Raw genomic sequence first — 54356 nt, forward strand, 5'->3', positions numbered from 1 at the left:
GCGAGGATGTTCACGATCAGCGCGCCCACCGCGAAGGCCCCCATCAACCCGGCTTCGGGTGTCGTCTGATTGAGAACGCGCCAGATCGTGCTGCCGACAACGCCTAACCCCAGAAGTCCCAGAAACACGCCCTGAACGATCGCCGACCGCGCCCGCCATGTCAGGCTCCAGCCGATGGCGAGCAGACCCAGAAAGGTGATCGCGCCGTCGCCCAGAAAATCGAGCGCGTCTGCCTTAAGTGCCTGCGAGCCTGACAGGAACCCGCCGAACATCTCGACCACGCCGTATCCGAGATTGAGCGCGACCACGATCCAGAGCGCGCGGCGATAGCTCGGGTCCTTGTAGGCCGGATCGGACGAAGTATCGCCATCTTCGATCTTTTCGAAGCCGTAGCCGGTCGCGTCCAGGGCGGGGCGCACTTTCGGCAGGTCGGCCTCGGCGATCCGTAATGTCATGACATGGGTGGCGGCCGATACCTTCACATCGCCATCGGCTACGCCCGCCGACAGAGCCGCGCGTTCGCTTTCGGCGGCGTCCTTGGCGCAGTCCATCCCCTGCACCCGCATCCGGATCGGCGAGGCCGCTGTGGGCAACGTGCTGTTCTTGGCTTGGCTCATGTGCGATCCTCTTCAAGGTGGCAAGCGAAAGGGTTCGCCGCTGACGTATCAGTGGATAATGATATGACGACGCAAGGCGTTCGAGACGATCTTTTGGCACACGACGCTTTGGAGCTGCGGGCAAAGCTCTTCCGGGGCCTCGGCGATCCCAGCCGTCTGGCAATCCTCGATGCGCTGGTGTCGGACGAATGCAGCGTGCAAGAAGTCGTCGGACATACTGGGCTCGGTCAGCCCAATGTCTCGAACAATCTGCGCTGCCTGCTCGACTGCGGGCTGGTCAGCCGCCGCAGCGAAGGTCGATTTGTCCGGTATCGCCTGGCGGACAGGCGGGTTGCCGAGCTGATCCGTGCCGCGGATCGGCTCCTTGCCTCAACCGCGACCGGGCTCGGCGACTGCGAACGCTACACAGAGTAGTCGCTTATCCATCCTGCGCCTCTCCGTGCCCGCGCCCACCGAACGCGGACGGGTCGTCGCAGGCATGGCGCGCGCATTCCAGCTCCAGCGTCGTGTGCTCGACGTCGAACTGATCAGCCAGTGCGGCCTTGATCCGGTCCTTCACCGCATCCGCGTCGTTCCAGCGGCCCTTGGCGATGACGACATGTGCATCGAGCGCCGCGCGGTATTCGTCCATCTGCCAGAAATGCGCGTGGTGGATGCCCGTCACGCCGTCGATCCCACGCACGGTGTCGAGGACGGCTTCAGTCTCGATCTCCGGCGGCGAGCCGAGCATCAGGATACGGATCACCGTGCCGATCTCACGGAACGACTGCCACAGGATGTACCCCGCGATCAGCACCGTCACCAGCGGGTCGATCAAGCGCCAGTCGTAGAGCAGTATCAGTGCCCCCGCGACGATCACGGCGACCGAGCCGAGCGCGTCGGCGACGTTGTGCAGGAAGGCCGCGCGGATGTTCACGCTGGATTTCGACATGGCATAAGTCAGTGCGGCCGTCACGGCATCAACGACGAGCGCGATCCCGGCGATGATGACGATCAGCCAGCCTTCGACGGGCTGCGGATTGGCGAAGCGCATTGCCGCCTCGTAGAGCAGGTAAAGCCCGATCACGATCAGCGTGGTATAGTTGATGAGCGCGGCGACGACCTCGACCCGGCCATAGCCGAAGGTCATGTCTGCGTCCTGTGGCCGCCGAGCGATTTTCCGGGCCGCGAAGGCGATGATCAACGAAATCGCATCCGAAAAGTTGTGCAGCGCGTCGGCGATCAGAGCGAGCGAGCCGGAAACGATGCCACCGACGATCTGCGCGACCGTCAGCCCGAGATTGACCGCGATGGCGGCGAAGACTCGACGGTCGCCTGCCTCGGTATCGACGTGATGGTGGTGGCCTTGTCCCATGACAGCTCCTTTCGATCCGTATCGTTTTAGGATAGATACGATCTACAGCGACTGTAGGTTCAAGGGTGATGATGAAGGAATACTCCATCGGGCAGATGTCGCGCCGCACGGGCGTGAAGGTGACGACGATCCGCTACTACGAAGGCCGGGGCCTGATCCCGTCGCCTGCGCGCACGACAGGCGGGCAAAGGCGCTACGATGAAGCCGCCCTCGAACGGCTCGCCTTCCTGCGCCACGCGCGGGAGCTGTGCTTCGGTCTGGGTGACATCGCCGATCTGATGGCGCTGGCCGAAGCGCCGTCGGAGGATTGCGCGCCAGCGCATAAGATCGCGCGCAAGCAGCTCGCCGCGGTCGATCGACGCCTGACCATTCTCGCGCAGCTTCGCGAAGAACTGGCGCGGATGGCGAACGCGGACGATCCGGGTCAAGCCCGGGAATGTCGCGTCATCGAGGTTCTGGGGGATCATCGGCTCTGTATCGGGGCGCATGACCTGCCGGACGGCAGCTTAGATTTATCCGGCGGCTAAGCGAAGTTCAGCGATAGCGCTTTCCAACAAACCCGCCGTTTCCCTGCCGTTCCACGCCAGAGCCCTACCCCTTCCAACCTCCTGTTGATCCGGCGCAGATCCTGCCTCTTCTACTCGACCCCGAACGCCGGACGCAGGTCGCGACCCGGCCGAACACCGGGGACGCGCATGGCCATCCATCCTTTTCGAACCGAGGCGACGAGCCGGGGCGCGCGCATGCTGCGCACGGCCCTCGGGCCCGCCATCGCCGCCTCCCTCGACGATCCCGAGACCGTCGAGGTGATGCTCAACCCGGATGGGATGCTTTGGGTCGACCGGCTCGGATCGGGCCTGTCGCCGACCAACGACACCCTGTCGGCCGCGGATGGCGAGCGCATCGTCCGCCTCGTCGCGCATCATGTCGGCGTCGAGGTCCATGCGGGCGCTCCCCGGGTCTCGGCGGAGCTGCCGGAGACCGGCGAGCGCTTCGAGGGTTTGCTGCCGCCCGTTGTCTCCGCGCCGAGCTTCGCGATCCGCAAGCCCGCCGTCGCGGTGTTCCGGCTGGAGGACTACGTCGGGTCCGGCATCATGGACGCCAAGCAGGCCGATGCGCTCCGCCTGGCGGTTACGTCTCGCAAGAACATCCTCGTCGCCGGCGGCACCTCGACCGGCAAGACGACCCTGACCAACGCCCTGCTCGCCGAAGTCGCCAAGACCGCCGACCGCGTCGTGCTGATCGAGGACACGCGCGAGCTGCAATGCGCAGCACCAAACCTCGTCAGCCTGCGCACCAAGGACGGCGTCTGCTCGCTGTCGGACCTCGTGCGCTCCTCGCTGCGGCTGCGCCCCGACCGCATTCCGATCGGTGAGGTCCGCGGTCCCGAAGCACTCGACCTGCTGAAGGCCTGGGGCACCGGACATCCCGGCGGCATCGGCACGATCCATGCGGGCTCCGCACTCGGGGCGCTGCGCCGCCTCGAACAGCTCATCCAGGAAGCGGTCGTCACGGTCTCCCGGGCGCTGATCGCCGAGACGATCGACACCATCGCGGTGCTCGAAGGCCGCGGCGGCAGGCGGCGTCTCGTCGAGCTCGCCTCCGTCACCGGTCTCACCGCCGCCGGCGACTACGCCCTCGCGCCCCTCGTCCCAGCCCCCTCCGGAGATCCGTCATGATCCGCACCCTGAACCACCCTCTCGCCGCGGCTTCCGCCGCCCTAACCGTTGCCGCGATGTCTTCGCGCGCGCACGCCGCGGGCTCGAGCATGCCTTGGGAAGCTCCGCTGCAGGCGATCCTGGAATCGATCGAAGGCCCGGTCGCCAAGATCGTCGCGGTCATGATCATCATCATCACCGGCCTGACGCTCGCCTTCGGCGACAGCTCCGGCGGCGCGCGGCGTCTGGTGCAGATCGTCTTCGGCCTTTCCATCGCCTTCGCGGCATCGAGCTTCTTTCTGTCCTTCTTTTCCTTCGGCGGCGGAGTCCTGATCTGATGGTGGCGATCGGTTCAGTTTTGCTGAACGGAAGGCTCCAGTGGAGCCTTCCGAGGGAGGAACGCCATGAGCGGTAGCGATTGGCAGGGTTCCGACGATCTCCCAGGGTTCTTCGCGCCGGTGCATCGCGCGCTGACCGAGCCGATCCTGCTGGCCGGAGCCCCGCGCACCATCGCCATCGCCAACGGCACGCTTGCGGCGGCCATCGGGCTCGGCCTGCGGCTCTGGATCGTCGGCCTCCTGCTCTGGCTCATTGGCCATATCGCCGCCGTCTGGGCCGCGAAGCGGGACGCGCAATTCGTCGATGTCGTGCGCCGCCATCTGCGCTACCCCGCGCATCTGCGGGTCTGAGCCATGCTGAACCTCGCCGAGTACCGCTCCAAGCCGCGCCTGCTGGCGGATTTCCTGCCCTGGGCGGCACTGGTCGGTGAGGGTGTCGTCCTGAACAAGGACGGATCGCTGCAGCGTACGGCGCGGTTTCGCGGCCCCGATCTGGACTCGGCCACGCCCGCCGAACTTGTGGCGGCATCGTCCCGGCTCAACGGAGCGCTCAGACGCCTCGGGTCGGGCTGGACGCTCTTCGCGGAAGCAAGGCGCATTCCGGCAAAGGACTATCCCGAGAGCCCCTTCCCCGATCCGGTCTCCGCGATGGTCGAAGCCGAGCGAAAGGCGCAATTCGAAGAGGAGCAGGCCCATTTCGAGAGCCGATACGTCCTCACCATCGTCTGGCTGCCGCCCTCCGAGGACGCGTCCCGCGCCGAGGGCTGGCTCTACGAGGGCCGCAACCGCGCGGCCGGATCGAAGGCCGCAGAGCAGCTCGCCGGCTTCGTGGACCGCTCGGACCGGCTGCTCGACCTGCTGCAGGGTTTTTTCCCGGAAGCCATCTGGCTCACGGATGCGGAGACGCTCACCTATCTCCACGGCTGCGTCTCGCCGGTCGCGCAGAGCGTCCGCGTCCCGGAGACGCCGATGCATCTGGACGCGCTGCTGGCCGACACGTCCTTCACCGGCGGGCTGGAGCCGCGCCTGGGCACCCATCACGTCCGGACGCTCTCGATCATCGGGTTTCCGTCGGCGACCTTCCCCGGCATCCTCGACGACCTCAACCGGCTCGCCTTTCCCTATCGCTGGTCGACCCGGGCCATCTTCCTCGACAAGACCGATGCCGCAAAGCTGCTGACCCGCATCCGCCGCCAATGGTTCGCCAAGCGCAAGGGCATCGGCGCGATCCTCAAGGAGATCATGACCAACGAGGCCGCGACGCTCCTGGATTCGGACGCGGCCAACAAGGCAATCGATGCCGACGAGGCGCTGCAGGAGCTCGGCGCGGATATCGCCGGCTGGGCCTATGTCACCGCGACGCTCACGGTGATGGACCCGGACCCACAAGTCGCGGACGACCACCTCCGAGTCGCCGAGAAGGTTATCCAGAGCCGTGACTTCACGATCATCCGAGAAGGCGTCAACGCCGTCGAGGCCTGGCTCGGCTCCCTGCCCGGCCATCTCTACGCCAATGTGCGCCAGCCGCCGGTCTCGACGCTGAACCTCGCCCATATGATCCCGCTCTCGGCCGTCTGGGCGGGACCGGCCCGGAACGATCACCTGGACGGGCCGCCGCTCTTCCACGCGCAGACGGCCGGAGCGACGCCGTTCCGCTTCTCCACCCATGTGGGCGATGTCGGCCACGGTCTCATCGTCGGGCCGACCGGCGCGGGCAAGAGCGTGCTCCTTGCCTTCATGGCCCTTCAGTTCCGCCGTTATGCAGGTGCCCAGGTCTTCGCCTTCGATTTCGGGGGCTCGATCCGCGCGGCGGCGCTGGCCATGGGCGGGGATTGGCACGATCTCGGCGGCGCGCTTTCGGGCGAGGACGCCCTGCCCGTCTCGCTGCAGCCGCTGGCGCAGATCGACGAGGAGTCCGAACGGGCCTGGGCCGCGGCCTGGATCGCCGGGCTCCTCGGCCGCGAAGGTGTCGAGATCGGTCCCGCAACCCGCGACCATATCTGGTCGGCGCTCACCAGCCTCGCCTCGGCCCCGGTCGGGGAGCGGACCCTGACCGGGCTTGCCGTCATCCTGCAATCGTCGGATCTGAAGCAGGCATTGCAGCCGTATACGCTCGACGGGCCCTGGGGCCGGTTGCTCGACGCCGAGACCGAGGCGCTCGGGGAGGCGGACGTCCAGGCCTTCGAGACCGAGGGGCTGATCGGCACGGCCGCGGCCCCTTCCGTGCTGGCCTACCTCTTCCACCGGATCGAAGGCCGCCTGACCGGCGCGCCGACGCTGATCCTCATCGACGAGGGGTGGCTGGCCCTCGACGATCCGACCTTCGGCGCGCAGCTGAAGGAATGGCTGAAGACGCTGCGCAAGAAGAACGCGAGCGTCATCTTCGCGACCCAGTCGCTCGCCGATATCGACGGCAGCGCGATCGCGCCCGCCATCGTCGAGTCCTGCCCGACGCGGATCTTCCTGCCGAACGAGCGCGCGCTGGAGCCGCAGATCGCCGCGATCTACGACCGGTTCGGCCTGAACGCCCGGCAGATCGATATCATCGCCCAGGCAACGCCGAAGCGGGATTACTACTGCCAGTCGCGGCGCGGCAACCGGCTCTTCGAGCTCGGGCTCTCGGATGTGGCGCTCGCCTTCTGCGCGGCGTCGTCCAAGGCCGACCAGACCGCCATGGCCGATCTCGTCGACGAACATGGCCGATCCGGCTTCGCCGCCGCCTGGTTGCGCCATCGCGGCCTCGGCTGGGCCGCCGACCTGCTTCCCGCAAGGCTGAACGAACCGGATGCCAAGGCTGTCGAGAGCGCGGAAGCTGATCCCCTTCCCACGCCGAACGATCGGACGGGCCGCATTTCCCGACCCGCCCCTCCCGATACTGACCAACCAAAGGAGAACAATGATGACCCCCAAGAATCTTTCTAGCGCCCTTCTCGCCGGTGCCCTCCTTGCCCTTCCCGTGACGTTGACCGTCACCCCCGTCCCGGCCCAGGCCGGACTCTTCGGCGGCGGCTTCGGCGGAATCGTCTACGATCCGACCAACCATGCGGAGAACCTGCTGACCGCGGCCCGGTCGCTGGAGCAGATCAACAACCAGATCGCATCGCTGCAGAACGAAGCGGCGATGCTCGTCAACGAGGCCCGCAACCTCGCGAGCCTGCCGCATTCCGCGCTGGCGCAGCTGCAGCAATCGGTGCAGCGCACCCAGGACCTGCTCGGCGAGGCGCAGCGCATCGCCTATGACGTGGCCAGCATCGAGGACGCCTTCGACACCGATTACGCCGCAGGGTTTACCGGCCTCAGCGATCCGGAGTTGGTGGCCGGTGCCCGCGGCCGCTGGCAGACCTCCGTGGCGGGGTTCGAGGATGCGCTGAAGACCCAGGCCGGCGTCGTCGGCAATCTCGACCGGACCCGGACCACCATGTCCGAGCTGGTCACGCAGAGCCAGAACGCCACCGGCGCGCTGCAGGCGGCGCAGGCGGGCAATCAACTCGTCGCCCTGCAATCGCAGCAACTGGCCGATCTCACCGCACTGATGGCCGCCCAGGGCCGTGCCCAATCGCTCGAACAGGCCCGACAGGCGGCAAGCCAAGAACAGGCACGCGAACAGCTGCGCCGCTTCATCGCGCCAGGGGCCGGTTACACACCAACCCCCGTCGACATGTTCGGAGGAAGCTGATCTCCCATGCGGCGGACCCCGAAGATACTCATCGCGATCGGACTTGTCGTCGGGTTGGCACCCCTTGCCGTGGCGATCGTCGCCGATCGTCCGGGCGACGGACCCCATGTGCCCGCCATACCGGAAGCGACCCCGTTGCCGCCAGAGACCGACCGAACCGACGCGCTGCGCGCCTGTCGCGACAGGGGCGCGGCCGCGCTCGACGATCCGCCCTGCCTGCGCCTCTGGTCGGCGCAGCGGGACCGGTTTCTCGGCGTTGCCGTGCCGGAGGGCGACGACGATCCGACGCCCTCCCTGCCGTCGACCAATCCGCCGGACGATCCGCGCCCACCAGCAGGCCGGGACTGACCCATGGGCGGCACCGGCGTCATCGATCGCTTCCTGCAGGTCTTCACCAGCTATATCGATTCCGGCTTCGGGCTGCTCGGCGGCGAGGTCGCGTTCCTTGCCACCACGCTCATCGTCATCGACGTGACCCTCGCCGCCCTCTTCTGGGCCTGGGGCGCCGACGACGACATCCTCGCGCGGCTGGTCAAGAAGACCATCTTCGTGGGCGTCTTTGCCTACATCATCGGCAACTGGAACGCCCTGGCGCGGATCGTCTTTGAGAGCTTCGCCGGGCTCGGCCTGCAGGCCTCCGGAGGCTCCGTCACCGCCGCCGAGTTCCTGCAGCCGGGCCGGGTCGCCCAGGTCGGCATCGACGCCGGCCGTCCCATCCTCGCATCCATCGCCGATCTCCTGGGCTACATCTCCTTCTTCGAGAACTTCGTGCAGATCCTCGTGATGATGTTCGCCTGGGGCGTCGTCCTGCTGTCCTTCTTCGTGCTCGCCATCCAGCTCTTCGTCACCCTGATCGAGTTCAAGCTGACGACGCTCGCGGGCTTCGTGCTGATCCCCTTCGGCCTCTTCGGCAAGACCGCCTTCCTGGCCGAACGCGTGCTTGGCAATGTCGTCTCGTCCGGCGTGAAGGTGCTGGTGCTCGCCGTCATCATCGGCATCGGCTCGACGCTCTTCGGCGAGTTCACCGCGGGCTTCGGCGGTGCTGCCCCTACCATCGAGGACGCCATGGCGATCGTCCTCGCCGCCCTCGCCCTCCTCGGCCTCGGCATCTTCGGACCCGGGATCGCCAACGGCCTGATCTCCGGCGGCCCGCAGCTCGGTGCGGGCGCCGCCGTCGGAACCGGACTTGCCGTCGGCGGAGCGGCGATGGCCGGGGGTGCGGCGCTGCGCATGGGCGGCAGTGCTCTTGGCGCAGGCGCGCGCGGCGGCGCGTCCCTCGCGGGCGGGGCCGCGGGCGCCCACCGGACGGGGGCGAGCGGCGCATCGAGCGCCGCTGGAGCCGTGGCGGGCGGCAGCCTCGGCATCGCCAAGGCGGGGGCCGGCTTCGCCACCTCGCCGCTGCGCCGTGCGGCGGGGGCCATGAAGCAGAGCTTCGTCGCCGGAGGCCAGGCCGGATCGCAAGCCGCCGGGGGACCGCCGCCCGCGGCCTCGGCTGTTGGCGCCGCTGCCACCGGTAGCGGCGGTACGCCGCCGGACTGGGCGCGGCGGATGAAGCGCGCGCAATCCCTCAGCCACGGCACGACCACTATCGCCCACGCGCTGCGCGCGGGCGACGGCGGCGGATCCGGCACCTCCATCAGCCTGTCCGGAAAGGAGTGAGACATGTTCAAGCGTCCCTCGACCGCCTACGGCAAGACGCTGGAGCCGGAGACGCCCTATCAGCGCGCCAGCCAGGCCTGGGACGACCGGATCGGTTCGGCCCGGGTCCAGGCGAAGAACTGGCGGTTGATCGCCCTCGGCGAGCTCGGCCTCGTCGCCGGGCTCGCCGCGGCCCTCGTCTGGCAATCCCTGCAAGGCAATGTCATACCCTGGATCGTTCAGGTCGACGAGCTGGGCCAGGCCCAGGCCGTCGGTCCGGCCGACGGATCCTACGATCCGACCGACGCCCAGCTCGCCTGGCATCTCGCGCGGTTCGTCGAAGAGGTCCGGAGCATTCCGGCCGATCCGATCGTGCTGCGCCGCCAGTGGCTCGAGGCCTACGACTTCACCACCGATCGCGGCGCGCTGGCGCTCAACGACTATGCTCGCGAAGCCGACCCGTTCGCCCGCGTCGGCGAGGAACAGGTCTCGGTCGACGTCTCCAGCGTCATCCGCGCCTCCCCCGGCTCCTTCCGCGTCGCCTGGAGCGAGCGGCGCTACGCGAACGGCCAGCTGGCCGGAACCGAGCGCTGGACCGCCATCCTGACAATCGTGGTGCAGCCGCCGCGCGATGCCGAGCGGCTCCGGAAGAACCCGCTCGGTATCTATGTCCACGCGCTCGACTGGTCACGGGAGATGGGCGAATGAATACTCCCGTCCCCCTGCCCCACCTCGCATCTGCTTACCTCGCGGCCCTCCTCCTGTCGGCCTGCGCGACGGAGCCCCTGCCGCAGATCGACTACGATACATCCGTCCCGCCATTACCCCCAGCGCCCGTCGTTGCCGTCGAGACCGGCCCCGAACCGCTGCACCGTCCACCGGTCGTGACGCCCGCACGCGGTGGGACCGCAGACGCAGCCTCGCCGACCGCCCGGATCGCCGCCGCCAACGCCGCCGCGCGGATCGAACCGCGGCGCGCGGGATACTTCAACGCCGTGCAGGTCTATCACTACAGCCCGGGCGCGCTCTACCGGATCTATGCCAGCCCCGGAAAGATCACCGAGATCGCGCTCGACTACGGCGAGCGGCTGGTCGGCGACGGCCCGATTGCCGCCGGCGACACGGCGCGCTGGATCATCGGCGATACCGTCAGCGGCGCGAGCCGCTCGGCCCGCGTCCATGTCCTCGTCAAGCCGACCCGGCCCGACATCGAGACCAACCTGATCCTCAATACCGACCGCCGGACGTACCATCTCGAACTGATCTCAAGCGAAGAGACCCACATGCCGTCGGTCGCCTGGTACTATCCCGAGGACCGGACCCGTCGCGGATCGACGGCGGGTCTCCCGGCAACACCGGTCCTGCCGGACCCGTCCCACCGCAATCACCGCTACGCATTGCAGATCGAGGCACCCGCGCCGCCCTGGCGGCCACGGCAGGTCTACGATGACGGTCGCCGGGTCTATATCGAGTTCCCCCTCGGGATCGTGCAGGGCGAGATGCCGCCGCTCTTCGTGCTCGGATCGGATGGCGCACCGGAACTAGTCAACAGCCGCGTCCATCGCAACGTGATGATCGTCGATCGACTCTTCGCGGCAGCCGAGCTGCGTCTCGGCACCGGCCGGGCGCAACAAGTCGTCCGGATCGTCCGACGCGAGCGCACCGCGGCAGCTCCGGCTCCACTGACGCAAGACCAGCGCGTCGGAGGCAAATTGTGACCGCGCGACCGGAAGACGGACCGGATGCCGTTCGGCACGAGATCGCCGCCGAGATGCGGCTGCGCCCAGACCCGCCGCAGGTCGTGCGCCTGTCGCGCCGCGTGCTCGGGGCTGGCGCAGCCTTCGTCGCCTTGGCCATCGGTGGAATGCTGATCGTGGCACTTCAGAGCCGCGAACGAAGCGCGCCCGCGGAACTCTACCGCACCGACAATCCGCCGACCGCCGACGAGCTGACCCGCCTGCCGCGGGACTATTCCGACATCCCGCGCGAGGTCCCCGCCCTCGGACCACCCCTGCCCGGCGATCTCGGACGGCCGATCCTGCGCACCCAGGAACGCGGCCAGCCTATCACGCCGCCGACGATCCAACCCCTCCAGACCCTCGATCCAGAAGAGCAGCGCCGCCTCGCCGAGATCGAAGCCGCACGCACCAGCCAGCTCTTCGCGCAATCCACCAGCGCCGGGCAGCCCGCGCAATCCACCGGGCTTACGGCCCATCCAACGCCCTTCCCGGACCTGACGGGCCGCCAGCCTACCGCGGAGCAGACGACGACCGACCGCAGACAAGCCTTCCTCGACGCTCCCGTCGACCGCCGCGTGGTGAGCAGCGACCGCGTCGCCCCGCCCGCGAGCCCGTTCCTGTTGCAGGCCGGCGCGGTGATCCCGGCGGCGCTGATGACCGGCATCCGGTCCGACCTGCCCGGGCAGGTCACGGCCCAGGTCACGCAAGCCGTCTACGACAGCCCGACCGGCGGCATACTCCTCATCCCCCAGGGCGCGCGCCTGATCGGCACCTACGACGCCGAGATCGGTGCCGGACAATCCCGGATCCTGCTCGTCTGGACGCGTCTCATCCTGCCGGGCGGTCGCTCGATCGTCCTCGAACGCCTGCCGGGCGCGGATCGGCAGGGCTATGCGGGGCTCAAAGATCGGATCGACGACCATTGGGGGCGGGTGTTCCGGGCCGCGGGCCTCGCGACCTTGATCGGCATTGGCCTCGAGGCCGGCCGCGACGGGGACGACCCGATCGCCGACGCGATCCGCGACAGCGCCCTGGAGACGGTCGGAAGCGCGGGAGAGCGGATCGTCCAGCGCCAGCTCGACATGCCGCCCACGCTGACGATCCGACCGGGCACGCCGGTCAATGTCGTCGTGACCCGCGATCTCATACTGGAACCGCTGAGGGAGTGATCATGACCAGGCTGAAGCTCGGACCGCTCGTCGACGAGACGCCCGTGAAGCTGACGATCGAGGTCCCGGCCGCGGTGCATCGCGACCTGATCGCCTATGCCGAGCTGCTTGCGCGGGAGACGGGGAAGACCATCGAACCTGCGAAGATCGTTGCGCCAATGCTCGCGCGGTTCATGGCAACGGACAGGGGGTTTGCAAAACTGCGGCGGGCTCCTTCAGGCTCGTCCGGCACCCCGTCTGCCACGTCCCGCAAAGATCAGGCCGACAGCGGCTGATGGGGCTGCGACGCCAATCCCGGAGCATGGTTACGAAGCGGCCTCGGGCAGGATTATCGTTACCGGCGAGCCAGATCGCCGTGACGGCCAGGGTGCTATCGGGTCCTGACATCGGCTTGAGAACGACATCAGGCATGGCGAGACCCAAGACCGAGCTTTCCATCACGGTGATCCCTGAGCCAAGCCCGACAAGACCAAGCAAAGCATCCCGGGAGATGCAGTGCCGCTCGATCGTGAAGTGGTTGTTGTCGGCGATCCGGTCGAGAAGCGAGTCGGTGGACGCGATGCCGCCCGCTGGGGTACGCATTACAAAAGACTGGCCTCGCAGATCCGCCCAAACCACGTTCGGCTGCCCGGCCAGCGGATGATCGACCGGAAGCGCGACGACCAAGGGCTCGTCCCACAGTTTCTGTGTTTCCAACAAGCCTCCAGAGACATCGAGAACGGTGACGGCCAAGTCGATTTCGTAATCCCGCAAACGCGCCAGGAGGTCTGAGGGATTGCCTTCACGGAGCGCCATTGTGACGTCAGGCGCAAGCCTCCGGAATACCCCAAGGGTTTCGCGAAGGCGGCCGCTTGCAAGCGATATGGAAAAGCCCAGAGCCAGAGCGCCGATCTCGACGCGCGCGACCCGTTCCGTATACGCCAGCGCGAGATCCACATCCTTCGTAATCCGTCGTGCAAGCCCAAGAACTTCACGACCCGCACAGGTCAGTCGCACACCCCGGGACTGCCGTTCAAACAGATTCGTCTGCATGCGATCTTCGAGAGCGTGAACGCGATCGCTCACGGTCGGTTGCGAGACACCCAGTCGACGCGCCGCTTCACTGATGCTCCCCGCGTCGGCGACGGCCAGAAAATATCGTAGCTGGCGCAACTCCATCCGATTGATCCTGTTTTGTCTGGTGTTGTTGGTAGATCAGGGTCCCGGCGACCAACCTGCATGCACAATTTCCGCGAGCCGTGGCCGTCCACCGGTCAAATAGCTGGCCGCTGAGGGTCCAGAACGCTCGGCAGAGAGCATCGTGTCGTGTGAAGCGAATCCATTTCTCCGACCAGTACGGACATACGTCTCCTCACGGGTTCGTCTTGAGCGTCCGACGTCTCATTATCCCTGTCGCCGTATTCGCTGATGGTCCGATACCCAGGGCGTGTTCCCGCCGATGGACCATCACACGCTCAGGTTGCGCTATGGCGGTCCGCAAACGCACGATACAATACGAAAGCAGGCGAAACGAAGCGAAACGAAAGCTCGCTGGCCATTGATAAAGAACGGAAAATATTTCGTCCCACCAGTGGACGACAGCAGGGACTTGAAGACCCTGTTCCAGCATCTGGCCTCCGCCGGTGCAGGCCGACCCGTCGACGCGAACGGGTTTCCCCAAGGTCCCTGGACCCCCGACCTTCTCGCAGAAGCCATTTCACAGATAGACGCGAACCAATCCGGGATCGAGTTGCGCACGGTGCAGCTCTGGTTTCAGGAAAATGCGAAAGGGATCAGCTGCGCCAATATCCGTTGGCTTGCGAGAATATTCGGTTGCGACGACCCGAAGGCGACGAGCGACTGGCAGACCGTGCTGAGTGTTGCGAGATCACGTTTGACGGCCCTCAGACGGCACCGGCAGGTTTCGGCAGACTCTGACGCTTCAAAGTCGCATGACTCGAAGCACGCGGCGGCCAGCGGGATCGAAAATAGCCTTACGGTCCATCGGGAAGACCGACAGATCAATACGGAGTCGCACAACGGATTTCGCCTGGCACAGACGTGCGAGGCAATCTTCGGACGCCGATCCTTCCTGGACCTACCAGCATCGGTCTTCGCGGGCGCCGTCGTGCTGGGATATGCGTCCTACTTTCTGGGAATTCATAGCGTTACATACACCCGCGAAGACGGTCTGACCAAACAGGTCGGATTTCTTTGGGCTCCCAACTGGACCCTTCTCTTCATGGTCTTCATGCCGCTCTTCTTTGTCTTCGCGGTGGATCTCTTAGCATTCTGGAAGACCAAAGGCCGTTCAATGCTCTTGGCTCTAAACGGCAACGAATTAGAAGACTCGGGCTGGAGCCGCAAAGTCGGAGCGTCGACATTCACATTCTGGACACTTCTCCTCGTTTGTCTGGGCGTCGTCGGCGTTCTACAATGGGTAAGCCTCCGATTGGTACCATTAATAACTATTGATAGTGATAGGACAACAGACTGGGGTTCTTTGGCGACCACTCGTCCCGATGCCATATCTGTTCCGCAAGCAGCAGCTTTCACTGGTGTCGCGTACCTATATATGTGCCTATCAATGTATCTTCTCTTTGTCGGCCTGATTTTCCTCTATACACTCGCGCAGGATTTTACTGACTTAATTTCCTCATTGGGATCGAAGCGGAGCGCAAGTACTCAGCGAGAGATTGCAGCGATTGTTGAAGGAGTGTTTCAGGGAATTTTTCGTTGTACGGTTTTGGTATTAATGATCGCTATCTGTATGAAACTCCAGAGCTTTTACGTGAAAATAAGCTCCGAGAATATTATAGACTGGCTGATTCAGGACACGAGATCGGTTTTCTTCTCAGACAAGATAAGTGGCGAACGGTATGACAGTACTACAACGCATTACAGCAGCCTTCTCGTCGCACTTGCGGCCTGCGTGGTGTTTCTCAAGGCCCATTATGCTCTGGGTCGTTTTAGCGGATCTAGAAAACAGCTGCGCAAGATGGCGGTGGTCGTAGTTCTGCTTACTACTGGATATCTTTCGATCGGTGCCTTTTCGGGTTTCTCAGCCTTGTTGGGTGTAACTGTATTGCTCTCGATATATGGACTTTTCAATCCTGCTTTCAGCATGCGCCAAACACGCGAGATAGAGGATCGCCGCAATGTATCATAGATTGCTAGATCGGTGGGATGAGCATCGGGTGCAGCGCGGAAATGCGCTGAAGCACAGGAGTGATTTCGCGCTTGACGCGGAACTAGCATGTCCAGGCGCGAGGAAAGTGAGGAGTATAAGGGAATTTTGCGCTCTTGCCGCCATGACTGCGGAGGACCCAACCTTTTTCGACGAACCGGACACGCAGAATTTGGGCGTTAAGTGGAAAGATGGATGGATTGAATTCCCGTCGTCGGTTTCAACTGACACCGAAGAGAACAACGTCGTCTCGGCGAAGGTAACGAAGACTCGAATAAACGAGCACGCGCTTTTGATCTTCCATCATTGGAATGCGGGAGCGCGTTACCGTCAACTTTCAAAATATCTCGCACGGCAAGGAATCACAGTCGTCGAGATTGCCATGCCGTATCACTTTGAACGAAGGCGTCATGGGTCCCTGCATGCGGATTACATGCTCAGCTCAAATCTCGGCCGTACCATCCAGTCCATGCGACAGGCTGTCTTAGACGGTAGAAAGCTCATACGGATTCTGGAAAGCGAAGGATATAAGAGTTTCTCGGTTCTTGGCCTTAGTCTTGGATCTTGGACTGCCGGCCTGGTAGCTGCCCACGAACAGAGCGTCGGAAAGGCTACGCTTGTCCTGACAGCCGGAAGCCTCGCGGATATGGTATGGACCGGTCGCGCCACTCAACACATTCGCGCCAGTCTTGAGAACAAGATCGAACTAGCCGACCTACGGCGGGCTTGGGCTCCGATCAGTCTTGCAGCCTGGACACGAAGATTGGCGAGACCGGATCTTGATCTACTCTTGGTGGTGGCGAAAAGGGACACAGTCGTGATACCAGAGCTATCGAAGAAGTTTATAGCAAAGCTGGAGGCCGGAGGAGCAAAGCCGAACGTATTGGAACTCAACTGTGGTCATTACTCACTGTCACTGCCCCCACACATTATCTGGACTGGCTTATCTATTTCGCGTTTTTTGAGTAAGGGCCACTAACCTGTAAAGCGATACGGAACGGGAAGTATACCCAATAGCTCACCTTTTCCAATTTTGAAGGTGATGGGTTTGACGACAATGAGGCATCACCATCCCCGTCTCGGCAGCCTCGTCGAAGCGAACCTTGGTGTTTTGGTAACGAAGATCGAGACTGGGTCCTCACCGGATAACGCTACACAGCGGACGAGTGGCCGTCTTGATGCCAGCAGTTTCTGCCGCAGTGCCGCTGCCGTGATCAGCGCAACCTGATGTATCAGCTTCAAGCTTCGTCTTTGGCACGGGCCTGCATTCTTTTTCAACCTGTAAGATTGACGATCGGGATCAGCAGGCCAAGCAGTATGGGTTGATGGATCAGGTAGATCGTCAGGCTGTGTCGGCCGAGCCATGCCAAAGATCGCGCCGTGTGTCCGTGCAACGGGCGAGCGTATCGGACCAAGTTTCGCGCGAAAGCGATCCGGGTTCCTGCGATGCCGAACAGCGTCAATCCGATCCACGGGAAAAAGGGAACGAAGTCGTTGCTGGGCGGTGGAGAGGCCGCGAAGCCGGTCCAGGCCAGCCATCGCGGATCGAAGGTTTCCGATGTCCAGAGAAAGCCCAACGCATAGGTCGCGAAGCCAAGCCCCACGATGACGGATGTGGAGAGCCGTGAAACGAGAACGCCGACCACGCTCGCGACCGCGATCGCGTGCAGGATGCCGAAATAGACGAAGTTCTGCGGGAAGATCACGCGTGTTACGACGCTGATGATCACCGCGGCCACAATCAGAACGACGAGACGTCGTAAGAATGCCTGTCGCCGGAAACCGCCCGCTGTTGCGAGCACGAGACTTACACCCACCAGGATCATGAACGTTCCCGCGAGCAAGCGACCGAACAGCAACCAGAGTGGGTGAACGGAGATCCCCGGAGGAATGACACCGAGGAAGGCGAGGTCCCAAACCAGGTGAAAGAGCACGACACCCGCAATCGCGATCCCTCGAACGACATCGACGATGTCGAGACGCGGGATGCTGGTCTTCGGGTCGAGGATTTCCGATGCGGGCAATTCTTGCATGAACAGCTCTAACTTCCACGCACCCATTCGATTGCCGCTCCCATCTGGGCCGGGTCGAAGCTGTGCATCTCGGCTCGGGTCAGGGCGTCGGCCAGTTTCGCGCCCCATTCCATCAAGACGCCTTCGCCAACGATGGCCACGCGGCTGAAGTCGTTCGCATGGGCGGTGTCGATCTTCAGGTCTTCCAGCATCGCAGACGGGCCGTCGTAGCCGTCGAAATCGGTCAGATCGAGAACGAGACCGGGTTTGCCTGGCCTTTCGAGCCGCTCGTGCAGAAGCCCGTGCATTCTCTCCAGGTCGCTTTCGCTGAGCTTACCCCGGCAGGCGATGCCGATGACATTGATGTCCGCCGTCTTGATCTCCGTAAACATGGAATTCTCCTATTTGTCGGACTTGCCGTGACCGTAGAGGTCGGCGTTCTCGTGCGAGCGATTTTCATGCTCGAATTCGAGGCTTGAATGCCCGATGCCGAATTCCTCTTTGAGGCGGTGTTTGATCGCGGCCTTGATGTCTTCGATCCGGTCCCAGCCCCCATCGGTCAGCACGACATGGCAGTCGAGCGCAGCTTCATGTTCCTGCATCTGCCAGAGATGGACGTGGTGGACATCAGCCACGCCATCCACGTCGCGCATCGCATCAATGACCGCCGCGTTGTCCATGTCCGGCGGGCTGCCCAGCATCAGCGTGCGGATCGGGCCACCGATCTCGGTAACGGCGAGATAGAGGATATAGAGCGCGATACCGATCGTGATTGCGGGATCGACCCACCACATGTCGTAGAGCAGGATGAGTGTCCCGGCCACGATGACGGCAACCGAGGCCAGTGCGTCCGACAAGTTGTGCAGAAACAGCGCGCGGATGTTCACGCTGCCCTTCTGCATCGAGTAGGTGAGAACCGCTGTGAGGGTATCAACAACCAATGCCACTCCACCGAGGATCACCACGGTCCAGGCACCGACCTCCGGCGGGTCGATGATCCGCATTCCTCCTTCATAGATGAGATAGAAACCGATGAGGATCAACGTTGTGTAGTTGATAAGCGCGGCGACGATCTCGACCCGGCCGTAGCCGAAGGTCATGCGTTCATCCGCCGGACGCCGCGCGATCTTTCGTGCCACGAAGGCGATGACCAACGACGCCATATCCGAAAAGTTGTGCAACGCGTCGGCGATCAGGGCGAGGCTACCGGACAGGATGCCGCCTACGATCTGCGCGACCGTCAGAATACCGTTGGCCCAGATCGCTATGGAGACGCGGCGGTCGCCGGACTGAGGGTCAAGATGGGCATGGCTGTGGTCGTGCGGCACGAAAGGGCTCCTCGAATCATTCGAAGAGGGATGTAGGGGCTACAGCTACTGTAGGTTCAAGTCCTTTGATCACGTGCCACGCGGCGCCGCCAAAATGACCGTCGCGCCGATCAGGCAAATTGCGGTTCCGGCTAGGTCCCACCTGTCCGGTCGCTGTCCCTCTGCTAGCAACATCCACAGAACGGATGCAGCAATATAAACCCCGCCGTAGGCTGCGAAGGCGCGTCCCGCGACGACGGTTTCGACCTGTGCAAGCAGCCAACCGAAAATTGCAAGCGATAGGATTCCGGGCACCAGCCAGAGCGACGTAGCCCCAAGACGCCACCACGCCCAGATCGCAAAGCAACCGACAATCTCGGCCGATGCGGCCAGGGGATACGCAACAGTTGCGTGCACGTCAGTCGCCGGTTCCCTCGCGAGTCTTCTGACCGACGGGATCGTCGTGGACAGCCTCGTGATGCTCTCCATGCGCATCCTTCAATATCTCAATCCCGCCCCAGGCGGCCACGACAGCGACGGCGACACCGACCGCCAGATCGGGCCAGTTGCTCCCTAGCCAAGCGACGAGCGTACCGGCGATGATAATACCGGCATTTGCCAGAAAGTCGTTCATGGTAAAAATGTTGGCGGCGCGCACGTTGACATCCGGATCGGAGATCCGGCGCAAGAGAACGACGCAGACGAGGTTCACAGCGGCAGCGATCAGCGCCATCACGATCATCACAGGGCCCAGCGGTTCCGATCCTTCGAGGTATCGGCGACCGGCGTCGAACAGAATACCGATGGCGAACAGAATCAGCACACTTCCCGAAACGGTCGCTGCGATCCGCTTCCATCTGGCCGACCGGGACAGCGCGAACAGGCTCAAGGCATAGACGAACGCGTCGGATGTGTTGTCGAGGCCGTTGGCGATCAGCGACGTGGAGTCGCCGAACGCGCCGGTCATGAAGAAGGCCACAGCAATCGCGGCATTCAGCAAGAGCACGATCCACAGGATACGACGTTGACGCGCGTCTTTCGGCTGGATGCTTTCGCTCAACGCGTGTCTCCCTGGCGGCGACGTCCAAACGGATCGACGAACTCATTGTTCCCGTACGGGAGGGCCTAAGCACCTATCTCGTCGTGATCGGTCAGGCACTCCGAATGGTCCCGCAGGACCTCAAGCACCCGACAATCGGCCGTTTGTCCGCCAGCGCATTCGCGCACCATGCGTTTCAACTCGGTGCGCAAGGCCTCGAGACGCGCGATGCGCTGCTCAACCTGACGAAGCTGCCGACGCGCGATTGCGTCAGCGTTCTCGCAGGACCGGTCGGGTTCATCGCTGAGGTCGAGAAGCTCCCTGATAGCTTCGAGCGTGAAGCCCAGCTGACGCGCGTGGCGCACGAAAGCCAACCGGTCGAGTTCGTCCTCCCCGTAGCGACGCTGACCGCCCGCCGTTCGTCCCGGCTCGGGCATCAAGCCGATCTGTTCATAGTAGCGGATCGTCTGGACCTTGGTCCCGGTCTTCTTGGCGAGATTACCAATCGTCAGCATGTCCAACCCCCTCAAAGCTACAGTTTTGGTAGATTTCGAATAGTGGACAGGCAAGCGTTCTTCGCTCCAATCACAGATTTGCGACGAGACGACTTATGCGATGGAAATGGCTTGAACCTCTAGCAGCTGGAGGAGGTATCTCCCGCGTTGACAACGTCCCAGAGAACCCGAGCCGCGTTGAGAATGACGTTTTTGCAGCAATCCCTTTTGACGCTGATAGGTATAGTTGCGCTTGTTTTTCTGTGGCTCCTGCTTCGGGTGGATTACCGCTCAGACACTGCGCGGAAGACCGGAAATGCGATCCAAGCCGAGTTCGAACTTTCGGATCACACCGGAATGGTCCGGACGCAAGATGATTTTGCGGGGCGATGAATGCTGATCTTCTTCGGCTTCACCTATTGCCCGGACGTCTGCCCGACCACGCTGGCGGATATCTCGGACTGGTTGGACGCACTGGGCGGCGATGCCCGACGGCTTGATGTCGTGTTCATCACGGTCGATCCCGACCGCGAGACGGTCGAGATCATGGCGGAATATGTCGACTACTTTCATCCCGCAATCGAGGGATCGACCGGCACCGACGACCAGATCGCCCCTGGGGTTGAAGGTTTCCGCGCAAACTATGAGAAAGTACCGACAGAAGGCGGTGACCACACGTTGAACCACACGGCGAGCGTGTTCTTGTTCGACGTCGAGGGCTGGTTCGTCACGACCATCAACTATCACGAACCGCGGGAATTCGCGGTGCCGAAAATCCGGCGCACGATGAAAAAAGAAACGGAAGAGGCGACATGAAGATCAGATATCTGGCGACAGGACTGTTCGCGGCGGGCGGCATCGCAACGGGCGGCATTCTTCTATTCGACAAACTGGGAAAGGAGCCTGTTCCGCCCTCCCTTCGCAATGCCGCCACCTGGATACCGGAGCCTATGCCTTTGCCCACTTTCTCCAACTCGGACGCAAACGATTTGGATATGGGTAAAAAAGAGGTAGCGCCGACTTTCACTTCTCCAGCTCCTCTTGCCTCCGCGATCGCCGAGACTTCCGCGCCAGTCATCGAGCCGCTTCCGGAGGTCTGGTCGCGCGAAATCGCCTCTGGCGAAACGCTCGATACCGTTCTGGCGGAAGCTGGCCTCGTAGCTTCAGAGCGAGCCGAAATCGCCCTGGCGCTTGCAGCGGAATACGATCTGCGTCGGCTGCGTCCGGGACATGGACTTACTGTCGAGACAGGGCATGACGGGCATTTGCAGCGGGTGGTGCTGGATGTCGACGACGGCGTTCGGATCGAAACCGTCTTCGGTGCGGATGTCGCGACCCGTGTTCTTTCCCCCGAATCCGAGCTGCTGATCCGCGCGGCAGAAACGCGCATCGAGAGCTCCCTCTTCGCGGCGCTCGCTGACGCCGGTATCCCCGCGCGCTTCGCAGTCGATCTGGCGCAAATGCTGGGCGGCACTGTGGACTTTCGGCGTGACCTGTCGGGCGGCGAAATCATGCGCTTGATGTGGCGCGAGGAACGTGTCGAAGGCGGGGTGATCGGGCAACCCGAACTGGATTTTGCTGTGCTCGACCTCGGCGATACGCAATTCGAGATTGTCTGGCCCGAAGACGGCACCGGCCGGGCCACGATCTATCGGGACGGCGAGATGATGCGCGTCTTTGCCCAGCCCGTCGAAGGTGCGCGTCTCAGTTCTGTCTTTGGTCGCCGTGCGCATCCGGTCTATGGCGATACCCGCATGCATACCGGGGTGGACTTCGCCGCGCCGCGCGGCACGCCGATTTCGGCGACCGCGCCCGGACGTATCAGCTTCATCGGGCGACGCGGCGGCTACGGGCGGGTTGTTGAAATCTCGCACGGCTCCGAGACCATGACTCGCTACGCGCATCTCAGCGCGGTTCCAGACGGGCTGGCGGTGGGCGATCGCGTCGCGGCGGGCGATACGATCGGCCGCGTCGGTGCAACCGGTACGGCGACTGGTCCCAACCTCCACTACGAGGTGCGCGTCAATGGGCGGCCGACCGATCCTCTTTCCGACGACCGTCTCGCCGAAGCCGTAGAACACGAAGAGCGGAACGACGATGCGATCATGCGTCTTGGCGCGGCGCGGACTTTGCTTGACGAGCACCTCGCCGGTCTTCTTCCGACGAATCCAAACGAAAGACTCTGACCAATGAAACGATCGATTATGGCCCTGTCATGCGCCCTTGCACTCTTTCCGTTTGCGAAGGTCTCCGCAGAGCAATCGCAGATCGACGTCTACAAGACCAACAGCTGCGGCTGCTGTGTCGCCTGGATGAACCATCTCGACGAAAACGGCTTCGAGACGACCGGGCACGACATGTTCGGTGGAACTCTTGTCCGCTTCAAGCTCGACAACGGCGTTCCTCAGCGGATGGTGTCCTGCCATATGGGCCTGATCGATGGCTACGTGATCGAAGGCCATGTCCCGGCTGCGGACATATCCAGATTGCTTGAGGAACGCCCGGAGGCCGTGGGCCTCGCCGTGCCAAAGATGCCGCTGGGATCTCCGGGCATGGATCAAGGCAGTCGCCGCGATGCCTACGATGTCTTTCTGATCTATGAAGATGGTTCGACAGAGGTTTTTGCCAGCTATCCCGGCAACTGACCAAGGACTAAAGGGAATCCGATTTGGAATCACTGTCTCCGATAGCGCTCGGCTTCTTCGGAAGCCTCGCGGCCGGTTCGCTGACCGCAATCGGCGCAGTACCGGTGCTGTTCGGTCGTATCCCGTCGCGAGCCACGAGGGACCTGTCGCTCGGCTTTGCAGCCGGCGTCATGCTGGCAGCGTCGTTCTTCTCGCTGATCATTCCGGCCCTGGACGCAGCCGAAGGTCAGTTCGAGAACGGTGCCGTGCCAGCCGCCATCGTCTGTGTCGCGATCCTCTTCGGCATGGGCGCCGTCGCTCTGTTGAACGAGAAGCTGCCGCACGAGCACTTCTCGACGGGCCGCGAAGGGCCGGACGCGATCGCCCTGCGGCGTGTGTGGCTGTTCATCTTCGCGATCACGATCCACAACTTCCCCGAAGGCCTCGCCGTCGGGGTCGGCTTCGGTGCCAACGGTCTTTCCGGCGGCCTGCCGCTCGCGCTCGGGATCGGCCTACAGAACGCGCCCGAAGGGCTCGCGGTGGCGGTTTCGCTGCTGGGCGAAGGCTATTCGAAGTGGCGCGCCTGGGGCATCGCTGCTCTGACCGGTATGATCGAGCCTGTCGGCGGGCTTATCGGTGCCGGCATCATCAGCCTGTCGCAACCGCTTTTGCCCTGGGGTCTCGCCTTCGCGGCCGGTGCGATGCTGTACGTCATTAGCCACGAGATCATTCCCGAAACCCACCGGAGCGGAAACCAGAACCGCGCGACGCTTGGCCTGTCGGTCGGGCTGGTTCTCATGCTGTTCCTCGACGTTTGGCTCGGATGAGATCATGACGAATATGAACAGCCCGCGCGCCCTGGGGCTGACCATCGCGACTGCTGCCATCATCGCCGATCAGGCAACGAAGGCAGTTGTCGTCGCGAATGCCGGTGCCTTGGGCACCGGAATCGCCGTTGGCCCAGGCTTCAATCTCGTCTTCGGGCGCAACGACGGCGTGACCTTCGGTATGCTTGGCGGTGTGCCATGGTGGGGCCTCGCGCTTCTCGCACTTGGTATCTGCCTCTGGCTGACCGTCATGTTGTATCGCTCGGACAGCCGGATCGAGGCATTGGCCTATGGGGTGATCATCGGCGGCGCGCTTGGAAACGTCATCGACCGCGTGCGCTTCGGCGGGGTCACTGACTTCCTGGATTTCTACGTAGGGCGGCTGCACTGGCCCGCCTTCAACCTGGCGGATGTCTTTGTGGTCTGCGGCGTCGGGCTGCTGCTTCTGGCATCTGTCCTCGAGCGACGCAAAGACAACTCGAGGGTTGGTCAGGAGTAAATGTCGATAGGCGTTCCATTCCGCACCATGGAGTAGATTTCCTCGATCTGCCGATCCGTCACCGAAATGCAGCCCGCCGTCCAGTCGCGCTTGTCGACCGGATCGATACCGGGACGTGGCCCACCGTGAATGAAGATGTCGCCCCCGGGCGATCTGCCTTCAGCGGCGGCGAAGTCCCGGTCCTGCGCGTTCGGATAGGAGATACCAATCGACAGGTGGAATCGGCTGTCGGGATTGCGCCGGTCGATGACATACGATCCCTCAGGCGTCCGTCCGTCTCCTTCGAACTGCTTGTGACCGATCGGTGCGAAACCCAGTCCGATGGGATAAGTGCGCAGCGCCCCTTCGGCGCCATCGAGAACGAGCAACCGCCTTCCCTTGAAGAGCCGCAGGCGCGTGACTTGTGGGCCATCATAGCTGCGGAACTTGGTCGCACAGGCCGACAGAAGCGTGGCCACAGCGCCAAGCAGCGCAATCCGTCTCGTGAGTCTGATATACTGCATCGATGGATGCCCCGTTTTCGAGGTTCTCTACTTCGTCGGATAAGCCACAAGAATGCGCCCGGATCAATGCCCGTGCGCCAGCGCGCCCTGTGCCATGCGTTCACCCACCGGCTCGCCACCCTCGGGCGGTGACTTGCGCCCGGCGGCGTTCAGCAGACGCAGAGCGTTGGCGACCACCAGCAGCGACACGCCGACATCAGCCGCGATGGCCCCCCACATCGACGCCAGTCCGAAGGCGGTGGCCACGACGAACGCGGCCTTCGTTACCAGAGAGATGCCGATGTTCTGATGAATGATCGACATGGTGCGGCGCGAATGGCCGATCAACCACGGAACACGGGCGATGTCGTCGGTCATCAGGGCAATGTCGGCCGTCTCTATGGCCGCGTCGGATCCGACCGCCCCCATGGCGATGCCGTAATGCGCCCGCGCCATCGCCGGGGCGTCGTTTACCCCGTCACCGATCATCGCGACCATGTCGTGCCTGGCGACCAGTTCCCCGATGGCCGTGACCTTGTCTTCCGGCAGAAGCTCGGCGCGGACCTCGTCAATCCCGACTTCGGCCGCAACGGCCCGCGCGGTGCGTGCATTGTCGCCCGTCAGCATGACGATGGTGTTCACGCCCTGCGCGTGCAGTGCGGCGATGACGCCCTTGGCCTCCGGCCTGATCCGGTCACGCAATTCCAGAACGCCGACGACTCCGGCATCGTCGCCGACCGCCACGAGCGTGGATCCGCCCGCTTCGATTCGGTTCCGAAGGTCACCGGGGATCGCGTTGCCGAAACCCTTTTCCTCGGCGAAGCGATCGGAACCCAGCCAGATCGACCGCCCATTGGCCTGCCCTTCCAGACCTCGGCCGGGCACCGTGCGCGTCTCGTCCGCCGCGGCGACGGTCAAACCGTCCCGCGCGGCTCGGTCCAGGATGGCGCGGGCGAGCGGGTGCGACGAACGCGCTTCGAGTGCGGTCGCGAGGGACAGGAGTTCGGCTTCGCTGGTAGTACCAAGCGGATGGATACCCGCCACCTCCGGCTCGCCCATCGTGATCGTGCCGGTCTTGTCCATCGCCAGCGCCGTCGTCCGGCCTGGGGCCTCGACATAAGCGCCGCCTTTGATCAGAACCCCCGCTCGCGCGGACGCGGTCAGCGACGCGACGATCGACACGGGCGTCGAGATCACCAGCGCGCAGGGGCAGGCAATGACCAGAAGCACCAGCGCATTGTAGAACCAGAAGTCCCAAGCACCGCCAAAAAGGAGCGGCGGAAGCAGCGCGATTGTGACTGCCAGAACCATGACCACAGGCGTGTAGATGCGCGCGAACTTCGCCACCCATTGTTCCACCGGCGCGCGGCGGGCATGGGCGTCGCCGACCATGCGGATGATCTTTGCCAATACCGTATCGGAGGCGAGTTTCGTCGCGCGCACTGTCAGCGTGCCTTCGCCGTTGATCGTGCCAGCATAGACTTCGTCGCCGGGTTCCTTCGCGACCAGCGCGCTTTCGCCGGTGATGGGGGCCTGATCGACCGCGCCGGCACCGTCCGTCACCTCGCCGTCGAGCGCGATGCGGTCACCGCCGCGCACGATGAAACTGTCCCCGACGGCGACTTCCGCTGCCGGAACGTCCGCTTCGCTACCGTCCGCCCGGATCAGCCGTGCCGTGGGCGGCGCCAAATCCAGAAGCGCCGAGACCGCATTGCGCGCGCGCCCGACGCTCCAACTTTCGAGATAGAGCGAGAGCGAGAAGAAGAAGGCCACCGTTGCGGCTTCGAAGAACTCGCCCAGACCGATCGCGCCCGCGACGGCCACGACCATCAGTAGGTTCATGTCCGGCGAAAGCCGCCGCGCCGAGGACCACGCCTTGGGCGCGACCAGCCAGACCCCGAACAGGATCGCGATCCCGAACAGCCCTGCCTCGGTCAGGTGCATCGGGGCATCGCCATGGCCCGAGAATATGCCGACCGCGCCGCCCAGTCCCGTTTCGATCAGGTGCCAAAGAAACCCCGCGGCCCAGAACCCGCCGCTAAGCATTGTGAACCATCTTTGACGCGCCAGATGGGCGGCCCGGTCTTCCGAGGCCGTTTCGGCATCCCACGGACGGGCAGTCATTCCGGTGCTTGCCACCAGTTCCGCGATGCGCGCATCGGTGACGGGTTCGGCGCCGTCCAGAACGGTCATGCGCCCGTTGATCACGTCAAAGGCCAGATGTCCCTTTCCGCCGATCTCGGGTCCAACGGCACGACCTAAAATCGCGATCTCTTCCGCGCAATCGAGACCGGACACCTGGAAACTGCGTCCTTTCACCGGTGTCGTCGCGGTTGTCGGCATGTCCTTGTCATAGCGTGCGTTGCCGCAGCAACCACCAATCTCTTGTCGATGTGCGGTGACGCGATCGTGAATATGAGGATCAGAAGGCATTGGCGGACCTGCAAACTTGCGAATTCAGACATGGAGATAGCTCCTACAGTAGCTAGAGCTTCAAGACCCAATCTCGTATTTGCGTTGTTCATCGAACAGGGGAATGAAAAAGCTTGTCGCCGAAACCGGAATCGATGGGAAAATGGCCATGCGCGTCAGACTGATAGGCTTTGTGGTGGCAACGCTCGCCCTAGGTGGGTGCTCGACGCTTGACGGCACAGCCCGCGAGACACGTCAGCAAGAGGCCCTTCAGGCCCAACTCTTTGCCTTGGCGGCACCAGATCAGGATGTTGCAATGGCGCGGCTGAGACCCGAAGACGGGTGCTACTGGTATCGCCATGCCGGGCGTGTCGAGACGACCGAGCTTCCGCTTCGCACACCGGGTGGCCAGCAGATTTGTGCACCCTCCGAAACGTGACCGCCGCTAAAGGACGGCTCGCAACCATCTGATCGGACGACTTCCGACAACATTTTGCGCCGGAAGCCGTGGTTTCGCGTCTTCAACTGCGCGGGAATACGCTGTCGTCGGCCGAGTAAAGATACGCGGTCGAACCGAGTTCGACCCTTGGGTAAAGCTGGTTGATGTGTGCCATGACCATGCGGACGCACCCTGAACTTGCCCGCGAGCCAATGGACCGTGGATAGGGCGTGCCGTGGATCCGCAGATAGGTATCCCGGTCTCCGACATAGAGATAGAGCGCCCGCGACCCCAAGGCATTGCTCGGACCCGGTTCCATTCCATCCTCGTATTGTGCGTAGACTTCGGGCTCGCGCTCGATCATCGACTGGGTGGGCGTCCAGTGCGGCCACTCGACCTTGCGCTTGATCGTGTAGGTGCCCGGCTCATAGAGATCGCCCCGCCCGATGGCCACCCCGTAGCGCATCGCGGTCCCACCTTCCTCGATATGATAGAGATACCGCGCCACTGCATCGACATGAATGTCGCCCGGAGCCAGCCCGTCGTTCGCAACGACCCGCTGTGGCAGGAAGCGCGGGTCCAGGCCCCACGGATTGGAGGTCGCCGGATCAAAGCCCGGCGGCGACACCTGCGCGTCCCAGGCGGCCTTCTCCGCTGCCGTCGGCTGGGTGCTGGAAAGCGCGGGGCCTGCTGCCGCGGCCGAAAACAGCGCGGAAGTCGTTATGATGAAATGGCGTCTTGTCAGCATGCTCTGCTTCTCTCTTCAATATCCAGCCCGGTGTCGCCGAAGAATTCGAGATACTTTGCAGTAGGATAGGACCTACACCAGCTAGAGGTTCAATGGTTCACGATCAGAAAATCGTGAGAGGTTTCTGAAACCGCGATCTATCGATTTTCATCGCGGGGCGCGAATGACGGCCAGGTAGACCGAAGCGGAGACGCGAGCGACAGTTTCCGACTGGCCGATGAGAAGTTGGCCAAACTTTCGCTTTTCCTCCTTGAGTCGCGCGGCAGCCTAGGGTCGAAGATTGACGATGATGATCTTGGTGCCTCAGAAGCCAGTACATCAGCCTGATGCCTTTGAATTCATAACGGTCTGGCGGGCCATGCTTTGCAGGATCGGACAATCGGGCCGATGGTCACCAGCGCATTCACGAACAAGGTGGTCGAGCGTCTGACGCATGTCTTGGAGATCCGCGATCTTGTCGTCGATCGCACTCAAATGATCTTTGGCCAATGCTTTCACGTCTGCACTGGCACGCGTGTCGTCCGCCCAAAGTGCAAGCAACTTGCGGCAATCCTCGATCGAGAAGCCGAGCGCCCGCGCGCGACCCAGAAACGTGAGCTTGTGCGCGTCGCGGGTCCGGAACGCGCGATATCCGTTCGTATCGCGCAGCGGTTTAACCAGACCGATATCTTCGTAATACCTGATCGTCTTGGCGGGCAGTCCCGACACAATCGCAACTTCTCCGATATTCATGCCTTGCCTCCTTTCTGTTTCATTCTGCGGGTTCGGGAACGATACTGGCGCTGTGCCGCTTGGGCGTGGCCTTGGCGGAGCCGGTTTGAACCCGGGTCAGGCGAAGCGCATTCGACAAGACGAAGACACTGGACAGCGCCATCGCGCCCGCGGCCAGCATCGGCGACAGAAGCATCCCGGTCAGGGGCCACAGAACGCCCGCGGCCACCGGGATTAGCGCGGTGTTGTATGCGAAAGCCCAAAACAGGTTTTGGCGAATGTTACGCATCGTGCGCTGGCTGACATCTACCGCACGCAACACGCCGGCCGGATCGCCCCGCATCAGCACGACATCGGCCGTCTCGATAGCCACGTCCGTACCGGTCCCCATTGCCACGCCGATATCGGCAGCAGCCAAGGCGGGCGCATCGTTGATGCCATCGCCGACAAAGGCCACCGGGCCTTGCTCCCGGAACTGCTCGATTGCGGCGACCTTGCCGTCGGGCATGACTTCGGCCGTCACCAGATCGATCCCGAGCTCCTGCGCGATGGCATCTGCCGTGGCGCGTGCATCGCCGGTCACCAGGGCGACCCTTAGGCCGCGGCCCTTCAGCTTCGACACGGTGTCCGATGCACTGGATTTGACGGGATCGGCAACGCCGATTGTCGCTGCCAGGCTGCCGTCGATTGCAACAAAGAGCGGGGTGCGCCCCCCTGCCCCGATTGCAGCCGCAGCTCGGTCCATCGCCGTGGTCGCGATGCCGTCGCGCTGCATCAGACGGGACGCGCCGACCAGAACGGTCCGCCCGTCGACCGTGGCGCGGGCACCGAGACCGGTGATGCTTTCGAAACCGCGCACCCCCGACAGGTCCAGACCGCGCAATTCGGCGGCCCGCACGATGGCCTCCGCGATCGGGTGCTCGGACATCGCCTCCACCGATGCGACCAGCCTCAGGACATCGTTCTCCTCAAAGCCCTCGCCGACCGACAGATCGGTCAATTCCGGACGGCCTTCGGTCAGGGTGCCGGTCTTGTCGAAGACAATCGTGCGGACTTCCTGAAGCCTCTGCAACGCATCGCCCCGGCGGAAGAGCACGCCCAGTTCGGCGGCGCGCCCGGTTCCGACCATGACCGATGTGGGTGTAGCCAAACCCATGGCGCAGGGGCAGGCGATGATCAGGACCGACACGCCCGCCACCAGCGCAAGACCAAGTGCCGGATCGGGGCCGAAGGTCAACCAAGCCACGACGGTCAGGACCGCGATCCCCAGAACGGCGGGGACGAACCAGCGCACGACGCGGTCCACCGCGGCCTGGATCGGAAGCTTCGCGCCCTGCGCGTCCTGCACCATTCTGACGATACCAGCCAGCACCGTGTCCTCGCCCACGGCCGTCGCGCGGAAGGTCAAGGCACCCGTGCCGTTGACGGTGCCGCCGGTCACACGCACGCCTGCGAGTTTTTCAACAGGCAGCGGTTCGCCCGTGAGCATGGCTTCGTCGACGAAGGATCGTCCCGAAGTGACCTCGCCATCCGCAGCAATTCGTTCCCCGGGGCGCACGATGATCATGTCGCCCCTGACCACGTCGGCGACGGGAATATCGAGCGTTTTTCCCTGTCGCTCGACCCGAGCTGTGCCCGGTCTCAGGGCGATCAGCGACCGGATCGCCGCGCCCGTCCGCCCCTTTGACCTCGCCTCCAGATACCGTCCGGTCAGGATCAGTGTGACGATCACGGCCGCGGCCTCAAAATAGACCGCGACACTGCCGGGCGGCAGTATCGACGGGGCGAAAGTCGCGACTGTCGAATATCCCCACGCCGCCAATGTTCCAAGCGCCACGAGCGAATTCATGTCCGGTGCCGCACGGAGCAGGGCGGGCACACCCTTCGTGATGAAGCGCCGACCGGGCCAAGCCAGGATCAGCGTGACCAGCGCAAACTGCACGATCCAAAGGGTCTGGCGGCCGAATGTCGCGTCGAGGGTGTCGCGGAAGCCGGGAACCAGATGCCCCCCCATTTCAAGCAGGAAAACCGGCAACGTCAAAACGGCGGCGATTATAGTCTGACGCAACAGGGTTCGCGTCTCTTTCGTCGCCCGATCTTCGTGTTCGGTCGACAAGTCACCGCGAACGCGCAGCGCCGTTGGATAGCCTGCCTCCTCCGCCGCCCGGGCGATTTCCTCCGGTGTGGTCGCGCCAGCGAGCCATTCGACCTCCGCCGCATTGGTCGCAAGGTTCACGCGCGCCGCGATCACACCGGATACCGCCGCCAGCGCCCGTTCGACCCTGCCCGTGCAGGACGCGCATGACATGCCCTCGACCTCGAATGTTTCCACCCGTGTTTCCGCCGGATATCCGGCAGACCGAAGGGCTTCGGCAATGTCCCCCAGATCGGCAGCCGCCGGCGCGACCCGAGCGGTTCCGTCGGCAAGGTTCACATTCGCCGAATCGACGCCCGGAACTGATGCAATTGCCCGTTCGGCGCGACCGACGCAGGACGCGCAGCTCAGCCCGGTCAACTGGATCGTACTGAATGTTTGGGCCACGGGCGACGCTCCTTCGTAAGGCATAGGCCAGAGATAGGGCTTCCCCTTACTGGAAGGTCAAGGATGCAAAATCACAACTCCGTCCGCTTGACCCTCCAGCGCTGGAGCGTCCCATATATCCGGCAAGCGAAAGAAAGGACCGACCATGACCATCCTGAACGTTCCCGGCATGAATTGCGGCCATTGCAGGGCCGCGGTCGAACAGGCGATCGCATCCGTGGATTCTGCTGCCACGCCGCATATCGATTTGGGCAACAAGATCGTATCGCTGGAAAGCGCCGCAAGCGACCAGAAGATCATCGACGCGCTCGCGGCGAGGGGCTACCCGGCGACTGTCGCCGCCTGAGCACCCGCCCCGGCATTTCCTATTGCTGACGCGCGGCTTCGACCAGGTCTTCAAGCCGTTCCAGCGGCACCAGGCCGGGCACGAGTTCGTCGCCGATCACAAAGGACGGCGTCCCGTTGAAGCCAAGCAATTGTGCAAGCCGCATGGACGTTTCGATATGTTGATCGAGCTCGGCTGCGTCCATGTCGTCCCGAAGCTTGTCGGTATCGAGCCCCACGTCTTCCGCAGCCGCCATGACTGTCGCCTCGTCGGCCCGACCGGCCAACTCCATCAAGGCCCAGTGGAACGGCTCGTAAAGCCCTTGTTCGCGTGAGGCGAGCGCCGCGCGCGCCGCGAAGACCGAGCCGTCTCCCAGGATTGGCCATTCGCGATAGACGACCTTGAGATCTTCGTCGTGTTCGACGAGCGCTTTCACATCCGGCGCGACTCGTTTGCAGTAGGGGCAATTGTAATCGAAGAATTCGATCACCACGGCATCCCCGTCCGGGTTGCCAAGCACGGGGGCATTGGGATCGTTCTCAAGCAGATCGCGCTCCTGTTCGAGAACCTTGGCGGCAGCGGACCTTTGCGCCGCGGCTTCGCGCTGGTCCAGAAGCTGGATCGCCTGCATCAATATCTCAGGCCGCTCCAGAATGGCCTCGAGCGCCAGACGCTTGATATCTTCGTCCGAGCGATCTTGCGCAACGGCAGTCATCGGGGTCAGCGCCAAAAGCGCCAGAACGAGCAATTTCTTCATGGTTCAGTCCTTATGATTCCGAGGCGGTTCTGGCCGCTTGCACATCCCTGACGCGATCGGGCCAGGTCGATTTGAGGAACGCCATGATGTCCCAGATCTCCTGATCGCTCAGGATATCGCCGAAGGCCGGCATGCCGCTGTCGAAGTCATCGACCCCGGCTGCTTTCATCGTCTCCGCCCCGCCCTGTTTGGTGTAGGCGAAGATCATCGCATCGCCGTGGTGCCATGTGTGGCCAGTCTCGTCATGGGGCGGCGCCGGAAGGCGACCGTCGGGTCCGGGCGAACGCCAGTCGGCTTGCCCTTCAAGGTTCGCGCCGTGACAACTCGCGCAATTCTCGGCGTAGAGCTGCGCCCCCGCAACGGGGTCGCCGGTGGCGTTGGGAAGGTCCAGATCGGCCTGCGCAAACAGCAATCCCGCAGCCCCGGTGACCGCCGCCAGACCGGCCGCCATGATGATCCACACCTTCATACGACACGCACCCACTGCATCATTCCCGATGCGGCGTGGCCCAGCATGTGGCAATGGAACAGCCAGTCACCCGGATTGTCGGCGACGAAGGCGATCTCGCGCCGCTCTCTGGCAGCGATCAATAGCGTGTCGCGCATCGGGCCCATCGCGCCATCGCCGAGCACCTCTCTGAAATGCATGCCGTGCAGGTGCATGGCATGGGGAAAGACGGTGTCGTTCTCGATAGGGATGCGGACCGTCTCGCCCATGCTCGCGGTGACGAGCGGTGTGTCGTGCAGCCCGGCCTGCCCGGCCATGGCCCAGAACTGGCCCTGTCCGATCATCTCGCGGAATCCCATCTCGCGACCCTCGACACTCGCGCGCGACAAACGACCCATTGCGCCGCCCTCGATCTTCATCGGGACCGTCTGCGCCGAGCCGAGCGTGCCCATCGCATGGCCCGGATTCGGGGGAAGAGCGACGGGATCGGGCCGGCGGGTCAGGGACGCCCGTGCGGTCACGGGAAACGCCGCCTGGACCATGCCGCCGTCGTCGTCGAGCCGCACGAGATACGCTTCTCCGCCCTCGGCTGCGGTCACATCGACCAGCAAATCGATCCTTTGCGCAGGCCCCATGACAAGTTCGGAGGTCACCTTTTCCGGCTGCGCGAGCGGCATCCCGTCATAGGCGACGACCCAACCGTCCAGACCCTGAAGCGCCAGCGGGAAAATCCGCGCATTCGCCATGTTGATCAGCCGAAGCCGCAGCCGTTGGTGCTGCTGCACATCCTGCGTGAAATCATGGCGCGCGTTCGTGGTGACAAAGTTTCCGATCCGGCCGCCATGCGACATCTGCATCGGAATGGCGAAGTTGGGTTCGATCTGGGCCGCTTCGTTCAGAAGCCAGTCATCGAGTGCCAGGACCAGATCGGCGTCGATATCCGGCGCGCTTTCGGCCTCCTCGATTATCAGCGGGCCGTGCAATCCACGCCCAACCTGTTCAGGCGACGCCCAATGGGCGTGGTACCAGTAGGTGCCGGCATCGGGCACGTCGAATGCGTAGTCGAAACTTTCGCCCGGCGCGACGGCGGTTTGGGTCAGATCGGGCACGCCGTCCATGCCGTTGGGCACACGGATACCGTGCCAATGGATCGTCGTCGGCTGGTCGAGCCCGTTGACCAGCCGCCGCTCCAGCCGTGCGCCCTGCCCCAACCTTATTTCCGGCCCCGGCGACGCTCCGTCATAGGCCCAGACCGCCGTTTTCGGGTAACCGTCCGGGGCGAGCTGGTGTGACACGGGCTTTGGCTCAATGACCTTTGGCGCCGTGGCCGCAATCGCAGGACCGATCAGAGGCAAGCCGGCCGTTGCGACGGCACCACCCAGAAACGCGCGTCTTGTCGCTCTCATCCGTCTTGCTCCTCGTTCAGAAGGTAAATCGCCATCGCTTCGCGGTCCGCATCGGTCATGAAGGATGTGCCATAGGTGACCACTTCGCCCATCGACCCGCCGAACGCATCGCCGTCCGGCATGATCCCGGTTTCCAGCGCATAGGCTAGGTCCGACACGCTCCAGCCCCCGTCTTGCAGCGCTTCCGGCGTGATGGCGGGCGACTTGCCTCCGCCGGGCAGCCCGTCATAACCGCGAAACTTCTCGTCCAGCACGCGCGCGCCGGCGATGTTCCTGCCCGTATGGCACGCCCCGCAATGGGTCACGCCTTCCACCAACAAGCGGCCGCGGTTCCACGCCTCGGACCTGCCTTCGACCGGTTTAGTGCGCGGCGGTTCCAGAAACGCCCCGCGCCAAAGCTTCAGGCCCCAGCGCTGATCGAACGGAAATCCCACCTCATGTGCCGGTGCCGGTTCGTCCACCGCTGCCACGGTCTGGAACGCGGCCCAGAGGTCCGCGATGTCCTGATCGGACAGATTGCGGTAAAACGGATAGGGGAAGGCGGGGTAGTATGGCTCGCCGTCCGGAGAGACGCCCTGCCGCAAGGACGCCGCGAAATCCTGCACGGACCAATCTCCGATCCCCGCGTCTTTCGACATCGTCAGGTTCGACGGATAGAATGTGCCGAAATCGGTCTTGAGCGGCGCACCGCCCGCAAGCGGCTTGCCGCCCTCCTCCCAGTTCGTGTGGCAGGCGATGCAGCCCCCGGCGCGCGCCAGATAGGCACCGCGCTGAGGATCACCGGGCTGATCGATCGACGCGACCTCGTTCTTGACGGGCCACGCGATCACAGCGCCCACGCCGATGACGGCCGCTGCGGAAAAGACCGCAGCGGTGATAAGCAATTTCCGCATGATCCTAGTCCTTCTCGAGCCGGAACCGCGTATGGCACGTCGAACAAGTGCGGCTTAGCTCGGAAAACACCTCGTCGGCAGGCATGTCCGCCATCTCGGCCAACGTGGTTTCGGCCGAGCCGCCACCCATCATGCCAGACGCATCGCCACCCATCATGCTGGCCGTGTCTCCGCCCATCATGGACCCCATATCCGCTTGCGCCGCCTCTTCATCGGCCAGACCGTTATCCGCCGCTTTCGAAAGCCCCTGGGCCAAGGTCTCCAGCCGCATCGCGATGCGTTCGAACTCGTCCCAATCCTCCCAGATCGCGTCTTTCACGTAGGATTTCTCGTTCGCGTTATCTTCTGGAAACAGCTCGGTCATCGCGGTGCCCGCATGTTCCTCGAACACGGCGGCGGCCTTCCTGACCGTGTCGGCGTCGTAGTTCTGTTCGCCCTTCATGATCGGCGTGACGGATTTCACCGCATCGCCCATCGCGCTCATGGCCTGCATCCGCTCCAGCACGATGCCGGTCGCACCCGTATGAGCCACTGCGCCGATGCCGATGCTAGTCGCGACCGAAGCCGCCAGAATGGTTTTCAGTTTCATCTCGGAGTTTCCTGTATTTCCTGGATCTTAAGTCTTGTGCTTCAAGACAGGGATCGTGGGACAGGAGGATCGGTCATGGAATACAGAAGCTTGAACAGGGACGGCGACACGCGGCGCTTTTTCGACGATGCCGCGATGTACGCTTGTCCGTGCGACGCCGACGAGAGAACTACCGAGATGTTGCACTCCGGCGCGTCGTGACAGTCATCGGCTCCGATCTGATCTTGGACCTTTGCTGCACCTGGTTCGCCAAGCTCGACGGCACTTTCCGACTGAGCGGCATGCAGCCCGCCTGCCTGCACGGGCGACCCGGCGGACAGGACCGCCAATACAATCACCGACGCGAAAACGAGAAAGAGCGTAGAGATGCGCACTATTGGATCCCGTTCTCACTTTGCAGGGCCCGCACATAGGCAACGATCGTGCCCACATCGGCGCGCGTCAGTCCCTCGATCGGTGGCATATTGCCGAAATCCCAATGGTGCGACCTGACGCCATTGGAAATGGCGCGATAGAACGCTTCGTCGCCGTGATGGCTAGGCTCATAAATCTTGTGGACCAAGGGCGGGGCCACGCCGTTCTGTCCCGCCGCGTTCTGACCGTGACATTGGGCGCAAGCCGCCTCGAACGCGCGCTTTCCCAACTCCTCTTTCTGGTCCAGTTCGCCCGGCAAGGAAACGTCCACGATGGGGGCGCCCAGTGCCAGTTCGGTCGTATCGGGGGGCGTCATCGAATGACCCGCCATCTGGGATGGTGCAGTCGCCCACCACAGAAGGCCCGCGGCTGCAACGACGATGGCGATCGTGACGGCGATGAGTTTGGTTGGCATTGTATGTCCCGACATTGGAACGGGGCAGCCATTGACCGCCCCGCAAACAAGTGATGTTCCGCCGGCGTCAGATCAAAAGCACCTGAGTGCCCACCTTCGCCATGCCGAAGAGTTCGGCGATATGTTCGTTGAACAATCCTATACAGCCGTTCGAGGACCGCCGCCCGATCTTGCGCGTGTCATTCGTTCCGTGCACCCGGTAATACTGCCAGGACAAATAAAGCGCATGGGTACCAAGCGGGTTGTCGGGTCCGGGCGCCCAGTAATCCGGCCATTCGGGATTACGCTCTTTCATCGACGGCGTGGGCCGCCAGCTTGGGCCTTCGACCTTGCGTATTACTTCTGTCCGACCGAGCCGCGTCAGCTCGTCGGATTCCGGAACGGAACTTGGGTAGACCTTGTGGATCGAACCGTCTTCGGACCAGTAGTTGACATAGCGCCCGACCGTGTCGCACAGGATGACACCGTTCCGACGCGTATCGAAGTAGTCCTGCCAGCCATGGGTACTGAAGCTGGACGCATTGCGGCGTAACGCCGGGGTCGCTAGTGACTGTGCGGCACCGGCCAACGGAAACGCCGATGCACTTGCCGAGGCAAGTCCGATAAGAACCGACCGCCGCGACGGTGGATTACCCTGGTTCATGACTGCTCCTCAATTCATTTTCTTTGCGCTTGCGGCCTTCCAACGCTGGAAGGTCAAACCCTTTCCGATCACGACAGAGTGACCGGTGGCGGCCTAAACCGCTTGACCTTCCCGCACTGGAGTTTGCCAGAATTAACATCGGCGAACAAAGGAGCTCTAAAAATGAACGACCAAACTTCCAGCGGCGGTATCCAGGCGCGCGTCATGAAATGGGGCATGATGGCGTGCTGCGCGATCATGCTCGTGCCGGTCGCGTCGTTTCTTCTTGCCGGCGGAACGATCGCCGGCTCGTGGAACAACGCGGGTGTTTTCGCGCCGATCGCGCTGTGTGTGGGTGCGCATCTGGTGATGCATCGCCTGATGGGCAAATCCTGCCACGGCAAGGGTTCTGAACAGGTCAAACAGGCAGAACGGGAGAGAATCGTCGCTGTTCCTGCCCAGGCGCGATCCACCGAAATGGACCGTCTGCGCGGCGCGTGACCATGCGACTTCACTCGGCGATGATATGATCCTGGTGATTGGGTAACCTCTTGATAGCACGTAGAAACCTTTTGCTGGCGGCGGGCGGCGTAGCGCTGGTCGCAGCCTTCCAGAAAGGTCCGGACATTCTGGCGGCGTTCGGGTCCGAATTTGAATTCGAACCATCCCCGGTCGATGGATTTCGCCAGATTGCCGGTGGAAGTTCATCGACGGGCAGCTTCGATCCGTTCGTCGGTCTGGACCGGGACAAGGTTGCCATCCCGGCGGAATTGGTCGCCACGGTCGAACGCAACCTCTGTTCGACCTTGTTCGAAGATACCGGCACTGGCGATGTCCCGGTCGCGTCCTTTTCGGACTACAACTGCCCCTATTGTCGGATCCTGACCCGAGACCTGGGCAGGATCGCGCAGGAGGGCGGCGTCACCGTGTCGTGGCACGAACTCCCGCTTCTGGGCGAAACTTCGATCGCGGCTGCGAAAGCCGCACTGGCCGCGAAGCGTCAAGGGGCATATACCGAATTTTATGAACGCTTGCTGCGCACGGCGTTCGTCACGACGCCGGAGTTTCTTCGGTTGATCGCGGATGACATCGGCGTCGACTATGAACAGCTTCGACGGGATATCGACAGCCCCAAAATCGAGGACGAACTGGAGCGTAGCAAGGCGCTTGCGCAGATTTTTCGATTTTCGGCCACACCAGCGATGGTCGTTGGGCGAACCGTGGTGATCGGCGTGGTTGGCGAAGCCAGGCTTCGAAGCCTGATCGAACTGGAACGACAGGAAGGACGCGTGGAAAGATGCTTTGTCTAGGGATCGCGTTTTGAAATGATGGCTCGAGACCTTGTCCGTTCGCTTTCGGTCGCACTGTTTCTGGCGTCTCCGATGCAGGCAGCGACATCGGAAACCGTATCGAGCGGGCCGATCGACGCACAGCTGTTCGTCGCGGAGGACGGCATCGCGCCCGATGCCTCGACCCTGTCGGCAGCCCTTCGCATCGACCTTCAGGACGGCTGGAAGACCTACTGGCGGTCGCCCGGCGAAGTCGGAATTCCCCCGACCGTGACGTGGGAAGCATCGCAAAACGTGGCCGAGGTCGAATTTCTCTGGCCCGCGCCCCAGCGGTTCCGGGCCTTCGGGATCGAGAACTTCGGCTACAAGGACGAAGTCGCCTTCCCGCTGCGGATTTCGCTGCAGGAACCGGGCGTGCCGACGCGTCTGGCCGGGACGGTCGATTTGCTGGTCTGTTCCGATATCTGTGTGCCCGAGAGCTTCGATCTCGCGCTCGATATTCCGGCGGGAACCGGCATCGACCGCGTTTCGGCCGAATTGATCGCGGCCGCGGGCAACCGCGTCCCGGACGCGGGGGGCGCGGGGATGGGGGACGCGCAAGCGTTTCTGGATGCCGATGGCCAGACGCTGATTGTCCAGATCCAGTCCGAAATCCCGTTCAGGACACCCGACGTCTTCGCCGAGCTTGGCAGCTTCACCGCCTTCGGCGCGCCGGATATCCGGCTGGGCGACGGCGACCGGACGATCTGGGCCAGCGTGCCGATACTCGCCCGTCAGGATGACGTCCGTGACATCGCCCTGACCGTCACCGACGGGGACCGCGCAAGTACCATCGTCCCCGATTGGACAGAACGCGCCCCGCCGCCGCCCTTCACAATCGCGACCGCCGCGCCCGGTATCGGAACGCTTGCCTGGATCGCCCTGGTGGCCCTGTTGGGCGGTGCCATATTGAACGTCATGCCCTGCGTCCTGCCGGTCCTGTCGATCAAGGTCGCATCGGCGATGCAGGCACGCGCCCGTGGCGAAGACCATGTGCGACGCGGCTTTCTTGTCTCGGCATCGGGCGTCCTGGCCTTCATGTGGCTGCTGGCGGCCGCCCTTATCGCGCTGAAGGCGGCAGGCTATGCCGTCGGCTGGGGGTTGCAGTTCCAGAACCCGGTCTTCCTGGTGGCGATGATCGTCGTGCTCGTCCTTTTTGCGGCAAATCTCTTTGGCGTGTTCGAGATCTCGCTGCCGCAATCCTGGATGACGCGGCTTGCCCGCGAAGAAGGCCGGTCGGGCCATGCCGGGGATTTCGCGACCGGTGCGTTCGCCGCGATCCTCGCGACCCCCTGCTCCGCCCCGCTGCTGGGCACCGCGGTCGCCTTCTCCTTGGCGGGCCGCGCGCTGGATGTCTTCGTCGTCTTCACCGCGCTGGGTGTCGGCCTTGCGCTTCCGCATCTTGCACTTGCGGCACGACCGGGCCTTGTGCGCCGTTTGCCGAAGCCGGGTCCGTGGATGATCGGCCTCAAGGCCGTGCTGGGGTCGCTGCTGGCGCTGACCGCGGCATGGCTGCTTTGGGTGCTATCAAGCGTGGCCGGCGTTTCGACGTTCCGTATCGTCGCGGGCGCTTCGGTGCTGTTGCTGGTCGTTCTCGCCCTGTCGTCGCGTCTGCCGCGCAATCTGGCCGTCGGCGCCGCCCTGACGCTCGTGGCGGGGACGTTGGCGGTTCCGGTCCTTGTGCCCCAGGACACCGCACAGGCGTCCATCGCCACAAATTGGGTGCCCTTCGACCGCGCCGAAATCCCGGTTCACGTATCCCAGGGCCATGTGGTCTTCGTGGACGTCACCGCGGATTGGTGCCTGACCTGCAAGGCGAACAAGGCGCTTGTCCTGGATCGCGGCGCGGTGGCCGGGGCGCTGGCCCGTCAGGACGTCATCGCGATGCAGGCCGATTGGACGCGACCGGATCCGGCAATCGGGCGGTATCTGGAGGCCAATGGCCGCTACGGCATACCGTTCGACGCCGTCTACGGGCCGGGCGCACCCGAAGGGATCGCCCTTCCCGAACTACTGACCGAAGCCGCCGTGATGAAAGCACTGGATACCGCATCCGATCGCGTCGTCGCGGAACACTGAGTCAGTCCCGTGAACCGAAGGGGTTCCGGCCGCTCATGATCTGAAGCAGGAAACTGCCCGAAGCGGTTATCAGAAGAAATCCGTGAAACGCTTCGAGCGCAGCCATGAAGCGCAGATGCCCGGACGGGATGAGATCGCCCCGACCAAGCGTCGTGTAATTCACCATCGAGAAATAGAAGTAGTTTATGAACGTCAGATCGGCACCACGATCGCGGCCGGTCGCGCGAAGATCGCCCAGCTCAAAACTATGCACCGCAACCCAAAACCCGGACGCATAGACCAGCGCCTCGACAAGGTGGGCGACGGTCAGCGCTGCCACGCCCAGTGCCAGACATCGGCCCGGATGCAGGGCAGGCTCGACCGCGTCCGCAATCCTCCGCAATGCCACGTAGTGGACCGCGGTGTTCACTGACATAAGGACGGCGGAGATCAGAATGGCGATAAGCATCCAGACGACCCAACACCACCGTCGAAGGAAGCTCAATATACGCCGAAATTTGAAGGTTGGGGATGCAGCACGACCCGCGTTCCGATCGGCACGCGATCGTAGAAATCGACGATCTGGTCGTTGATCAGGCGTGCGCATCCATTGGACACCGCGCGGGCCAGCGTTTCGGGCAGATGCGTTCCGTGGATCCTCAGAAGGGTATCCCCGCGACCGGGTTGGAAAAGATAAAGCGCGCGCGCCCCCAGCGGGTTTTCCAGACCGCCCGGAACGCCGTCACGGTACTTCTCGTAAAGTTCGGGCTCTCGGCGCAACATTCCGGGCGTCGGTGTCCAGCGGGGAAAACGCCGTTTCATTCCGACATGGAACTCGCCTTCCTCATACAATCCCGGTCGCCCGACACCGACGGTGTAGCGGATGGCCTGCCGATCCGGCAGCGTCCAATAGAGTGCGAATTCCCATGGATATACGTGAATCTCATCGGGGCGCAGATCCAGATGTTCGATTGAAACCCGCTGCGGAAGATGCTCGTCTGGCACGTCGTAGGTCGGCACAACCGGTTCGGCCTCGACATGCGCGGCGGCAAGTCCCGGCCGCAGGAGCGTCGCGGCAGCCGCACCGCGGATGAAGGTTCTTCTGTCGGTCATGAGCCTATTCATCGATTCGAGTTTCAGTTTCCGAGAGCTTCACGAATGACGATCCGCCGAGGGTCGTCGGGGGAAAGGTTCTCTATTAATTTCTGCGCGCTCTCATACGCCAAGATCGATTCCTCCAGCTCGCCGAGAACGTCATAGGCCCGCCCCAACCTCAGCCAGCCGTCAAGGTCGTCCGGGTTCTCTTCCAGACGCGCCGCCAGACCGTCGACCATCGACCGGATGAAGGCTCCTTGGTCCTCTTCGTTCAGTTCGGAGACGGCGGCGATGTCATCCTGGCTCGGGCCGCGCATCAGTGGCGCGTAGTCGGTCAGCGAGATCGGTTCGGCACCGACTAAGTCACCCAGATAATTCGCCCGCACCACGAAGCTTTCCATCCACGGCTGGAAGCCGTTCGCCGCATTCAGCCGGCTCAGCAACAGATCGCGCGCCTCCTGCCGGGCACCCGACTGTTCCAGCGCCACTGTCTTGTAGTAGGTCGCGGCCGGATTGCTCGGATCGAGAGCCGCCGCTCGGTCGATTGCCGTTTCCGCCGCCGGGGTGACGATGCCGCCCTCGGCTCCGATCAGGGCTTCGGCGTAAAGAGAGAAGGTGGCAGACGTCGCATCCGGTCGGTCAAGCACACGCACGTAGGCCTGCGCGGCCTGGTCGGGCTGGCCCAGCCGCGAGTAGACGCCCGCCAGAAGCAACCAACCTTCGGTCGGGCCGCCATCCGGATCGCTTTCCAGTCGTTCGAGCAACCGTTCGGAAAGTTCCGCGATCTCGGCGGCATCCGCGCGTTCGGCTACACGATCCGCGAGTGTCAGGCTTGGCACCTGTGGCGTCCCGGTAACCGCGTAAAGCGCGGCACCGAAAAGCGGTATCGCTATCGCCGCGGCCAAGACAGCCGCCCGCCCCGAACCTGTTGTTGACGGGCCGCGGTCCGGGCTGCGCGACAGGGCAAGCATCCGGCGCTTGATCTCCACCTCGGCAGATTGCGCCTCGGTGTCCGAGATCAATTCACGTTCGCGATCCCGACTCACCTCGGCAAGCTGGTCGGTCAGAATCGCCATCGCGCTTTTTTCGCGACTGACGTCGTTGCTCGGCCCGCGCAGCGACGGAAACGCGACAGCGGCTCCGGCGAGGATCGCGAGAAGTATCAGGAAGACCCAGATCATTGCCCGTCCCCCTGACGCGACAGGAAAGCATCCAGTTCCACGGTTTCTTCTTCGGACAAGGCATCGCCAGTCCGCTGTCGCCGCCCGCGCAGTGCCACGGTCACGCCGATCGCTCCCCCCAGGAAGATAACCGCCGGCGCCAGCCACAATGCATAGGTGGTCGGTTTCCAGGGAGGGCGGAAAAGAACGAAATCGCCGTAACGGGCGACGATGTAATCCAGAACCTCCTGATCCGTGTCTCCGGCGACAAGCCGTTCACGCACCAGAAGCCTCAGGTCCCGCGCGACACCCGCATTCGAGCTGTCGATGGATTCGTTCTGGCACACGACGCAACGCAACTCGGCCGAAAGACCGCGCGCTCGCGCCTCAAGCGCGGGGTCGTCGAGTATCTCGTCGGGTTCGACAGCGGCCGCGACGGTGGCGACGACCGCAAACAGGACGGCGCAGATCAGATGCCTCATGATGCCGCTCCGGCTGCCGCTGCCAACGCGGACCTGACCCTGGCCAGATCGTCAGCCGCCACGATCGGACCGACATGACGATAAACGACAGTGCCCGCCGTATCGATCACAAACGTTTCCGGGACGCCGGAAACGCCCCATTCGATCCCGGCCCGTCCCGACAGGTCCGACCCGATACGGTCGTAGGGGTTGCCAAGATCGCGCAGCCATTGGGCCGCATCCTCGGGCTTGTCCTTGTAGTTCAGACCCATGAGGGGGACCCCTTCTTCCTGAACCAGCCGCGTCAGGACCGCGTGTTCGGCCCGGCAAGGCACGCACCAGGATGCGAACACGTTGACGAGTGCCGGTCTTTCCAGGTTCGACAGATCGGCCCTGGAAAGACCGGGAACACCCGCGCCCTCGACCGGCGGCAAGTCGAATTCCGGGGCGGGCTGGGACAGCAGCACCGTTGGAACGGCACCGGGGTCGCGGTCGGGGTCGAGCCCCCAGAAAAAAGCCGCGCCGATGACCAAGGCGACCACGACAGGCAATGCGATCAGAAAACGGGCCATCCGATCATTCCGCCGGAGTGGCGCCGACCGGCGGCGTCGCGACCGTACGTCGCGGCGCACCGACCCGCAGGCGGCGGTCCGACAGGGACAGGATACCGCCCACGACCAACATTACGGTCCCGAGCCAGATGAACCCGACAAGCGGTTCGTAGAGGATGCGCAAGGTCCATTTTCCGGCCGCAAGCGATTTCTCATCCGACGGGGCGCTGATCGACGCATATAGATCACCCGCGACCGTCGAACGGATGGCCGCTTCGGTCGTTTGCGAATTCGCGACCGGATAGCTTCGCCGCTCGGGGCGCAGAACCGTGACAGGTTCACCGCCGCGCGTGACTATCAGCGTGCCGGTGTCGGAGATGTAGTTAGGCCCCCGCAGACGCTCGACCCCCTCAAAGCGGATATCGAAGCCCGCAATGGCGACTTCCGTGCCGGGTTCGCCGAACTTGATGACCTCTTCCTTCCAGGCGCTGGAGCCGGTGAAGCCAATGATGCAGACTGCCAATCCGGCATGGGCCAGCGTCATGCCATGCGCGGCGCGGGGCAGTCCCCTTGCGCGCCGCCAGCTGGCGATCAGAGGCACTGCGCCCAGCTTTATCCGAAGAGCCCATTCGCGGAGCGTGGCAGACAGAAGCCACACGGCCGCCGCTATCGCCAGAACAGCGAGAGCGGGGCCGTTGGTATCAACGTACCACGCCCCCAAAGCCGCCAGTGCCGTCAGACCGGCAACCCATTTCAACCGCGACAGCACGCCGGGCAAGTCGGCACGCTTCCACGACAGAAGGGGTCCGACCGCCATGATTGCGACCAGCGGCAGCATGATCGGAATGAAGCTTGCGTTGAAGAAAGGCGGCCCGACCGAAATCTTCTCGTCCGCGATTGCCTCGACGAACAGCGGATAGAGCGTGCCGAAAAGAACAACGGCCGTCGCGGTCGCCAAAAGCAGGTTGTTCACTAGAAGCCCGCCTTCGCGGCTGATCGGGGCGAACAGCCCTCCGCCCTCGAGTTTCGGTGCGCGCGCGGCATAGAGGGTCAGCGATCCGACCACGGTGATGCCGAGCAGGCCAAGGATATAGAGCCCGCGCTCAGGGTCCACCGCGAAGGCGTGCACGCTGGTCAGTAGTCCGGATCGGACGATGAAGGTGCCCAGCAGCGACAGCGAGAATGTCAGGATCGCCAGCAGGATCGTCCAGCTTTTGAACGCATCCCGCTTCTCGGTCACGATCGCGGAGTGCAGCAGGGCGGTGCCGAGAAGCCATGGCATGAAACTGACATTCTCGACCGGGTCCCAGAACCACCAGCCGCCCCAGCCAAGCTCGTAATAGGCCCACCAGGAGCCAAGCGCGATGCCGGCGGTCAGGCTGATCCACGCCGCCAAAGTCCACGGTCGGACCCAGCGTGCCCAAGCCGGATCGACGCGCCCTTCGATCAGCGCGGCGACCGCGAAACTGAAGACGATCGAGAATCCGACATAGCCGATGTAGAGAAGCGGCGGATGCAGGGCGAGCCCGACATCCTGGAGCAGCGGATTCAGGTCCTGGCCATCCATCGGTGGCGGGAAGACGCGTTCGAACGGGTTGGAGGTGAACAGAAGAAATGTCAGGAACCCGACGCTGACCCAGGCCTGAACGCTCAGAGTTCGGGCTTTCAAACCATCGGGCACGTTGCGCCCCAGCGTCGCGACCCCTGCTCCGAAGATCGCAAGGATCAAGACCCAAAGAACCAGTGATCCTTCGTGACTGCCCCATGTGCCCGCGACCTTGAAGAGCATGGGCTTCAACGAATGCGAGTTTTCCACCACGTTCCGCACGGTGAAATCGCTGACGACGAAGGACCGCATGAGCGCCAGGAATGCGACGCCAACTAACGCCACCTGCACCACGGATGTGGTCACGGCGCTTTGCATCCAAAGCGCATTGTTCCGTGCGGCGCCCAGCATCGGAAGGACGGACTGCACCACGGCCGCCATCAATGCGAGGGTCAGCGCAAAATGTCCGAGTTCGGGAATCATGATCTCACCTTTTCCACGGCTGCCTGACGGGTTCCGCTGCGGGAAGGTCAAGTCGGTCCGTGTGCACAAAGGCTTCGGACAGAATGACAAGTCTGTGACCTGTCCGATCCTTGAGCTTCCGGCACGGGAAGCACCATGTCATCGATCAATTCGTACGAAAGGAACTACCATGCGAAATATGCTTCTCTTCGCGGCCGCGACAGCCTTGACCGCCGGAGTTGCGTCCGCAGATGTCTTCATTCCCGAGGGAGACGCGGACTCGATCCTGCACCTTGCCGATGATGGTGCGGTCGTCGCGCGCATAGACGGGGTCGAAAATGTTCACGGCCTTGCGCTGGCCCCCGACATGAAGTTTCTGATCGCGGGCAGCTTATCGACGGCTCCGAAAGGAACCGGTCTACCGGTATTGGAGTCTTCCCATTCGATCGGAATGGGGTCCATGTCCGACAGCGGCGAAAATGCGGAAATCACTATGGACGGCGATGAAAAGATGACCGATGCCGAACATGACGCGCATCATGGTCCGAGCAATAGTATCACCGGCTCCAACGATACCAGCATCGTCACGATCCGCGATGCGGACACCTACGCACCGGTCCGCAAGGTATCGGTGGCGGGCATCGTTCATCATGTCGCCGTCGACCCGTCCGAGACATACGCGCTTGTCACGCACCCGACCTTGGGCGGTATATCGATCATCGATATCGCGGAAGGTGTCGCAGCGGGACCAATCGCGACCGGTCCGAACCCGGAATACGCGGTCGCCGACCCACGGACGGGTCGGTTCTTCGTCTCCAACGCCGGAAATGCGACGATCAGCGAAGTAGATCCAGCCAAGGGCTTCGTGGCCCGCAACCTCCCGTTGGAAACCGGGCCGAAGCATCTCCAACTGCTGACCGACGAACGTCTTCTTGTCGCGGCAGAAGCCGATGCCGGTTTCGTCAGCCTGATCGACGCGGATAGCGGCGAAATTGTCGAGAGATACGAGATCGGCGGCAATCTTCATGGTGTTCAGGCCGACTCTTCCGCGATCTACGCAAGTGCGCTCGGTCGGGGTCGTGTCGTCAGGATCGACAGGGCGACCGGCGCGCGTACGGCGGTGCAGATGGATGGTCCCTACCACATGGCCTTGACAGGTGATGGACTGATGGTCAGCAGCAGCGAAGATGCGAACGTGCGTCTGCTGGACCCAAATACGTTGGAAACAATATCGACAACGCAAACGAATGGCATCGCCCATCAGATCGTTGTCGAGCCGTCGATCTGACGATGCATACCGCATGACATCTGCCAGGACTATTCGTTTCGGGGCCTTTTTGGCGCTCGCCCTGGCGGGTGTCGCGGTGGTCGTCTTCTGGGACGCGCCCGTGATCGCCGACCTCCGCAGCCTTGCCGAACGCGAGAATATCGAAAGGTTGGTCGCCCGCGCCGGAGCTTGGGGCCCTGCCGTGATTGTCCTGGCGATGATCGTGGCGGTCGTCGCGTCGCCGATCCCCAGCGCGCCGATCGCCATGGCGGCGGGTGCCGCATACGGTCACGTCTACGGCACCATGCTGGTCGTTGCGGGGGCCGAAACCGGTGCCCTGATCGCGTTTGCACTGGCCCGCTTCCTCGGCCGGGAAACGATCCGGCGCTGGCTTGGCGACGGCGTCGAACGCGGCCTTGTCGGGTCGCAAAACGCATTGACGCTGGCGGTCTTTCTCAGCCGTCTCATGCCCTTCGTTTCGTTCGATATCGTCAGCTATGCCGCGGGCCTCAGCGCGATCCATTTCTGGCGCTTCGCCGTCGCGACCCTGGCCGGGATCGTGCCCGCCAGTTTCGTCCTGTCGCATCTGGGCACGGCGGCGATGAGCGGCGGCGATCCGATGACCTGGGTCATCGCGGCCCTTGGGCTGGTGACGGGCCTTCCCCTGATCTGGGCAGTTCTCCGGCGCAGACGGGGCTAAGGCTGCCGGCCTGTCGCGCGTGGCGATATTTTGTTCGGCGAATAAGTATCCGTCCGCATACCAAGAACAGCTTTGTCAATTCACAGGTTCACCCGTGCCCCACGATCCCGACACGATGTCTCTGCTCATTTCCATCGGTCACTGGCTGATCGGCGCGTTCTCGTTTCCCATCGCGGCGCTCGTCGTTTAGCAGGCGCAGCGGCGCGACGCGGCGGTTCCCGGGATCGGCATCCCGCTCCTTCTTTTGGCGGCGGGGGCGACGCTTGCACTTTACATCGTCTTTCAAGCCGGCGTCGACGATGCCCTTCTGATGCTGCACTGGGCTCTGCGCTAGCCGCAACAGCTTCATCACTTTGCGTTCGCGACATTGATTGCCGCCACGGGCGCGGGCGAATGGAAAGCGGGGCCTCGAGGGGGCCGTGCAACCCTGGTCTGGCCCATTGGCTACATAATTCTGGGAGCCACGTTCATCGTCCATGAACAGATCGGCAGCAACGCTCACGCCAAATGGCTTTATCATATGGCTCTGGGGGTGATGATCATAATGGCGGGAGCGCTGCGACTTGCGCAGCGTCGCGGATGGCTTCCTTGGCGGCGCGCCGGACTGGGGTTTGCGGCTTTGCTGTGCCCGATCGTTATCGTGCTGATTTCATATCGCGAAACCATGTCGCTGTAAGCGACACTTTGCATCTCTCGAAACCGTGACACGATGGGCATTTGAGCTTCCAGTGCTGGAAGGCCCATTTGCCCTTCCATGACCAATTGGCACGAGAGTCGTATGGTCACCGCCGCGATCCGCGATGTGTTCGATGCCGTCGATGGCAACGGCGGCCCTCTCTGCTCCGCCCGGTTCTTCCCCGGATCCAGTCCGACACACCCGCAACCGCCCACTCGATCTCAAATCCACTGAACGAAAGACGCAATCCATGAAAAAAGCCCTTCTCATCGCATCCTTCAGCATTCTCGCGGCCACGACCGCCACCGCCGAAACGGCCATGACGGTATTCAAGGATCCCAATTGCGGATGCTGCACAGCCTGGGCGGATCACATGCAGGACGCCGGATTCGACATCACGATCCGGGAGCTTGAATACGACGCGATGCGCGCACACAAGGCGTCCGTCGGTGTTCCCGAGGACGCCGTGGCCTGCCATACCGCGATGATCGGCGACTTCGTGATCGAAGGCCATGTTCCTGCCGAAGACATCAGGCACGTGCTGGCCAATTACCCGGATGCAAGCGGTGTCGCCGTCCCGGGCATGCCCATGGGATCACCGGGCATGGGTCAGATGACGCCCGATACCGTGTTCGATGTGGTCCTTCTGCGGGATGGCGATATCGGTCAGGTGGTGACGTCGTATCCCACGGACGGGAACTGATCTGGTAGCCGCGATCCCTGAAGGACGCCGTTTCGCGGTGTCCCGCGCCGCACACTTGGCGCTTCGGGCTTACCGTTGACCACCTGCGCACGCGGGGCCGCCCCCGATCCGCGGCGATCCTGCGGGTCGGCTTGACCGGACCGGTCAGGCCGCCTGGCCCGGATCGCGCGACCAAACCTTCCAGCGATGGAACCTTTTTCCAGCGTTTTCCAAGCTTTAGCGGGAACTTTCGCACGCCCGCAGGTTTGACGGGTAAATCGACAGGGTATGCCGCGACATGCAGACGGTCATCGTGATACTCGGATGGACGGCCCTCGCGGTGCTGTTGGCGCGCGCGATGCAACCCGTCGCGGACAGCACCGCGCCGCAGGCGATGCCTTTTCTGGGCGGGGGGACGCCCGACACCCATGCCTGGCAACGCTATCACTTCCGCCCCTATTCCATGGCCCTTCTGTTCGTCGCCTTCGAAATGGAGATGATGTTCATGTATCCATGGGCTGTGGTCTTCGTCTCCGAAGGGATCAAGGCGCTGGCCGAGATGGGCATGTTCCTGGCGATCCTGTCTGTGGGCATCCTTTATGGTTGGCGCGAAGGGATCTTCCGATGGCAATGACTCGTCTTGCCCGTTGGGCGGCGCGGTCGCCCGCGCCCGTCTTCGCCGCCATCGGCCCCGGTCGGCAGGCCGAAACCGAGCGTCTGCTTGCCCGGCCCGGCCTGCGCCGGGCCGCGACCCCGCGCGATGCGGCGATCCTGCTGGTCGCCGGCGATCTGCCGGGCGACACGGCAGAGGCGCTGTCCCATGTGCACGACCAGCTTCCCCATCCGCGGGCCACGCTGCGGTGGCAGGCGGATGCCCCAGATGCCATCGCGGCGCGGATCGAAACGGCATGGCGCGATATTTGCGCGGGCGAACGGGACGAAGACGATCATCTGCCGGACGAGCCGCCGAACGCGTGGAAGGGCATCGGCCCCCACGGTCAGGGCGGCAAGGGGATGATGGGCGGCACGCCCTACGGGCGGCCCATGGCCATGACCGGCACGGACATTCGCGACGGGCTGCGACTCGACCGGTACACGGCGCGGTTCGGTCCGTTCCTGCCGATGCTGCCGCCGGGGCTGGTGCTTCAGGTGACGCTGCAAGGGGACGTGATCTGCGACCTTGACGTGCAAGCACCACCCCTCGCCCAGGCGGCAGATGCCGATGCGCCCGATCTCTGCGCGGCGCGGATGCTGCGGCTGCTGGGTCTGGACCGCGCCGCCCACCGCGTGATGCACGGGCAATCCGCCCGCGCGCTGTGGCTGCGGGGCGCGGTGCCGAAACGGATCGGCAGGATCGACGGCACCTCCGCACGCGACCGACTGATCGCCTGGCTGGCGGGCGACACGGTGTCGGTCGCGCCCCCCGATCTGCCCGCGCTGTTGCACGGTGCCGAATGGGCCGAGGCCATGCTGATCCTCGCGTCCCTGCCCCCATCGGCACTCATCCGTGCCGCGCGCGGCGTGGAGGCTGCATGACGGCGCTTCTGACCCTCGCGGTCCTTGCGACCTTGCTCGGCGGGACGCTGTTCGCCGTCGCCCTCGACCGTGCCTATCTGCCGCTCCTCGCGCTCTTCACTCGCCAGCGGGTCGAGACCGAGGCTCCCGACCGCCTGAACCGCGATCTGGCCCCCGCCTGGTATCTGGCGCTGGCCGCCATCGGCATCGCCGTCGTCCCCTTCGCGCCGGATCTGGCGCTGATCGACAGCCCGGTGGGCATCGTGATCTGGGGCAGTTGCGAAGCCCTGATCGTCCTCACCGTCTTCCTGCACGGCTGGTCGCCCAACGCGCCCTTTCCGCTGATCGGGGCCTATCGCTATGCCGCCATCGGGCTGCCGGTGATGCTGCCCTCGATGTTCGTGCTGATCGCCGCCGCCCTGCCCGCCGAAAGCCTGTCGCTGGTCGCCATCGTCGACAGCCAGCGCGAGGTCTGGAACGTGATCCGCCAGCCGCTGGGCCTGCCGCTGTTCATGGTGGTTGCCCTGGCGATGACCCTGCGCGGCCCGATGGATTACGCCGACGCCGCCGATATCGCGACGGGCACATCGGCCGAAGACAGCGGCGCCGGTCGCGCCGTCTGGCAGATCGCGCGGCTGGCGATGCTGGTTTCGGTCTCGGCCATCGCCGCGACGGTGTTTCTGGGCGGACCGCTAGGACCGGTGCTGCCCGGACCGGTCTGGCTGTGGCTGAAGACGGGCGCGCTGATGGCGCTGACCGTCTGGATCGGCAACCGCGTGGCGCGGACGACCCCCAGCCGGATGCTAACGATCCTGTGGGTCGTGCTGCTTCCGCTGTCCTTCCTCCACCTTCTGATTTCGGGGCTGATCGCGCTATGACCGACCTCATGATCGCCCTGCTAACAGCCTTTGCCGTCTGGACCGGCTGGCGGGTGTTCCGCGTCGACAGCATGGTGCGCGCCTCCTTCGCGCTGATGCTGTCCTTCGTCGCGGTGGGCGCAATCGGCGTGCTGCTGTCCGCGCCCTATATCGGTGTGGCGACCGTGTTCATGATGGCTGTCGAAATGATGGTCATGGCGATCTTCATGGTCATGTTCATGATGAACCCCGCGGGCCTCAATCCGATGGTCATGGTCCACCAGCACCGCCTGTCCATCGGCGCCGGCATTGTCGCCTTCATCGGCCTGTCTGCCGCCGTGCTGCTTTCGCCGCTGCCGTCGAACCCGGTCGCCGCCGACACCGACGTCGTCGCGCAGCTCGGCCACGAACTCCTTGGCCCCTCCATGCTGATCTTTGAGACCGCGGGCGTCACGCTTCTGGCCACGATGGTCGGCGCGGTGATCCTGTCCTCGCGACAGGGCCGTTTCGGATCGGCCGACGAAGGATCGCGTCCGCCCGGACTGACCGAGGGCGGCGATCCCGCAGGCCGCCAGCCGGAAGGCGGCGGCGGCCACGGCCATCACCATCACGAGGGCCATTGATGACCCTGATCATCGTCCTTCTCGGGGCCGCCGCGCTGATCGGCATCGGACTTTACGGCGCGCTCAGCCAGCAAAGCTTCGTCATGCTGATGATGGGGCTGGAACTGATGCTGAACGGTGCGCTTCTGGCGATCATCGGCTTCTGGTCCCTGTACCTGGGCGGCATGCCCGAAGGCCAGCTGCTGGCGATCATCGTGATGGCGGTCATGGCCGTGGAAATGGCGATCGGCTTCGCGCTGATCGTGGCGGTCTATCGCAAGCGGCAGGCCGACATGACCGAAAGCATCGGAACGCTGAAGCAATGATCTGGGCGCTAGCATACGTGCCGGTTCTGGCCGGTCTGGCGATCTGGGCCATCGGCGGCACGCGGGCGCGGCTGGCGACGCTGGGGGCCGGGGCGGCCGCCGCGACGCTCGGCCTGGCGCTGTTTTCGGGCGACCGGACCGGACGCTTCGTCTGGTCTGAGTTGCTCGTGCTGCAGGCCGCCCTGCCCCCGCTGGCCCATGCCGCGGCCCTTCTCGTGCCCGCGATCCTGCTGCCGATCACGCTCTACGCCGCATCGCACGAAGACGGTCGCGGCCTGCCCCGCCTCATCGGATTGATGCTGGTCTTCACCGGCGGCATGGAACTGGTCATCGTCGCCGCCGACCTAGTGACGCTGCTGATCGGGTGGGAAATCGTCGGTGCCTGTTCCTGGGCCCTGATCGGGCACAAGTGGCGGAGCCAAGCACCGGGCCTGTCGGCCAGTTTCGCCTTCGTCCTGACCCGCGCGGGGGATCTGGGTCTTTTCATCGCGCTGATGGCGACCGTCACCGCGACGGGCAGCGCCAGCTATGGGGCGCTCGGCACGCTCGACGGCTGGCCGCTGTCGCTGGCCGCGTACGGGCTGCTTCTCGCGGCGGTGTCGAAGGCCGGTCAGGTGCCTTTCGCGCCGTGGCTGTTTCGCGCCATGGACGGACCGACATCCGTGTCCGCCTTGCTGCACTCGGCCACGATGGTGGCGGCGGGGGCCTACATCCTTGCACGCCTGCATCCCCAGCTTTCGGCGGCACCGGGGTTCGGCCCGGCGGCGATGGTGATCGGACTTGCCACCGCGATCCTCGGCGGCGTCGTGGCCCTGCGCCAGACCCACGCCAAGAAGCTGCTGGCCGGATCGACCTCGGCACAGACGGGCCTGATGATCGCCACAATCGGCGCGGGCTATCCCGGTGTCGCGGTGCTGCACCTGATCGTCCACGCCGCGAGCAAGGGCGCGCTGTTCTGCGCCGCAGGCGTTGCCCATCGCGTCACCGACACGTTCGATCTGCGCCGGATGGGTCTGGCGCGCGCCCTGCCCGTCACCACGGCCCTCACGGTCATCGCCGCCCTGTCGCTGGCAGCCGTGCCGCCCCTGTCCGGCGGCTGGAGCAAGGAAGAAGTGGTCAAGGCGCTGGAACATGCAGGGCCGATCTGGGCCGCGGCGATCATCGTCGCAGGCGGGTTAAGCGCCGCCTACGCCACCCGCTTCGCCATCGCCGCCTTCGGGCCGGGCGAAGATCGGGATAGCACGGTCAAACGGGGCGAGCTGGCCGGGCTCGCCCTGCTGTCCGGTGCCGTGCTGGCGCTTTCGGCGCTGTGGTGGCCGCCCGTCCACGACGTTGTCGCCGCCCGGATCGGTGCGGACTTGCCCGAAGGGTCCCGCCTCGGACTTCTCGCGTCGCTTGCCGCCGTGGCGTTCGGTATCCTCGCGGGCCTACGCGCCGCGCGGTCCGATACCGAAGCCCCGGCGATGGAATGGCTGGGTCTGCCCGCGCTTTACGAACATGGCCTCATCCGGCCATTCCATGCTCTCGCGATCATGGCCGCGCGGGCGGATGACCGGGTTATTGACTTGATTCCGCGCGGCGCGGCGACCGTGGCGATATTCCTTGCCGACGGCCTGTCGCGCGCCGATGACGATACGCTGGACGGGCTCGCGCCGGGCGCGGCCGGGGCGGCGATGTCGACCGGCGGACAGATCTGGCGCGGCGCTGTCG

General features: G+C 63.8%; 62 protein-coding genes and 1 pseudogene (2 of these 63 only partly in view). 34 read left to right on the top strand and 29 right to left on the bottom strand.

The window, feature by feature from the left end:
• A protein-coding gene (locus PAA8504_RS01405) for a cation diffusion facilitator family transporter (RefSeq protein WP_108892379.1) crosses the window boundary here: on the bottom strand, positions 1-617 show its 5' portion. 232 nt of this gene lie to the left of the window's left edge; the window shows 617 of its 849 coding nt (coding positions 1-617); the start codon lies at positions 615-617; its stop codon lies off the left edge, out of view.
• Positions 618-680: 63 nt separating this feature from the next.
• On the opposite strand from PAA8504_RS01405, the gene PAA8504_RS01410 reads away from it, so the two are divergent.
• The gene (locus PAA8504_RS01410; RefSeq protein ID WP_108892380.1) at positions 681-1031 is read left to right on the top strand and encodes an ArsR/SmtB family transcription factor; all 351 of its coding nucleotides are present in this window, start codon (positions 681-683) and stop codon (positions 1029-1031) included.
• A 4-nt stretch (positions 1032-1035) separates the two neighbouring features.
• Here the strand turns inward: PAA8504_RS01410 and PAA8504_RS01415 are convergent, their stop codons facing one another.
• A complete protein-coding gene (locus PAA8504_RS01415; protein WP_108892381.1) occupies positions 1036-1971 on the bottom strand; it encodes a cation diffusion facilitator family transporter in 936 nt (311 codons plus the stop codon).
• Between the two features lie 68 nt (positions 1972-2039).
• Here PAA8504_RS01415 and PAA8504_RS01420 point away from each other — a divergent pair, with 68 nt between their 5' ends.
• The 12 genes from PAA8504_RS01420 (at position 2040) to PAA8504_RS01475 (ending at position 12464) form a co-directional block, all read left to right on the top strand.
• Positions 2040-2498, top strand: coding sequence for a MerR family transcriptional regulator (locus PAA8504_RS01420; RefSeq protein WP_370739661.1), 459 nt, complete (start codon positions 2040-2042; stop codon positions 2496-2498).
• A 216-nt stretch (positions 2499-2714) separates the two neighbouring features.
• Positions 2715-3650 carry a P-type conjugative transfer ATPase TrbB gene (gene trbB / locus PAA8504_RS01425; protein ID WP_219928893.1) on the top strand — a complete coding sequence of 312 codons (936 nt, stop codon included), beginning with the start codon at positions 2715-2717 and terminating at the stop codon, positions 3648-3650.
• Complete coding sequence (locus PAA8504_RS01430) at positions 3647-3967, top strand: TrbC/VirB2 family type IV secretion system protein (protein WP_108892383.1); 321 nt, start codon at positions 3647-3649, stop codon at positions 3965-3967. The genes trbB and PAA8504_RS01430 overlap by 4 nt, the downstream gene beginning before the upstream one ends.
• 66 nt (positions 3968-4033) lie before the next feature.
• A complete protein-coding gene (locus tag PAA8504_RS01435) occupies positions 4034-4318 on the top strand; it encodes a VirB3 family type IV secretion system protein (protein ID WP_108892384.1) in 285 nt (94 codons plus the stop codon).
• Between the two features lie 3 nt (positions 4319-4321).
• Positions 4322-6889, top strand: coding sequence for a conjugal transfer protein TrbE (gene trbE, locus PAA8504_RS01440; protein ID WP_108892385.1), 2568 nt, complete (start codon positions 4322-4324; stop codon positions 6887-6889).
• A complete protein-coding gene (trbJ, locus tag PAA8504_RS01445) occupies positions 6864-7643 on the top strand; it encodes a P-type conjugative transfer protein TrbJ (protein WP_108892386.1) in 780 nt (259 codons plus the stop codon). The genes trbE and trbJ overlap by 26 nt, the downstream gene beginning before the upstream one ends.
• A gap of 6 nt (positions 7644-7649) precedes the next feature.
• Complete coding sequence (trbK-alt, locus tag PAA8504_RS01450) at positions 7650-7991, top strand: putative entry exclusion protein TrbK-alt (protein WP_108892387.1); 342 nt, start codon at positions 7650-7652, stop codon at positions 7989-7991.
• 3 nt (positions 7992-7994) lie between these two features.
• Positions 7995-9302 carry a P-type conjugative transfer protein TrbL gene (gene trbL, locus PAA8504_RS01455; protein WP_108892388.1) on the top strand — a complete coding sequence of 436 codons (1308 nt, stop codon included), beginning with the start codon at positions 7995-7997 and terminating at the stop codon, positions 9300-9302.
• Positions 9303-9305: 3 nt separating this feature from the next.
• Positions 9306-9989, top strand: a complete 684-nt coding sequence (trbF, locus tag PAA8504_RS01460; RefSeq protein WP_108892389.1) for a conjugal transfer protein TrbF — start codon at positions 9306-9308, stop codon at positions 9987-9989.
• The gene (gene trbG, locus PAA8504_RS01465) at positions 9986-10999 is read left to right on the top strand and encodes a P-type conjugative transfer protein TrbG (RefSeq protein ID WP_108892390.1); all 1014 of its coding nucleotides are present in this window, start codon (positions 9986-9988) and stop codon (positions 10997-10999) included. Before trbF ends, trbG begins: the two co-directional genes overlap by 4 nt.
• On the top strand, positions 10996-12189 hold the full coding sequence (locus PAA8504_RS01470) for a TraB/TrbI/VirB10 family type IV secretion system protein (protein WP_442417777.1): 1194 nt from the start codon (positions 10996-10998) through the stop codon (positions 12187-12189). Before trbG ends, PAA8504_RS01470 begins: the two co-directional genes overlap by 4 nt.
• 2 nt (positions 12190-12191) lie before the next feature.
• On the top strand, positions 12192-12464 hold the full coding sequence (locus tag PAA8504_RS01475; protein WP_108892391.1) for a DUF2274 domain-containing protein: 273 nt from the start codon (positions 12192-12194) through the stop codon (positions 12462-12464).
• Here PAA8504_RS01475 and PAA8504_RS01480 read toward each other — a convergent pair.
• Positions 12361-13347 carry a LysR family transcriptional regulator gene (locus PAA8504_RS01480; protein ID WP_108892392.1) on the bottom strand — a complete coding sequence of 329 codons (987 nt, stop codon included), beginning with the start codon at positions 13345-13347 and terminating at the stop codon, positions 12361-12363. The genes PAA8504_RS01475 and PAA8504_RS01480 overlap by 104 nt on opposite strands.
• A gap of 280 nt (positions 13348-13627) precedes the next feature.
• On the opposite strand from PAA8504_RS01480, the gene PAA8504_RS01485 reads away from it, so the two are divergent.
• Positions 13628-15337 (top strand): RcgA family putative transporter, encoded by a 1710-nt coding sequence (locus tag PAA8504_RS01485; protein ID WP_503121347.1) that lies wholly within the window; start codon positions 13628-13630, stop codon positions 15335-15337.
• Positions 15327-16334, top strand: coding sequence for an RcgR family putative quorum lactone hydrolase (locus tag PAA8504_RS01490; protein ID WP_108892394.1), 1008 nt, complete (start codon positions 15327-15329; stop codon positions 16332-16334). The genes PAA8504_RS01485 and PAA8504_RS01490 overlap by 11 nt, the downstream gene beginning before the upstream one ends.
• 295 nt (positions 16335-16629) lie before the next feature.
• On the opposite strand, the gene PAA8504_RS01495 is transcribed toward PAA8504_RS01490, so the two are convergent.
• The 6 genes from PAA8504_RS01495 to PAA8504_RS01520 all read right to left on the bottom strand — a co-directional run bounded on the left by PAA8504_RS01495 (position 16630) and on the right by PAA8504_RS01520 (position 20228).
• The gene (locus PAA8504_RS01495; protein WP_091846756.1) at positions 16630-17388 is read right to left on the bottom strand and encodes a heparan-alpha-glucosaminide N-acetyltransferase; all 759 of its coding nucleotides are present in this window, start codon (positions 17386-17388) and stop codon (positions 16630-16632) included.
• An 8-nt stretch (positions 17389-17396) separates the two neighbouring features.
• On the bottom strand, positions 17397-17759 hold the full coding sequence (locus tag PAA8504_RS01500) for a SpoIIAA family protein (protein WP_091846709.1): 363 nt from the start codon (positions 17757-17759) through the stop codon (positions 17397-17399).
• Between the two features lie 9 nt (positions 17760-17768).
• Positions 17769-18695 (bottom strand): cation diffusion facilitator family transporter, encoded by a 927-nt coding sequence (locus PAA8504_RS01505; RefSeq protein ID WP_091846710.1) that lies wholly within the window; start codon positions 18693-18695, stop codon positions 17769-17771.
• A 69-nt stretch (positions 18696-18764) separates the two neighbouring features.
• Positions 18765-19091: a YnfA family protein gene (locus PAA8504_RS01510; protein ID WP_091846711.1), complete on the bottom strand. Its 327-nt coding sequence runs from the start codon at positions 19089-19091 to the stop codon at positions 18765-18767.
• 1 nt (position 19092) lies between these two features.
• Entirely contained in the window at positions 19093-19734 is a 642-nt protein-coding gene (locus tag PAA8504_RS01515; RefSeq protein ID WP_269085891.1) for a cation efflux transmembrane domain-containing protein, read from the bottom strand.
• A 65-nt stretch (positions 19735-19799) separates the two neighbouring features.
• The gene (locus tag PAA8504_RS01520) at positions 19800-20228 is read right to left on the bottom strand and encodes a MerR family transcriptional regulator (RefSeq protein ID WP_108892396.1); all 429 of its coding nucleotides are present in this window, start codon (positions 20226-20228) and stop codon (positions 19800-19802) included.
• A 336-nt stretch (positions 20229-20564) separates the two neighbouring features.
• On the opposite strand from PAA8504_RS01520, the pseudogene PAA8504_RS01530 reads away from it, so the two are divergent.
• The 5 genes and pseudogenes from PAA8504_RS01530 to lspA all read left to right on the top strand — a co-directional run bounded on the left by PAA8504_RS01530 (position 20565) and on the right by lspA (position 24157).
• Positions 20565-21023, top strand: a pseudogene (locus tag PAA8504_RS01530) (SCO family protein).
• Positions 21020-22393 carry a M23 family metallopeptidase gene (locus tag PAA8504_RS01535; protein ID WP_108892398.1) on the top strand — a complete coding sequence of 458 codons (1374 nt, stop codon included), beginning with the start codon at positions 21020-21022 and terminating at the stop codon, positions 22391-22393. The pseudogene PAA8504_RS01530 and the gene PAA8504_RS01535 overlap by 4 nt, the downstream one beginning before the upstream one ends.
• 3 nt (positions 22394-22396) lie before the next feature.
• Entirely contained in the window at positions 22397-22852 is a 456-nt protein-coding gene (locus PAA8504_RS01540) for a DUF411 domain-containing protein (protein WP_091846716.1), read from the top strand.
• A gap of 23 nt (positions 22853-22875) precedes the next feature.
• Positions 22876-23658 (top strand): ZIP family metal transporter, encoded by a 783-nt coding sequence (locus PAA8504_RS01545; RefSeq protein WP_091846717.1) that lies wholly within the window; start codon positions 22876-22878, stop codon positions 23656-23658.
• Between the two features lie 4 nt (positions 23659-23662).
• Positions 23663-24157 (top strand): signal peptidase II, encoded by a 495-nt coding sequence (lspA, locus tag PAA8504_RS01550; RefSeq protein ID WP_236737128.1) that lies wholly within the window; start codon positions 23663-23665, stop codon positions 24155-24157.
• Here lspA and PAA8504_RS01555 read toward each other — a convergent pair.
• Both PAA8504_RS01555 and PAA8504_RS01560 read right to left on the bottom strand, forming a co-directional pair.
• Positions 24148-24660 (bottom strand): L,D-transpeptidase family protein, encoded by a 513-nt coding sequence (locus PAA8504_RS01555; protein WP_091846718.1) that lies wholly within the window; start codon positions 24658-24660, stop codon positions 24148-24150. The genes lspA and PAA8504_RS01555 overlap by 10 nt on opposite strands.
• A 63-nt stretch (positions 24661-24723) precedes the next feature.
• The gene (locus tag PAA8504_RS01560; protein ID WP_108892399.1) at positions 24724-27072 is read right to left on the bottom strand and encodes a heavy metal translocating P-type ATPase; all 2349 of its coding nucleotides are present in this window, start codon (positions 27070-27072) and stop codon (positions 24724-24726) included.
• 148 nt (positions 27073-27220) lie between these two features.
• On the opposite strand from PAA8504_RS01560, the gene PAA8504_RS01565 reads away from it, so the two are divergent.
• Positions 27221-27490, top strand: a complete 270-nt coding sequence (locus PAA8504_RS01565) for a hypothetical protein (protein ID WP_108892794.1) — start codon at positions 27221-27223, stop codon at positions 27488-27490.
• A gap of 82 nt (positions 27491-27572) precedes the next feature.
• Here the strand turns inward: PAA8504_RS01565 and PAA8504_RS01570 are convergent, their stop codons facing one another.
• From PAA8504_RS01570 to PAA8504_RS01580, 3 genes are all read right to left on the bottom strand, one after another.
• Positions 27573-28238 (bottom strand): L,D-transpeptidase, encoded by a 666-nt coding sequence (locus PAA8504_RS01570; RefSeq protein ID WP_108892400.1) that lies wholly within the window; start codon positions 28236-28238, stop codon positions 27573-27575.
• Positions 28239-28556: 318 nt separating this feature from the next.
• Positions 28557-28970, bottom strand: a complete 414-nt coding sequence (cueR, locus tag PAA8504_RS01575) for a Cu(I)-responsive transcriptional regulator (RefSeq protein ID WP_108892401.1) — start codon at positions 28968-28970, stop codon at positions 28557-28559.
• Positions 28971-28989: 19 nt separating this feature from the next.
• Positions 28990-31491 carry a heavy metal translocating P-type ATPase gene (locus tag PAA8504_RS01580; RefSeq protein WP_245897483.1) on the bottom strand — a complete coding sequence of 834 codons (2502 nt, stop codon included), beginning with the start codon at positions 31489-31491 and terminating at the stop codon, positions 28990-28992.
• Between the two features lie 145 nt (positions 31492-31636).
• On the opposite strand from PAA8504_RS01580, the gene PAA8504_RS01585 reads away from it, so the two are divergent.
• Positions 31637-31837, top strand: a complete 201-nt coding sequence (locus PAA8504_RS01585) for a heavy-metal-associated domain-containing protein (RefSeq protein WP_108892403.1) — start codon at positions 31637-31639, stop codon at positions 31835-31837.
• 19 nt (positions 31838-31856) lie between these two features.
• Here the strand turns inward: PAA8504_RS01585 and PAA8504_RS01590 are convergent, their stop codons facing one another.
• The 8 genes from PAA8504_RS01590 to PAA8504_RS01625 all read right to left on the bottom strand — a co-directional run bounded on the left by PAA8504_RS01590 (position 31857) and on the right by PAA8504_RS01625 (position 37381).
• Positions 31857-32573, bottom strand: a complete 717-nt coding sequence (locus PAA8504_RS01590) for a DsbA family protein (RefSeq protein ID WP_108892404.1) — start codon at positions 32571-32573, stop codon at positions 31857-31859.
• Positions 32574-32583: 10 nt separating this feature from the next.
• Entirely contained in the window at positions 32584-33042 is a 459-nt protein-coding gene (locus PAA8504_RS01595) for a c-type cytochrome (protein ID WP_219928885.1), read from the bottom strand.
• Complete coding sequence (locus tag PAA8504_RS01600) at positions 33039-34427, bottom strand: multicopper oxidase family protein (RefSeq protein ID WP_108892405.1); 1389 nt, start codon at positions 34425-34427, stop codon at positions 33039-33041. The genes PAA8504_RS01595 and PAA8504_RS01600 overlap by 4 nt, the downstream gene beginning before the upstream one ends.
• Complete coding sequence (locus PAA8504_RS01605) at positions 34424-35320, bottom strand: c-type cytochrome (RefSeq protein ID WP_091846727.1); 897 nt, start codon at positions 35318-35320, stop codon at positions 34424-34426. Before PAA8504_RS01605 ends, PAA8504_RS01600 begins: the two co-directional genes overlap by 4 nt.
• 4 nt (positions 35321-35324) lie before the next feature.
• Entirely contained in the window at positions 35325-35909 is a 585-nt protein-coding gene (locus PAA8504_RS01610) for a c-type cytochrome (RefSeq protein WP_091846728.1), read from the bottom strand.
• A 41-nt stretch (positions 35910-35950) separates the two neighbouring features.
• Positions 35951-36283 carry a hypothetical protein gene (locus PAA8504_RS01615; protein ID WP_108892406.1) on the bottom strand — a complete coding sequence of 111 codons (333 nt, stop codon included), beginning with the start codon at positions 36281-36283 and terminating at the stop codon, positions 35951-35953.
• Positions 36283-36738 (bottom strand): c-type cytochrome, encoded by a 456-nt coding sequence (locus tag PAA8504_RS01620; protein WP_108892407.1) that lies wholly within the window; start codon positions 36736-36738, stop codon positions 36283-36285. The genes PAA8504_RS01615 and PAA8504_RS01620 overlap by 1 nt, the downstream gene beginning before the upstream one ends.
• 67 nt (positions 36739-36805) lie before the next feature.
• Positions 36806-37381: a L,D-transpeptidase gene (locus PAA8504_RS01625; protein ID WP_108892408.1), complete on the bottom strand. Its 576-nt coding sequence runs from the start codon at positions 37379-37381 to the stop codon at positions 36806-36808.
• A gap of 162 nt (positions 37382-37543) precedes the next feature.
• Here PAA8504_RS01625 and PAA8504_RS01630 point away from each other — a divergent pair, with 162 nt between their 5' ends.
• The 3 genes from PAA8504_RS01630 (at position 37544) to PAA8504_RS01640 (ending at position 40767) form a co-directional block, all read left to right on the top strand.
• The gene (locus PAA8504_RS01630) at positions 37544-37861 is read left to right on the top strand and encodes a DUF2933 domain-containing protein (protein WP_108892409.1); all 318 of its coding nucleotides are present in this window, start codon (positions 37544-37546) and stop codon (positions 37859-37861) included.
• 50 nt (positions 37862-37911) lie between these two features.
• Entirely contained in the window at positions 37912-38670 is a 759-nt protein-coding gene (locus tag PAA8504_RS01635; RefSeq protein WP_181375661.1) for a DsbA family protein, read from the top strand.
• Between the two features lie 72 nt (positions 38671-38742).
• On the top strand, positions 38743-40767 hold the full coding sequence (locus PAA8504_RS01640) for a protein-disulfide reductase DsbD family protein (RefSeq protein ID WP_245897484.1): 2025 nt from the start codon (positions 38743-38745) through the stop codon (positions 40765-40767).
• Position 40768: 1 nt separating this feature from the next.
• On the opposite strand, the gene PAA8504_RS01645 is transcribed toward PAA8504_RS01640, so the two are convergent.
• Genes PAA8504_RS01645 through PAA8504_RS01670 form a run of 6 tightly spaced genes read right to left on the bottom strand, consistent with a single transcriptional unit; the run spans position 40769 to position 46042 of the window.
• Positions 40769-41215: an ion channel gene (locus PAA8504_RS01645; protein ID WP_108892412.1), complete on the bottom strand. Its 447-nt coding sequence runs from the start codon at positions 41213-41215 to the stop codon at positions 40769-40771.
• Between the two features lie 32 nt (positions 41216-41247).
• Complete coding sequence (locus tag PAA8504_RS01650) at positions 41248-41859, bottom strand: L,D-transpeptidase (protein ID WP_108892413.1); 612 nt, start codon at positions 41857-41859, stop codon at positions 41248-41250.
• Between the two features lie 23 nt (positions 41860-41882).
• Positions 41883-43022, bottom strand: a complete 1140-nt coding sequence (ccmI, locus tag PAA8504_RS01655) for a c-type cytochrome biogenesis protein CcmI (RefSeq protein WP_108892414.1) — start codon at positions 43020-43022, stop codon at positions 41883-41885.
• The gene (locus PAA8504_RS01660) at positions 43019-43483 is read right to left on the bottom strand and encodes a cytochrome c-type biogenesis protein (protein WP_091846737.1); all 465 of its coding nucleotides are present in this window, start codon (positions 43481-43483) and stop codon (positions 43019-43021) included. The genes ccmI and PAA8504_RS01660 overlap by 4 nt, the downstream gene beginning before the upstream one ends.
• Positions 43480-44034 carry a DsbE family thiol:disulfide interchange protein gene (locus PAA8504_RS01665; protein WP_091846738.1) on the bottom strand — a complete coding sequence of 185 codons (555 nt, stop codon included), beginning with the start codon at positions 44032-44034 and terminating at the stop codon, positions 43480-43482. The genes PAA8504_RS01660 and PAA8504_RS01665 overlap by 4 nt, the downstream gene beginning before the upstream one ends.
• Positions 44035-44038: 4 nt before the next feature.
• Positions 44039-46042, bottom strand: coding sequence for a heme lyase CcmF/NrfE family subunit (locus PAA8504_RS01670; protein ID WP_108892415.1), 2004 nt, complete (start codon positions 46040-46042; stop codon positions 44039-44041).
• 61 nt (positions 46043-46103) lie between these two features.
• On the opposite strand from PAA8504_RS01670, the gene PAA8504_RS01675 reads away from it, so the two are divergent.
• Positions 46104-47309 (top strand): YncE family protein, encoded by a 1206-nt coding sequence (locus PAA8504_RS01675; protein ID WP_146190434.1) that lies wholly within the window; start codon positions 46104-46106, stop codon positions 47307-47309.
• A 13-nt stretch (positions 47310-47322) separates the two neighbouring features.
• Positions 47323-47988, top strand: coding sequence for a TVP38/TMEM64 family protein (locus PAA8504_RS01680; RefSeq protein WP_108892417.1), 666 nt, complete (start codon positions 47323-47325; stop codon positions 47986-47988).
• An 88-nt stretch (positions 47989-48076) separates the two neighbouring features.
• Here PAA8504_RS01680 and PAA8504_RS01685 read toward each other — a convergent pair whose 3' ends face one another.
• A complete protein-coding gene (locus PAA8504_RS01685) occupies positions 48077-48337 on the bottom strand; it encodes a hypothetical protein (RefSeq protein ID WP_108892418.1) in 261 nt (86 codons plus the stop codon).
• 577 nt (positions 48338-48914) lie between these two features.
• Between PAA8504_RS01685 and PAA8504_RS01690 the strand changes: the two genes are divergently transcribed.
• The 7 genes from PAA8504_RS01690 to PAA8504_RS01720 form a co-directional block, all read left to right on the top strand.
• A complete protein-coding gene (locus PAA8504_RS01690; protein WP_091846742.1) occupies positions 48915-49367 on the top strand; it encodes a DUF411 domain-containing protein in 453 nt (150 codons plus the stop codon).
• 277 nt (positions 49368-49644) lie between these two features.
• Positions 49645-49980, top strand: coding sequence for an NADH-quinone oxidoreductase subunit A (locus PAA8504_RS01695; RefSeq protein WP_091846743.1), 336 nt, complete (start codon positions 49645-49647; stop codon positions 49978-49980).
• On the top strand, positions 49971-50882 hold the full coding sequence (locus tag PAA8504_RS01700; protein WP_108892419.1) for a hypothetical protein: 912 nt from the start codon (positions 49971-49973) through the stop codon (positions 50880-50882). Before PAA8504_RS01695 ends, PAA8504_RS01700 begins: the two co-directional genes overlap by 10 nt.
• Positions 50879-51739 (top strand): complex I subunit 1 family protein, encoded by an 861-nt coding sequence (locus PAA8504_RS01705; protein WP_108892420.1) that lies wholly within the window; start codon positions 50879-50881, stop codon positions 51737-51739. Before PAA8504_RS01700 ends, PAA8504_RS01705 begins: the two co-directional genes overlap by 4 nt.
• On the top strand, positions 51736-52341 hold the full coding sequence (locus tag PAA8504_RS01710; RefSeq protein WP_108892421.1) for an NADH-quinone oxidoreductase subunit J family protein: 606 nt from the start codon (positions 51736-51738) through the stop codon (positions 52339-52341). The genes PAA8504_RS01705 and PAA8504_RS01710 overlap by 4 nt, the downstream gene beginning before the upstream one ends.
• Positions 52341-52646 carry an NADH-quinone oxidoreductase subunit NuoK gene (gene nuoK / locus PAA8504_RS01715; RefSeq protein WP_108892422.1) on the top strand — a complete coding sequence of 102 codons (306 nt, stop codon included), beginning with the start codon at positions 52341-52343 and terminating at the stop codon, positions 52644-52646. The genes PAA8504_RS01710 and nuoK overlap by 1 nt, the downstream gene beginning before the upstream one ends.
• Positions 52643-54356: the 5' portion of an NADH-quinone oxidoreductase subunit 5 family protein gene (locus PAA8504_RS01720; protein ID WP_108892423.1), read on the top strand. It continues 212 nt past the right edge of the window; only the first 1714 of its 1926 coding nucleotides appear in the window; the start codon lies at positions 52643-52645; the stop codon falls past the right edge of the window. The genes nuoK and PAA8504_RS01720 overlap by 4 nt, the downstream gene beginning before the upstream one ends.

The organism is Palleronia abyssalis (genome assembly GCF_900302445.1).
GTDB lineage: Bacteria > Pseudomonadota > Alphaproteobacteria > Rhodobacterales > Rhodobacteraceae > Palleronia > Palleronia abyssalis.

Bases quoted from the DNA above. Each gene is read 5' to 3' on its own strand.
- PAA8504_RS01410 (WP_108892380.1), top strand. From the start codon at position 681: ATGACGACGCAAGGCGTTCGAGACGATCTTTTGGCACACGACGCTTTG.
- PAA8504_RS01415 (WP_108892381.1), bottom strand. From the start codon at position 1,971: ATGGGACAAGGCCACCACCATCACGTCGATACCGAGGCAGGCGACCGT.
- PAA8504_RS01420 (WP_370739661.1), top strand. From the start codon at position 2,040: ATGATGAAGGAATACTCCATCGGGCAGATGTCGCGCCGCACGGGCGTG.
- trbB (WP_219928893.1), top strand. From the start codon at position 2,715: ATGCTGCGCACGGCCCTCGGGCCCGCCATCGCCGCCTCCCTCGACGAT.
- PAA8504_RS01430 (WP_108892383.1), top strand. From the start codon at position 3,647: ATGATCCGCACCCTGAACCACCCTCTCGCCGCGGCTTCCGCCGCCCTA.
- PAA8504_RS01435 (WP_108892384.1), top strand. From the start codon at position 4,034: ATGAGCGGTAGCGATTGGCAGGGTTCCGACGATCTCCCAGGGTTCTTC.
- trbE (WP_108892385.1), top strand. From the start codon at position 4,322: ATGCTGAACCTCGCCGAGTACCGCTCCAAGCCGCGCCTGCTGGCGGAT.
- trbJ (WP_108892386.1), top strand. From the start codon at position 6,864: ATGATGACCCCCAAGAATCTTTCTAGCGCCCTTCTCGCCGGTGCCCTC.
- trbK-alt (WP_108892387.1), top strand. From the start codon at position 7,650: ATGCGGCGGACCCCGAAGATACTCATCGCGATCGGACTTGTCGTCGGG.
- trbL (WP_108892388.1), top strand. From the start codon at position 7,995: ATGGGCGGCACCGGCGTCATCGATCGCTTCCTGCAGGTCTTCACCAGC.
- trbF (WP_108892389.1), top strand. From the start codon at position 9,306: ATGTTCAAGCGTCCCTCGACCGCCTACGGCAAGACGCTGGAGCCGGAG.
- trbG (WP_108892390.1), top strand. From the start codon at position 9,986: ATGAATACTCCCGTCCCCCTGCCCCACCTCGCATCTGCTTACCTCGCG.
- PAA8504_RS01475 (WP_108892391.1), top strand. From the start codon at position 12,192: ATGACCAGGCTGAAGCTCGGACCGCTCGTCGACGAGACGCCCGTGAAG.
- PAA8504_RS01480 (WP_108892392.1), bottom strand. From the start codon at position 13,347: ATGGAGTTGCGCCAGCTACGATATTTTCTGGCCGTCGCCGACGCGGGG.
- PAA8504_RS01485 (WP_503121347.1), top strand. From the start codon at position 13,628: ATGGACCATCACACGCTCAGGTTGCGCTATGGCGGTCCGCAAACGCAC.
- PAA8504_RS01490 (WP_108892394.1), top strand. From the start codon at position 15,327: ATGTATCATAGATTGCTAGATCGGTGGGATGAGCATCGGGTGCAGCGC.
- PAA8504_RS01495 (WP_091846756.1), bottom strand. From the start codon at position 17,388: ATGCAAGAATTGCCCGCATCGGAAATCCTCGACCCGAAGACCAGCATC.
- PAA8504_RS01500 (WP_091846709.1), bottom strand. From the start codon at position 17,759: ATGTTTACGGAGATCAAGACGGCGGACATCAATGTCATCGGCATCGCC.
- PAA8504_RS01520 (WP_108892396.1), bottom strand. From the start codon at position 20,228: ATGCTGACGATTGGTAATCTCGCCAAGAAGACCGGGACCAAGGTCCAG.
- PAA8504_RS01535 (WP_108892398.1), top strand. From the start codon at position 21,020: ATGAAGATCAGATATCTGGCGACAGGACTGTTCGCGGCGGGCGGCATC.
- PAA8504_RS01540 (WP_091846716.1), top strand. From the start codon at position 22,397: ATGAAACGATCGATTATGGCCCTGTCATGCGCCCTTGCACTCTTTCCG.
- lspA (WP_236737128.1), top strand. From the start codon at position 23,663: ATGACGAATATGAACAGCCCGCGCGCCCTGGGGCTGACCATCGCGACT.
- PAA8504_RS01555 (WP_091846718.1), bottom strand. From the start codon at position 24,660: ATGCAGTATATCAGACTCACGAGACGGATTGCGCTGCTTGGCGCTGTG.
- PAA8504_RS01560 (WP_108892399.1), bottom strand. From the start codon at position 27,072: ATGCCTTCTGATCCTCATATTCACGATCGCGTCACCGCACATCGACAA.
- PAA8504_RS01565 (WP_108892794.1), top strand. From the start codon at position 27,221: ATGCGCGTCAGACTGATAGGCTTTGTGGTGGCAACGCTCGCCCTAGGT.
- PAA8504_RS01570 (WP_108892400.1), bottom strand. From the start codon at position 28,238: ATGCTGACAAGACGCCATTTCATCATAACGACTTCCGCGCTGTTTTCG.
- cueR (WP_108892401.1), bottom strand. From the start codon at position 28,970: ATGAATATCGGAGAAGTTGCGATTGTGTCGGGACTGCCCGCCAAGACG.
- PAA8504_RS01585 (WP_108892403.1), top strand. From the start codon at position 31,637: ATGACCATCCTGAACGTTCCCGGCATGAATTGCGGCCATTGCAGGGCC.
- PAA8504_RS01590 (WP_108892404.1), bottom strand. From the start codon at position 32,573: ATGAAGAAATTGCTCGTTCTGGCGCTTTTGGCGCTGACCCCGATGACT.
- PAA8504_RS01595 (WP_219928885.1), bottom strand. From the start codon at position 33,042: ATGAAGGTGTGGATCATCATGGCGGCCGGTCTGGCGGCGGTCACCGGG.
- PAA8504_RS01600 (WP_108892405.1), bottom strand. From the start codon at position 34,427: ATGAGAGCGACAAGACGCGCGTTTCTGGGTGGTGCCGTCGCAACGGCC.
- PAA8504_RS01605 (WP_091846727.1), bottom strand. From the start codon at position 35,320: ATGCGGAAATTGCTTATCACCGCTGCGGTCTTTTCCGCAGCGGCCGTC.
- PAA8504_RS01610 (WP_091846728.1), bottom strand. From the start codon at position 35,909: ATGAAACTGAAAACCATTCTGGCGGCTTCGGTCGCGACTAGCATCGGC.
- PAA8504_RS01620 (WP_108892407.1), bottom strand. From the start codon at position 36,738: ATGCCAACCAAACTCATCGCCGTCACGATCGCCATCGTCGTTGCAGCC.
- PAA8504_RS01625 (WP_108892408.1), bottom strand. From the start codon at position 37,381: ATGAACCAGGGTAATCCACCGTCGCGGCGGTCGGTTCTTATCGGACTT.
- PAA8504_RS01630 (WP_108892409.1), top strand. From the start codon at position 37,544: ATGAACGACCAAACTTCCAGCGGCGGTATCCAGGCGCGCGTCATGAAA.
- PAA8504_RS01640 (WP_245897484.1), top strand. From the start codon at position 38,743: ATGCAGGCAGCGACATCGGAAACCGTATCGAGCGGGCCGATCGACGCA.
- PAA8504_RS01645 (WP_108892412.1), bottom strand. From the start codon at position 41,215: ATGCTTATCGCCATTCTGATCTCCGCCGTCCTTATGTCAGTGAACACC.
- PAA8504_RS01650 (WP_108892413.1), bottom strand. From the start codon at position 41,859: ATGACCGACAGAAGAACCTTCATCCGCGGTGCGGCTGCCGCGACGCTC.
- ccmI (WP_108892414.1), bottom strand. From the start codon at position 43,022: ATGATCTGGGTCTTCCTGATACTTCTCGCGATCCTCGCCGGAGCCGCT.
- PAA8504_RS01660 (WP_091846737.1), bottom strand. From the start codon at position 43,483: ATGAGGCATCTGATCTGCGCCGTCCTGTTTGCGGTCGTCGCCACCGTC.
- PAA8504_RS01665 (WP_091846738.1), bottom strand. From the start codon at position 44,034: ATGGCCCGTTTTCTGATCGCATTGCCTGTCGTGGTCGCCTTGGTCATC.
- PAA8504_RS01670 (WP_108892415.1), bottom strand. From the start codon at position 46,042: ATGATTCCCGAACTCGGACATTTTGCGCTGACCCTCGCATTGATGGCG.
- PAA8504_RS01680 (WP_108892417.1), top strand. From the start codon at position 47,323: ATGACATCTGCCAGGACTATTCGTTTCGGGGCCTTTTTGGCGCTCGCC.
- PAA8504_RS01685 (WP_108892418.1), bottom strand. From the start codon at position 48,337: ATGAAGCTGTTGCGGCTAGCGCAGAGCCCAGTGCAGCATCAGAAGGGC.
- PAA8504_RS01690 (WP_091846742.1), top strand. From the start codon at position 48,915: ATGAAAAAAGCCCTTCTCATCGCATCCTTCAGCATTCTCGCGGCCACG.
- PAA8504_RS01695 (WP_091846743.1), top strand. From the start codon at position 49,645: ATGCAGACGGTCATCGTGATACTCGGATGGACGGCCCTCGCGGTGCTG.
- PAA8504_RS01700 (WP_108892419.1), top strand. From the start codon at position 49,971: ATGGCAATGACTCGTCTTGCCCGTTGGGCGGCGCGGTCGCCCGCGCCC.
- PAA8504_RS01705 (WP_108892420.1), top strand. From the start codon at position 50,879: ATGACGGCGCTTCTGACCCTCGCGGTCCTTGCGACCTTGCTCGGCGGG.
- PAA8504_RS01710 (WP_108892421.1), top strand. From the start codon at position 51,736: ATGACCGACCTCATGATCGCCCTGCTAACAGCCTTTGCCGTCTGGACC.
- nuoK (WP_108892422.1), top strand. From the start codon at position 52,341: ATGACCCTGATCATCGTCCTTCTCGGGGCCGCCGCGCTGATCGGCATC.